Origin of the sequence: Geobacillus jurassicus NBRC 107829 (assembly GCF_001544315.1) — a bacterium.
Taxonomy (GTDB): Bacteria; Bacillota; Bacilli; order Bacillales; family Anoxybacillaceae; genus Geobacillus; species Geobacillus jurassicus.
Window position 1 is genome coordinate 1 of the sequence record NZ_BCQG01000027.1, and the last position, 48,580, is coordinate 48,580.

Below are 48,580 nucleotides of genomic sequence, written 5' to 3' on the forward strand. Positions count from 1 at the left end.
AGCTCAGCTGGGAGAGCACTTGCCTTACAAGCAAGGGGTCGGCGGTTCGATCCCGTCATCCTCCACCATTTTAATGAGTTTATCGCCTCGGGGTGGAGCAACGAGCCTTCGCTTCATCGAAACCGCTTCGAGTTGCCCCGACGCATCTCGCTTCCTCGAATCAGCTAGTAGAGGAAGGGGCAACGAAAAATTCACTCAGAGTATGATCAAAACTGAATCATTTCTTATCGCCGCGGGGTGGAGCAGTCCGGTAGCTCGTCGGGCTCATAACCCGAAGGTCGCAGGTTCAAATCCTGCCCCCGCAACCAAAAATGGTCCCGTAGTGTAGTGGTTAACATGCCTGCCTGTCACGCAGGAGATCGCGGGTTCGAGTCCCGTCGGGACCGCCATTGTTTCAAAATTGCGAAAAGAGAAAATGAATAGCTTGGCAGCAACGAGCATATGCATCTTCGAATGTGTTGCGTGTTGCCTCGACGCATCCAGCTTCTTCGAATGAGCTGGCAGAGGAAGAGGCACAACAGCAACCAATGAGCATGGTGAAAAGAAAATATGGCTCGGTAGCTCAGTCGGTAGAGCAAAGGACTGAAAATCCTTGTGTCGGCGGTTCGATTCCGTCCCGAGCCACCATTTTGATAGTTAAAACCATGCCGGCTTAGCTCAATTGGTAGAGCAACTGACTTGTAATCAGTAGGTTGCGGGTTCAAGTCCTGCAGCCGGCATCTTTATTTTCAAATAAATCGTGAGCCATTAGCTCAGTAACGAGGGTTACATCTTCGAATCGGCTTTGAGTTGTCCCGACGCATCTCACCTCTTCGAATCAGCTAGTAGAGGAAGGGACATCGTTCACTTGGAGTGTTATACCAACCATGAGCCATTAGCTCAGTAGGTAGAGCATCTGACTTTTAATCAGAGGGTCGGAGGTTCGAGTCCTCCATGGCTCATCGTTTTGCGGAAGTAGTTCAGCGGTAGAACACCACCTTGCCAAGGTGGGGGTCGCGGGTTCGAGCCCCGTCTTCCGCTCCACTTCCGCCGGGGTGGCGGAATTGGCAGACGCACAGGACTTAAAATCCTGGGGTAGGTAACTACCGTGCCGGTTCGAGTCCGGCCCTCGGCACTTGTGCGCTCGTAGCTCAATTGGATAGAGCATCTGACTACGGATCAGAAGGTTAGGGGTTCGAATCCTCTCGAGCGCGTTTGGTCGGGAAGTAGCTCAGCTTGGTAGAGCACACGGTTCGGGTCCGTGAGGTCGCAGGTTCAAATCCTGTCTTCCCGATTTGTACATGGGGCCTTAGCTCAGCTGGGAGAGCGCCTGCTTTGCAAGCAGGAGGTCATCGGTTCGATCCCGATAGGCTCCACCTTTCAATCAATTTGATCTAATTTGGCGGTGTAGCTCAGCTGGCTAGAGCGTACGGTTCATACCCGTGAGGTCGGGGGTTCGATCCCCTCCACCGCCACTATTATCGGACCTTTAGCTCAGCTGGTTAGAGCAGACGGCTCATAACCGTCCGGTCGTAGGTTCGAGTCCTACAAGGTCCACCATCATTATTGTTGTTTTTTTGGAGGAGTACCCAAGTGGTTGAAGGGGTCGGTCTTGAAAACCGAGAGGCGCCGCGAGGCGCGCGGGGGTTCGAATCCCTCCTCCTCCGCCATGTTTTGTTCTCGATGAATCGCGTAAATATATTTGAACCATGCCGGCTTAGCTCAATTGGTAGAGCAACTGACTTGTAATCAGTAGGTTGCGGGTTCAAGTCCTGCAGCCGGCACCAGTACATGGCGACTATGGCGAAGTGGTTAACGCACCAGATTGTGGCTCTGGCATGCGTGGGTTCGATTCCCACTAGTCGCCCTTTTCTTCTTTAATATATTTGCGGGTGTAGTTTAGTGGTAAAACCGCAGCCACAAGCCTTCGCATCATCGAATCTGCTGCGAGTTGCCCCGACGCATCTGGCTTCCTTGAACATGCTTGCAGAGGAAGGGGCACAGGGGAAGCGTGGTAGATATCAATCAAAATTATATGCGGGTGTAGTTTAGTGGTAAAACCTCAGCCTTCCAAGCTGATGTCGTGGGTTCGATTCCCATCACCCGCTTTGATGGGCCTATAGCTCAGCTGGTCAGAGCGCACGCCTGATAAGCGTGAGGTCGGTGGTTCAAGTCCACTTAGGCCCACCATTTTCCATTGCATGTTGTTTCACTGTTCGCTATAATAGTGAGCGAACGATGTTTGATCATTCCGCAATAGCTCAGCGGTAGAGCAACCGGCTGTTAACCGGTAGGTCGTAGGTTCGAATCCTACTTGCGGAGCCATGTTACGGAGAAGTACCCAAGTGGCTGAAGGGGACGGTTTGCTAAACCGTTAGGTCGCAGTTTTGCGGCGCGCGGGTTCAAATCCCGCCTTCTCCGCCATAATGGCCCGTTGGTCAAGTGGTTAAGACACCGCCCTTTCACGGCGGTAACACGGGTTCGAATCCCGTACGGGTCACTGGTTGCTGGCACCAGAGATTCTGGTGCCCTTTTATGCAATTGCTTTTGTCGATTTTTGCGTTTTTTCTTGCGCTGTATGTCTGACTTTGTTATAATGATTATCGTTAGTTTGAAATCATATAATCTATGTTGGGGACAACGCAGTGTTTCGTTTCGTCAAAGAACGAGGCATTGCGTTTTTTGTTTATGTTGGGAGAGATCCCCCGCCTCGATCGGCCAAGCGGGGGAGAAGATCAAACGAGCAATTGGGCGTCGGCTTCTCCGCCATGGATTTGCACAAACATCGTTTGGATGGCTTCAAGCTGGCGCCTGGCAGTTTCTTCTGACGTCGACGGGAGAAAGTAAACGATCTGCAAGGCGTTTTTTGTTTCTTTCGTCACAGCGGTGCGCTCTGAATCGACGATCGGACTGCCAAACGGCCCTCGTTCATCTTTGCTGACGAGCTTGTTGGCAAAGTTGACTGTGCGGCCGTTTAACGCGATATATTCGTCTTGCTCCATGCCGACGGTGAGGGTTACTGTTCCGTCAATGCGATCTAGATCATAGATGCCCAGCGGAATTTTATAGTATAGTGAAAAAAAGTTGTTGACGTCCGCCGCTGAATGAATCGATGGGATGAAGTGTTTTTTCTGAATGCGTCGGTATAAGCTCTCGCTTGACGGTCGATAGCGGCTTGGGTCTGTGCCGAGTTGTTTGAAAGCACGACGCCATTCGGCCAGCTCGGGAATGTCGGCGATCGGCTTTTCCTGCAACTCGATGTGAAGAGACTCTTGAAACAGTTCCAATCGACCTCTTAACATTTGCGGTGAGTCGCCGATCTCGATATGATGATAGCGAATGACGCCGAATTTGCCGGAAGGAAGGCGCTGCTTTAGCTGTTCCGATATCACGCATTTCATCTTGATCACCTCGGGTTTCATTTTACCATATATGACGAAAGGAGGGAAAACGATGGATGTTATGGCATTAAAGCAGGAAGTCATTGAGTACAGTCGGTCAATCGGCATTGATAAAATTGGCTTTGCAAGCGCCGATCCGTTTGTCGAATTAAAGGAACGATTGCGCCGCCAGCAGGAGCTCGGCTATCAGTCCGGTTTTGAGGAACCAGATATTGAGAAACGGACGAATCCTTCATTGCTTCTTCCGGAAGCAAAATCGATTATTGCCATTGCCCTTGCCTATCCGTCCAAAATGAAAAATGCGCCGCGGGGGACAAAGACGGAACGGCGCGGCGTTTTTTGCCGCGCTTCATGGGGAAAGGACTACCACGATGTGTTGCGGGAACGTTTGCGGCAGCTCGAGGAGTTTTTGCTGGCCAAGGTGCCCCATGCCCGCGTTCGCTCGATGGTGGATACCGGAGAGCTCGCCGATCGGGCCGTGGCGGAACGAGCGGGGATCGGCTGGAGTGGCAAAAACTGTTCCATTATTACACCGGAGTTTGGTTCATATGTGTACTTGGGGGAGATGATTACGAACATTCCATTTCCACCTGATGAATCGGTTGAAAGTCGATGCGGCACGTGCACGAAATGCATTGACGCTTGCCCGACCGGAGCGCTTGTGCAAGGTGGGCAGCTGAACGCGCAGCGGTGCCTTTCATTTTTGACACAAACGAAAGGGTTTTTGGCCGATGAGTTCCGGGAAAAAATCGGCAACCGGTTGTACGGCTGCGATACGTGCCAGCAAGTCTGTCCAGAAAATAAAGGGAAAGACTTTCACTTGCATCCGGAATTTGAGCCAGACCCAGAAGCTGTGAAACCAAAGCTCATCCCGCTGCTTCAGATGAGCAACCGTGAATTTAAAGAGAAGTTTGGGGCCATGGCGGGCTCATGGCGCGGGAAAAAGCCGATTCAGCGCAACGCCATTTTGGCGCTCGCTCATTACAAAGACCGAACTGCGGTGCCGCATTTATTGCGGTTGTTGAAAGAGGACAGCCGTCCCGTCATCCGCGGAACGGCGGCGTGGGCGTTAGGGAAAATCGGGGATCCAAGCGCCAAACCTTATTTGGAGGCTGCCCGGCAAACGGAGGCGGATGCGGATGTGATCACTGAGATTGAAAAAGGGCTGAAACTATTGGCTGAGGCAAAGGAATAGGGAAAAAATGCGGTTTTCCCACATAAGGTAGTAACAAAAACGAAAGTGGTGGAAATCGGCATGAAAGAAAAGTTGCGCGCGTGGTTGGATGAGCGAGCCCGTTCGTTTGTGTCGGAAAGCAACGTACGGAACGAAGAAGCGGCAAGGAAGCAGCGGCTTTGCCAAAAGCGCGGCGCGGAGATCGTCCGTTGCACGATTCGCGGGCAAATTGTCAGCAAGCAGACCGTCGAGCGGGAGACAAAAGTCATGTATATTGCCCACCATCAATTTTTAATTAAGCAAGGGGATTCACTTTATACAGAAGAACAGGTTGAGGAGCGATGCTCCTGTTTTGTTCGTGGTGAGCTTGTAGCTGATGAACCGATTAACCGGACGGGGGGCTATATGGAGGCGCCGCGCGTCGAACGGGAACAATGGACAGGGGAGCGTCTTTCTTACCAATATGACCGCGCCCGGGCGGTGCGGTATGCGGAAACGTGGTGGAATCGGCACAACCCGGCGTTTCCGTCGTTTCCGGTCGATTGCACGAATTTTGTCTCCCAATGCTTGTATGCGGGTGGGGCGCCGATGACGGGTTATCCGAACCGGACGAGGGGATGGTGGTGTCAAAACGGAAGCTGGAGCTACAGTTGGGCTGTTGCTCATTCGTTGCGCTGGTATTTGAGCGGATCGCGCATCGGTTTGCAGGCAGTGGAAGTGGCAGAACCGGAGCAATTGATGGCAGGTGATGTCATCTGTTATGATTTTCAAGGGGACGGACGCTTCGACCATTCGACGATTGTGGTGGCGAAAGATCAGAACGGGATGCCGCTTGTGAACGCCCATACGACAAACAGCCGAATGCGCTATTGGTCGTATGAGGATTCCAGTGCCTATACGCCGAACATTCGCTATAAGTTTTTTCACATCATCGATCGTAAATAAACGTTGTTGAGGTGAAGGAAATGCCGCTTCATGTCGTACTGTACCAGCCAGAAATCCCAGCCAACACTGGAAACATCGCCCGCACATGCGCGGCGACCGATACGGCGCTCCATTTGATCCGCCCGCTCGGGTTTTCCACAGACGATAAAATGCTGAAGCGGGCAGGACTTGATTATTGGCCGTATGTCAACATTTCGTATTATGACTCGCTTGACGAACTGTTCGCTCGTTTTCCGGAAGGGGAGTTTTATTTCATTACGAAATTCGGGCGCCGGTATTATGATTCGTTTGATTTTAGCGATACGGAAAAGGATATTTTCTTTGTGTTCGGCCGCGAAACGACCGGGCTGCCGAAGGAGCTGCTTGAGGCCAATATGGAACGTTGCCTTCGCATCCCGATGAACGACAAAGTGCGCTCGTTAAACTTATCGAACACGGCGGCCATTTTAGTGTACGAAGCGTTGCGCCAGCAACGGTTTCAGGGGCTGTCGTAAACAAAAAAACGACCTTCGCTTTGGAGGTCGTTTTTTTGGTCTTATTGTCTGACGCCTGGTTTGTCTTCATAGCCAGCGGTGAAAATGGCTGTCAAAAACGCAATGATAACCCCTAGCACAAGCAAAGTGCGCATCGTTTGTTCCTCCTTCAAGGCATTTTCCCTTTTATTATAACGAATATGGTCAAGCATGTGAATGACTGCGGCCGGTTGTTCGGAGACAAAATTTTTTTTGCGGCGAATGATACGGGACATCCTCGCATAAATTGTAATAATCTTGCTGTTAGACATCCAAGGGTGAGGAGGTCCTTTATGGATATTTTGCAAAAAATCGCCCGATATCGGGAAGAAGAAGAAAAACTGAAATGGGAAGGAACGTTTGCCGAGTATTTAAAAATTTTAAAAGAAAAGCCGTGGGTGGCCCAGTCGGCTCATTCGCGCGTTTATAATATGATCAAAGATGCTGGGGTCGAAGAGGTGAACGGACGGAAACGATATAAGTTTTTCAGCCAGCACTTGTTCGGGCTCGAGGAAGCGCTTGAACGGCTCGTTGAGGAATATTTCCACCCGGCGGCGAAGCGGTTGGATGTGCGGAAACGGATTTTGCTGCTGATGGGGCCAGTTGGCGGCGGGAAGTCGACGCTTGTGACTTTGCTAAAGCGCGGGCTTGAAGAGTATTCAAAAACAGAGCGCGGCGCTGTTTATGCCATTAAAGGCTGCCCGATGCATGAAGACCCCCTTCACCTCATTCCTCACCATTTGCGTGACGATTTTTATAAGGAGTATGGCATTCGCATTGAAGGCGAGCTGTCGCCGCTCAATATGATGCGGCTCGAGAAAGAGTACGGCGGACGCATTGAAGACGTGCTGGTGGAGCGCATTTTCTTCTCGGAAAACCGCCGTGTCGGCATCGGGACGTTCAGCCCGTCTGACCCGAAATCGCAAGATATCGCCGATTTAACGGGAAGCATCGATTTCTCGACGATTGCGGAATACGGCTCAGAATCCGACCCTCGCGCGTACCGGTTTGACGGCGAGCTGAACAAAGCCAACCGCGGGATTATGGAATTTCAAGAGATGTTAAAATGCGATGAAAAATTTCTTTGGCATTTGTTGTCGCTGACGCAAGAGGGCAATTTCAAAGCTGGGCGGTTTGCTTTAATCAGCGCCGATGAATTGATCATCGCTCATACGAACGAAACGGAATATCGGTCGTTCATTGCCAACAAAAAGAACGAGGCGCTCCATTCGCGCATCATCGTCATGCCGATTCCATACAACTTGCGCGTCTCGGAAGAAGAGCGCATTTACGAAAAAATGATCCGCGAAAGCGACGTCGCCGACGTGCATATCGCTCCGCACACGTTGCGGATTGCGGCTATGTTTACCATTTTAACGCGGTTGAAAGAATCGAAGCGGCCGGATGTGGATTTATTGAAGAAAATGCGCTTGTATGATGGCGAAATGATCGAAGGATTCAGCGAAGTCGATGTCGAGGAGTTGAAAAAGGAGCATCCGGATGAGGGGATGAGCGGCATCGACCCACGCTATGTCATCAACCGCATTTCGGCATGCATTATTCGCAAAGAAGTGCCGTCGATCAATGCGCTTGACGTGCTTCGTTCGTTGAAAGAAGGGTTGGATCAGCATCCGTCGATCACGAAGGAAGACCGCGAGCGGTACTTGAACTTCATTTCGCTTGTGCGCAAAGAGTATGACGAAATCGCCAAACAAGAAGTGCAAAAGGCGTTCGTCTATTCGTATGAAGAGTCGGCGAAAACGTTGATGGATAACTATTTGGACAACGTCGAGGCGTACTGCAACAAGACGAAGCTGCGCGATCCGCTCACTGGCGAGGAAATGAATCCCGATGAAAAGCTGATGCGTTCAATCGAGGAGCAAATCGGCATTTCTGAAAATGCCAAAAAGGCGTTTCGCGAAGAAATTTTAATCCGCATTTCCGCCTATGCGCGCAAAGGGCAAAAATTTGACTACAATTCGCATGAGCGGCTTCGCGAGGCGATTCAGAAAAAGCTGTTTGCCGATTTAAAGGATATTGTAAAGATTACGACATCAACGAAGACACCGGATGAGCAGCAGTTGAAAAAAATTAACGAAGTCGTCGCCCGCCTTATTGATGAGTACGGGTACAACTCTACGTCAGCCAACGAATTGCTTCGCTACGTCGGCAGCTTGTTGAACCGCTAGGCATGCCTCGAGCGCTGGGGCATGCCTTTTTCTCATCCTTTGGGGGAGAAAACGGTTATGGGGAGGACTTTGCATGAGGGGGAGGGGAAAAACCGACAATCGGGCTTGTCCACTTTTTCGTTTTCCTCATTACATTTGTCAATTATTTTGAGTTTTTGCATACGATAAAATAAACCAACTTGGCACAGTGATGGTCCGTTTTGATGACGCCAACATAAGTATATGCGGGAAAGCGAAAAGTGTGAAAAAGTTTTTTTCAAAGGAGGGGAAAAGATGAAGGGGAATTTTGTTGTATCGAAAGAAGACTGGTCCCTCCACCGCAAAGGTCATGATGATCAAAAGCGCCATCAAGAAAAAGTGAAGGAAGCGATCAAAAACAACTTGCCCGATTTAATTACGGAAGAAAGCATTATCATGTCCAACGGACGCGATGTGATTAAAATTCCGATCCGCTCGCTCGATGAATACAAAATCCGCTACAATTATGAGAAAAACAAACACGTCGGTCAAGGGAACGGAAACAGCCAAGTCGGTGATGTGGTGGCCAGAGAAGGAAGCGGGGAGGGGCAGGGGCCAGGAAAGGGTCAAGGGGCTGGCGACTTGCCGGGCCAAGATTATTACGAAGCTGAAGTGTCGCTGATGGAGATTGAGGAAGCGCTTTTCAGCCAATTGGAGCTGCCCAACTTGCAACGGAAAGAGCTGGATCAAAATGTAACCCAACATATTGAATTTAACGACATCCGCCGCACCGGATTGATGGGGAATATCGATAAAAAGCGGACGATGCTCGCCGCCTTCAAGCGCAATGCCATGAACGGCAAACCAGGATTTTATCCGATTTACCGCGAAGATTTGAAGTTCAAAACATGGAATGAAGTCGTCAAGCCGGAATCGAAAGCGGTTGTCTTAGCCATGATGGATACAAGCGGTTCGATGGGCATGTGGGAAAAATATATGGCACGCAGCTTTTTCTTCTGGATGACCCGCTTTTTGCGCACAAAATATGAAACCGTTGAGATCGCCTTTATTGCTCATCATACGGAAGCGAAAGTCGTCAGTGAGGAGGAGTTTTTCACGAAAGGGGAAAGCGGCGGGACGATTTGCTCGTCTGCATATCGAAAAGCGCTTGAACTGATCGAAACGAAATATTCTCCGTCGCGCTACAACATTTATCCGTTCCATTTCTCGGACGGCGACAACTTGACATCCGACAATGCCCGTTGCGTGAAGCTTGTTCAAGAGCTGATGAACGTATCGAACATGTTTGGGTATGGGGAAGTCAACCAGTACAACCGTACACCCTCTACACTTATGCGTGCATACGGCAGCATGAAACATGAGAAATTCAAATACTATATCTTGAAACAAAAATCCGATGTGTTCGAGGCCCTGAAATATTTCTTCTCCGCAGAAAAAAAGGAGGCCGTTGCCTCTAAATCCTAGGGTAAAGCTGAATCGTAAACTGATCTTTTTTCGTCCACTCCGGTTTTCTCAGGTATGTCGCTTTCTCAAGCACCGACTTGAGAAGGCGATTTTTCTTTTCTACGTCATCTGTGAGGCGGTAGGCGTCCAGCACCTTTTTAACCGTCGGGATGTACTCGTTCATGTTCTTTTCTTTCAGCTTTTCTTTAGCGATTTCCTCACGCAGTTGCTCGATGTCCTCCTGTGTTTTTTTGATCCGACTCACAACCATCTGCTGGCGTTCCAGGAACGTCTCAATCGTATAGATGCCTCGCTCGAGTAGATCATGCAGTGCATCTTTTTGTTTATGGAGCTCCTGGAGCTCTTTTTCTTTTTTTTCGACGGCTTTTTGCTTTAGCGGGATGACCGAACGCTGCTCTTTTCGGGCAAGAGCTTCCTCCTGCACTTCAAACTGATCGACGAACTCGGCGAGAGATTGCAAGATTTTCTCCTCGACGAGTGGCAGAAGCGCACCCTTTTGCACGCCTTTGCATTTCGGGTTTGGACAGCGCACCAGCGGATGAGGACGGTCTTTGCGTGGCTGATACCACATCGTATAGCCGCAGAGTTCGCATTTCAACAACCCGGCCAGCGGGTTAGCCAGCGGTTTGCTTTCTACCGTAGAAGGGCGCCAGCGGCTCCGATACGCTTTGTTGGCGGCTTCCCAGAGTTCCCTGGACACGAGGGGCTCATGGGCATTCTCTTTGACATACCAGCGCTCTCTCGGCATTTTCTTGCGCTTATACCTGCCGTTTTGTTTAATGTATTTCACCTTGCCCCAGATGATGTGGCCGAGATACACCTCGTTTTTGATAATGGCGCTGATCGTCGAAGGAGACCAAAAGGATCGCTTTTCATCGGGCGGTTTCACTCCAAGTCGATCCAGCTCAGCGGCGATCGCCTGGCGTCCGTGTCCGTCGCGCATCATCTCAAAGATTTTTACCACAACCCATGACGTTTCCGGATCCGGGTAGAGCCTTAGTTTTTCATCACGAAGATAGCCGTATGGCGGCTTTTTTGAGATGGAACGTCCTTTAGCGGCCGAGTCGCGCCGGCCACCTTGGAGGCGCTTCGTAATGACTTTGAGCTCTTCGCGCGACACGATGGATTTCACACCGAAAACGAGCTCCCACGTCTCGCTTTCCGGGTCATAAACTTCCGTAGGGGTGATGATTTTCGTTCCCGAATAGCGAAAAGCACGGTCTAAAATGCCTTGGTCAAGCATATCACCACGGCCGAGGCGGTCAATGTCCATGACAAGCACCGCATCAGCCACTCCCGTTTCCAATTCACGCAAAAGCTTCTGGATCTCCGAACGTTCAGCGATGGACTCGCCGGACACAATCTCCTCGAAGATGCCGAGGATATTGTGCCCCTCTTTACGAGCTACGGCCAGCAAGTTATCCCGATGGCGCTGCAATGTATCGTATGACACGCCGGATTCGGCGGCTTTTTTCTCTTCCTCGATATCCTTCCGGCTTTTGCGAAGATAGATGAACACGTCCAAGTTTCTAGGTCTATACATAAAACCACCTCTGACCTGGAATAGAACTCGCTATCACCATGTATGCAAAAAAAAGAGGCAAATATGCGGATTAGCCGTTATGATTTTACGTGATTCATCCATTCTGTGGCGGTATAATTCATGATTTTTAGCTGTTCCTTTGGTCCATCTGCTGTAAATAGCGGATGATTTCTCGTTGTTCCTCGTCCGTTAAGCGGCCGTCAATAAACAATGAGCCCTCATGTGCAACGGCGTACTCATGAAGGAGACTAAGATCGCTTTCCGCATCGCGGCCGGAAGCGGCGACAACCGGCTCAGCCACTTGCATATGACTGAAAAGCGCCTCATAAAACCGGTAGCTTTCCCATTGTTCCTTAAAGCGATCCCAACGCCGTTTAGCGAACAGCGGCTCCACACTAAACGTTTCGCTCAGTACATAGACGATTTCCTTTTCCGTATGCGGAAGCTCGAGTTCAAGCAGCATAAACGTCGGTACGCAAAAGTGCAGAGCAAAATTCGTCGCCTGGGCCTCCTGAAGCTGAACGAGTGAAGCCGGGAGCAACATTTGATTCCCCGCGTGTCACAGCACATGCCCAAGTTCATGTCCAAATTCCTGCCATTGTTGTTGACGACTAAGGCGGCGGTCGATGATAATGCTATACACTCCGTTCCGTTCGATGGCCGTACTTCGGATGTCGGCAAAATGCAGCCAGACGTTCAGCTTTGCGGCAATGTCGATCATGTCCAGCTGATGGGGCGATCTGATTGCTAAATGCTCGTACAATTCACAAATATATTGTTCCAGTGGGGTGAACTGGTATGACGAGAAGTTCATGGGAATCACCTCACTTTTATTATAGGAACATGCGTTCGAGAAGGCAAGGAAAAGAAAGGATCCCTAAAAAGGGATCAACGAAGGATAACTTACGAAACCATATTTTCTAACCGAAAAAAAGGTTTGCTGTTTTCTTGTATTAGGCATATTATAAAAGTAAGGTGGTGATCAAAATGTTCAAAAAAAGAATAATTGATAAAATCTTTAATGAGGCAATCAAAGCATCAAAAACACTTAATGAAGAATATGAAACTATGCGTGTTAGGAACGCCAAACATATCATCGAGACTCATCAAATGATGAATCAAAAAAGAAATGAGTTTCAAAAACATAAGGAGGAAATAGAGACAGCTTTTCGCTTTATTCGTAGTAAATAGCAATTGGCGTAGCAATATAATCCCCTGGTTTAAGTATTTGAAAGCTTCCTAAGATTAGGTCGAACATAAAATTTGCGAGTTGGGTGAAGTCCTGCAATTCTCCTAAAACTCCGCCTAAGTCATCATTGTTGTAGATTATATCGCGCTTACCTATGACCCTAAAAAGAATTTTTGCCCTGCGTGCCGAAGCAGATCGGATTGAAAGGGCTGTTGGAACCTCGCGTAACATTCCTTTATCGATCAACTGAAATGTGTTTGCTGCCTTAATTATTGAGTAGTTACCTAAGAAACTATTAGCGTACGAAGAAAATACTTGTATTTGTTTTAGAATGTTCCTTTGAAGCATTGTAGACTGATGTTGATTAATAATATGTTGGGCTCTGACAAGCTCGGGATTTTTAGGGTATTTTCTAGCTTTTTGCGCAATCGTTTCTGCTTTCCTATATTCATCTGCCGATACATATATCCCTAATGTTTCTAAAACATCGTCAAGGTCAGCAATCCTGCTGATAAACTCAAAATCGTAATATTTCCAATCGGTCTCCCATAGACAAATGTCACCCTCTGTAAGGGAGAAGGAGTTTGTTTTTAATTTCTCGTTCTCTTTTAGTAGTTGTAGCAATATGTTTAAAGCATAGTCATGAAATGCTTTGTTTAATAAATCTCGTTGCCCTTCTAATAAAGCTCTGGAGCTACCATTGGTTTCATTTCCATTTCCAGAAATATTAGCGCCGAAACTTAAGCTCACATTGGATAATAGGCTACCTGTACCCGATTGGACAGTTCCATTGAAGCCAGCTGCTTTTCCTCTTGTTGTTTGTGACATTTCTGTATTGGTTTCCTGTATTGTCTGTTCCAATGAATAATGCGTTGTAACTCCCTTATCGAGTTGGGCGATCAAGGAATTCATGATTTCGGTATTTAGATAGATAATCTCTTTCATGCGTTTCTACCCCTGTTACATTTTTTATTGTTACAATGACATTTGGGATACGAATTAGTGTCGAAAGTATATGATGTCAGGATAAATGTGGTTAATCTATAACTACAGCACTTTAAATCACTACTTCATCCCAAAAATCATTTTCGTGTACGATAACGATTGGCGTGCCTTTTTTCCTTAATTCAATCGCTTTCTCAACTTTCCGTCCATAGCAAGCGAACGCCCAGCAAGGATTGCCGTTGCCCCCCACGATGAGGTAGTTGGTACTCTTAGTGACATTGTTGTTGAATATTCCGCCCATCTCTTGAATGACGCGGGCAATCTCGTTGCGTGTAGCCCTGTGAGAGGCGCCAGTAAAGGAGAACACTTTATTTTCGAATATGATTTCTGGATTAACAGCGCATATGCCACTGATTGAGTATTGGCTTTGCAGGAATTTTACGTCTAATTCATGGATGTTGCGGGATACCTTTGTATCAATAAAAGTGGTAAAAAAGGCTTTTAGCAAGTTTTTCTCGTCTTCGCTGATCATCCCGTCTTGCTTTACACTTACCAGCAGGCTATGGATCTCGTCAAAGGGATATGTCCCTCTTAAAAAGTCATGGTCATCGATCCAAATGGACAGTTGTTCAATTTCCATGTCATTCAAAACGTTGTCTGCCATGATGCCGTGGAGAATCCCGTGTAGCTGCTGTATAGATGATGTGATGACATCATAATAGCTGTTAAAATCGTTCTCATTAATAATGTTGTTGCAAAGCCACAGAATATCCTCAAACTCTTCTTCTTCCAATTTGTTGTCCAGCAAAGCTTGGTCAATTAACGGGATAATTTCGTTAAAAGGCGCTTTTTTTGCAAATCGTCTATGTAGGTTGCACCAATGAATGAGTTCAGCAATCTCCTCTTTGTTAGTGATGTGATCGGAACGGATCCCATGGATAATTCCGATCAGAGAATTGATGGACTTGTGCAACTCGGCTTTTGAGGTGAACTTGCGATAGTCTTCAATTTCTTTGAACTTGCTCATTTTCTCTCCCCCATTTCATACAAGAATAAAAAAGACATCAAGCCACGTGGCGGTGATGTCCTTTCTCGCTGCATATCCGTATAGTTTATAGACTCAAATAATCCTCGATGACTTTTTCAGCTTTACCGACATACTTTCGATAGTCTTCTAATGATTTTAAGGCCTTATCAAAATCTTTAACAATCAGCGAAGACAAGGGCAATAAATCATCAGGAGTTCGAATCAAAATGCGCGTTTGTCCTGATTCATTTTTCGAAGCTGGCTCACAAACAACGCCAGGACACAGCTCGATGATTTCTTGTTCTAATCGTTTGGAGAGCAAGTATTTCTTTTTGCCTGTTAACTTGATTCGGGCAAACGAGTAAAACGCTTGTATATCCAAGTAAGTCGATGTTCGGGAATGACGAACAAGACTAGTGTCGCGGTTATGATCACTTAATATGCGCAGAACAATGTCATAAGCTCTTTTTTCATCATCGGAAAGACGAAATTTTTCCTCTCTCCGTTTTTGGCATGTTCGATAAACAGCGGCACAAGTCAAACAATCATCCAACGCGTGATGGGAACTCACCTCTAATTGTAACCACTGTTTCAGTGTTTCCAGCTGATGATTGGGCGTCTCCGGTATGTATTTTCTAGCCAGTGTTAGCGTGTCAATGACGAGATTGTTTGGCTTTTCTATTCCTAGCCGTTGAGCGTTGCTTAATAAAAACTTCATGTCAAAAGGAGCATTGTGAGCGATCAGTACATCATCCTTTAGGAATTGGATGAAATCCAGGAAGATCTCTTCAATTGTAGGAGCATCTTTCACATCTCCATCTGTGATCCCCGTAATGTCCGTTATTTTAGATGGGATCGGTCTCTTAGGGTTAACGAACGAAACAAATTGTTCGATTGGCTCATGATTTCGAAAACGTATCGCCGCGATTTGGATAATAGCGTCTTTCTCCGGGTTTAATCCCGTTGTTTCAAAGTCTAAGACTACATAGTCGTCAGGGGTGAATGTCGCTTTTTGATAAGTATAATGATTATCTGAAGGCGTCTCCATTTTCTTGTTTGTATGAGATGAAGAAAAGCCATATTCGACAGTTACAGTTATCGGTGTAGACTGTATTTCTACGCCTCCACGATTGTCAGAAGAAGGTGTTGTGTTGCTCGTATTTACGAGATCTTCGTTAATTGAGGCATCAATGTCTTTATCCTTTTTCATTATTTTCCCGAGAAAGCGTTGCAAAATCCCCATTGTTTCCTCTCCCCTAAAAGTAACAAGCTCATTTATCTTTTGTCTTCCGATCCCCCTCGCTCTTGAGGATCTCCCATATCTTCAGTAATTGCTCCCGCCGTTCCTCCGGCGCCTCAGCCAGTTCTTTAAAGAACAGCCCCAGTTCCGGATCCTTGAGCTCCTCTGGAATATCATCCTGCTCCGGCGGGTTCGGATGGTCAGTTCGGCCGAGGAGGTAGTCAGTGGTGACGTTGAAAAAGTCGGCGAGCTGTCTAACGAATTCAAAAGAGGGCTCTCTTTCATCCCTTTCATACATTCCAATTGTGCTCTCGCCGAGACTGAACTTATCAGCCAAGTCCTTCTGAGTCATATTCATTTTTTTCCGCAAGAAGCGGAGTCTTTTACCAAAAGTCATAATAATCACCTATCACAAATATAACCCCAAAAACGTCACCTGCCATTTGGTTTCCGATCCCCTTCGCTCTTCAGGATCTCCCATATCTTCAGTAATTGCTCCCGCCGTTCCTCCGGCGCCTCAGCCAATTCCTTGAAGAACAACCCCAGCTCGGGATCCTTGAGCTCCTCTGGCATGTCATCCTGCTCCGGTGGGTTCGGATGGTCAGTCCGGCCGAGGAGGTAGTCGGTGGTGACGTTGAAAAACTCGGCCAGTTTATTAATTGTATCGATGTCCGGTTGACTTTGGCCGTTTTCGTATTTTGAGTAACCTTGTCTAGTGATGCCCAATAAATCGGCCATATCTTGGTGGGTTAATTTTCTTTGCAATCTCAATGCTTTGAGTCTCTTGGGGAACATCGAAAATCCCTCTTTTCGCTCATCTATAAACAATTATAATGCAACATATTGTTGCCACAAATAAAAATAGTGGGAAGGAAACTAAAAATTTCTTTTTGGTATTGACAGCAACTTTTTGTTGCGTATAATTTAAATTAGATGAGCAACTTTTGGTTGCTGTGAGGTGGTGATAGATAGTGACCAAAGAACAACTTAGGGATATGTTAATTAAGGCCAGAGAAGCCAAACAATTAACTCAAGAACAGGTTGTGTCCCTGTCTGGAGCAAACATCACAAGGCAGTACTATAGTATGATTGAAAATGGAGATAGGAGACCATCTGTTGACGTGGCAAAAAAAATCGCGCCTGTCCTTGGGATAAGTTGGACAATTTTTTTTGAAACAGAAGGTAACCAAAAGTTGCGTAAAACAGGATCATCATAAGAAGTTTTCAAAAACATATCCCCTTGCCCGCAAAGGAGGTGAGACGGATGACGGATCAAGAGCAAACGTTCATTGAGTTGCTCAGGAAAAACATTCAGTTAGGCAAGTTTTTACCGACCCCTGAAGAGATCGAAAAGATGGATGAACACGAATTCACCAGCTGGATCGAAAGAGCAGCGATCGAAATCCCTAAAAGAAAAGTGGCGAGAAATCCACTCTTTCACTTGAAAGAGCAGATTTCTCAAATCCTTGCTGACGAAAACAAATCAGAGATCGAAAAAGAAGAAGCGATTTACGATCGCATCAGATGGTACTGGAAACTTATTCTTCGGCAATCCGAATAAGAGAAACTAATTTAAGTTTTTCGTTCCCTAAGTAAATAAAGGGTAAACTTCCGTCACCGTTAAGTGATCGGGCATTAAACAAACAAGGCGAAAGCGGGCTGTCTTCATCGGCAATATCAGCTTTAGCTAAGATGTTGACCAAAGTTTCAAAAAGCAAAGGCAAATCACGGAGACGCTCAAAGGGATTACTCCCAAAAGGATGACGACGAAATGGTTCGATTGCAGCCAAATAAGACTGCCAAATCTTTTTCACCATATTAGGTGCATTAGGGCTGTCAATGTAAAATGTATGTTTCTCAATAGCACCTATGCCGTCAATGAAGTGCTGATAAAGGGCATTTCCGTCCAATCGAACAAAATCGCCGTACCAGTATTGGCCATTAAGTTCAATAACCAATTTGAAGTGATCTCCGACAACCTTTTTTAGTAAGCAATCCAAAGCTTGCAATTGCTGAACAGAGTACATGTTATCACCCCCTTCCCGTTGCCATCATTCGACAGGAGGGAAGGAAAATCCTTCAAGGCAGGTGACAGCATGAACACCATTCAGGATCAATGGGCTATGGCCGAGCTGAAGCATCGGCTGCTGGTGATCATCATGCAACTGAAGGATGACCCGGCATTTACGAAAGACGACGCGGCGCTGGGGATCGCCAAGGTGCTCGATTGGTTGAATGAAACAGCGCCGGTCGTCGATTATCAGACAATGGTTAGATACTATGATGCGAGGTGAACCGAATGTCATCAAATGCCCCTCATGCTCCGCATAAACATGAACAAAGGGGGAATGCGGGCATGAAGGAATTCAAATACGGCAACACGACGGTGATCGTTCACTCCCCATTGGTACTCATGAGCCCAGAGGAGCGAAAGCAATGGTTTGAGCAAGAATGGCAAAAAGGTAATCCGATCCTGCGGCAAATCGCCGAGGCGGTGCTGGATTGCTACCGTTCTATCGATAATGTAACAGAAAAATTAAAGGTGGATGGTAGAAAGGGGAGCCCGGAGGATGAAACGCGGTAGAGCGGCCGATGCGGTGAAAACGGCGCGGCAGAAAACAGGGATGACGCAGCAACAACTATCGTTTGAAATCTATGAATCTCGCGAATCGGTATCGCACCAGGAAAATGGGCGATATCGGGTGCAGCCGAACATATCGAAATATTTCGCTGAAAAGCATAACAATCCGTGGGTGGCGCTCGAGGCAGCGGCAGAGTATACCGGCTGGGGGCCAGTGAGGCTCGATGGGGATGCAGTTGACCTTCACCGGGCGAGTGTGGCGATGAAAACACGCGAGGAGCTCACAGAAGCTCTCGAGGCGATCGAAAGTGTCTGTGTGGCGAATCATCCCAGGTCGATTCGAGAGTTTGACAAACAGCGATTGGAAGAGGCGATGATGCAGGCGATCGACGCGATTGTCGCTCTCACGCAATACGTTGCGGTCATTTGCATGGATTACGGCTTTTCCTGGTGGGAAATGTGGCAAAAGCATCGTGCGAAACTGCAAGCGAAAGGATTCATTCGACAATGACAAAGGAGGAAAAAACAGTGTTTAAACTGCCGAATTTAGCAGAAATGACGGATGTTGAGGCTATCCATTGGTATACAAGTGAAGTTGTGCGGCTTTCAAAAGAGCGAAAACTCAATAGCGAATATGGGAAAGCACTGCTCGGGTGGAAAAAGAAAATGAACGAACGATTGGAACAATCACGGAAGGAGTGGTGGTAATGTACGTGGTATGGGTAGCCAGTTCATTAATGACAGCCCGAGAAGTTCGGGAGGTATGCGCCGAGTTGCGCAATCATCCGGAGTTGATCGAAGCCATTGAGCAAGAAGCCAAAGCAAAGCTTGTCAGCATGAAAGAAGCAGCAAGCCAAACGCTCACTGCTTCCTAAAAAACCAGCCCTATCCCAAACATATCATGTTGCCAACCAAAAGGCAAGCTCATGCTTGCCGACTGGAGTACAGGCGGCGGGTGTGCCCCCAGCCCGCAAGCGCTTGTGCTTCAGTCGGTGCGCATGAGCGCCGGCCAGGCCGAGCGAGAGCGGGCGACGATCCGAAAGGGGAGCCGCGCCACAATACATGTATGGTCATTGCGACAACGCCTGGAGGAAATCATAACGAAGGAGGAATGGCGGTGATCCATATGATCGTTTATCAAGAGGCGGATTTGCGGCAAAAGGCATTACGGTGCATCGAGTACATACAGGAGGCGCTGCAAAACCGCGATTATGAAACGATGGTTATTGAGATGTCTGAGTTGCAGTATTTAGTCAGACAGTTGCAAGAACTCGAACGAAAAGAAGCCCGGCGTCAGCAGTTGTTGAGCATTATACGAGATATGCAACGACGCGGCATTCAAATTGATTTTGTGAAGCTGGGAGAGGAGCGGAATGCGTGAATAAGCTTGATAAACATGAAAAAAGGCACATCCGGCTGCAAATCTGCGAATTGCTCGATTCACATTGCCGCACGTGCCCCGAGCGGATCAAATATCGAAGCACTGTATGTTTGCAAGTTTGCCCGGTCAGTCAAGAGATGCGGCAACTGGCAGCTCTTCTTGAAGGTGATTCTCCGGCCGATCCCCAACCTAGAGAGCCGGTTGTGGAACAGGCGCAGAACACACCAAAGCGAAAGGGACGGTGGTCGGCAGAGGAAGTGTTCTACCTTTGGCATCATCGCAAGGTATTGACGATTGATGAGCTCGCAAATCGGCTCAATCGAGAACCAAAAGCCGTCTATGAGAAGTTGAAACAACTGTTGCAAAAAGGCGGCATTTCTGATGCTGGTTGAGAAAGGAGGGCCGGAAGCTCCCATTCTACGATATGCTTCCAGGGCGAAGAATATGCTATTTGAAGTGGAATTTGTCGTGAAGGAAAACGGCCATTTCGAGACGATCCAAACAGCACTCGTCTACGCGCTCACTGTAACCGAGTGCCGGCGGATCGCTAATGAAATGGCCTCCGAGCTTGAAATTGGCGGGATTCAGTTTTTTATTTCAGAACTCTAGTTTTTATCATGCCATAGCAAAACAGCTTTTTCAAGGGGAGGGGATGACATGGCAACCTTGCTTTTAGATGATCAGCCGTTGGTTATTTTGCCACAACTCGCCGTGGCGATCGGACTGAACGAAAGCATCGTCGTTCAGCAGCTGCATTATTGGCTCGAGAAAAGCGAAAACGTCCATGACGGCTATAAGTGGGTCTATAACACTTACGAGGACTGGCGGGAGCAATTCCCGTTTTGGTCAGAAAGCACGATTCGCCGGATCATCACCAAACTGGAGAAGATCGGGATCATCGTCTCGGCGAATTTCAATCGCTCGAAGATCGACAAAACGAAATGGTATCGGATCGACTATGACAAACTAGCTCAATTCACACAACCGTCTAACCAAGATGAACAGACGACGGTTCAAGATGACACTTCGACTGCTCAAAATGAGCAGACGACTGACGAAATCGTCGCTCCATCCGTTCAAGATGAACAGTCCAACTGCTCAAATTGGCCAGTCGAGGCGTTCAACTTGACCAGACCAATACCAGATATTACAGCAGAGAATACCACAGAGATTAAAACAGAAGATGATGAAGAAGACGCGCGCGTGCATTCCTTCCGAGAGATTATTCAATTCGTTGAACAAAACGGCTTTGGCACCGTTGGCAGCTACATAGGAGAAAAGATCGTCTCCTGGGTGGACGATACGTCCGAGGAGTTGGTCTTAGAGGCGTTGAAAATCGCGGTGGAGAACGGGGCCAAGACGTGGAAATACGTTGAAACCATTTTGCGTGACTGGTTCGAAAAAGGCTATCGTACCGTTGACCAGGTGAGAGCGGCACAATTGGCATTTCGGGAGCAACAACTGAAAAAACGTAAAGCCTCAACTGTTTCCGACGTCGGCCGAAAGATGCGGACTCCAGTGCGCACCGAGATCGTACCGGACTGGCTGAAGATGGACTATAGCCAACCGGAGGATGACGACTTTGACGTCGAACAGGCGCGCCGAGAGCTTGAGGAACGTCTGAAAAAATACAGAGATGGGTGATCGTCGTGGGATACCCGATATGGATCCGATTGGAGTATCGGAATGAGGTTGGATCGGTGATCGGTTTGACGGCCAGCGTATGCTCGGAGGCGGATTTTCTCAATATCCTTGAGCACTGTGGCATCACAAGAACCAATTTGCTGACGGTGAAAATCAATAACAAAGACTACACTGTGTCACGCCTGGATGCGCTATTTACAAAGCTCCAAACGAGTGGGAGGTGATCGGTTTGATGTTGCTGAAATACGCACTCATTCAGCACTTGCGCCGGAAAGGCATCTTTTCTGCTAGCGATGGCCGGGCGCTCTCAAAACTGACCACAGAAGAGATTCAACGTGAATACGAACGGGTGAGAGGTGATCAATCACATGGATTGGTCCAAGGCGACCGTACAGCAACTGGTGACCATCATTCGCTTTGAAGAGTGCCCGGAAATATATAAGCATCGGGCGTGGCAAGAAATGAAACAACGATTAGGGGGAAGAGACCATGAAAAAACAACGTCAATCACTGCATGGACCAGTGAAAATCAGCTATCTCACGCCGGAAGAACTGGAAGCATACCGAAATCGTCCGCGTAAATACTACGATGACGACAACCGCCGAATCATTGACTGGCGCTGGCCGAGATCAAGGGGGACACGGCGATGAAACTGAAAAGACTATTCAAGCTGCAGAGGGAGTTAGACGAACGCATTGTGAAAGAGAAAGGACTTAGCGGGCAGGAGTTATTTGGATTAGGGAAACAGCTAGGTTTCACATTTGATCAAATTGAGGCTGAATATCTCCGAAAAAATGCGCTCAACCATCACCGCCAGGAATGCGGATATTGAGAGGTGGCGACTACAATGGATGCTCAGCATTGGCTGGATGAACTTAACAAAAATCAAATCCTCCGCAACGTGCAAAAGTTGCTTGAGACACAGACTGAAAAAGGAATTCAGAAATACGGAACGACTGTGACTCCAGCGCATTATACGTTCACCGAGTGGCTGGAGCATTTACAGCAAGAAATGATCGATGCCGTCGTGTATTGCGAGGTGTTGAAGTTTAAATATGCGCACTTAATAACGCTTGAAAAGCTAAATTCGGATGTGAATATTGAATGAAGCGTCGTAAGCGGAAGGCCAAATGGTATTTGTTATATCGCAGAGAAAACCATGATGCAGTTTATGTATATGAGCCGTTGCGAAAATGTGAGCTGCGAAGCAAGATTCGGCGAGGGTGGAAAGTGATCGAATGAAACAAAAAAGCCGGGATCCCTCCCGACAGTCCACCTCAATTATACCACATGGAGGGATCCAAGTGAGAAGAGCACAAGAATTGCAGATTGATATAGATAACATGACGGTTTCGCATCCCGTTGTGCCTGGCAAGGTGCTTGTAATTGTCATCGATGGTGTGCAAGGGAAAGCAAAGGTAGCAGAGGCAGTAGAACATGGCTATACGATCATTGAGACGGCAAAAGGCAAGACAGCGCGGATTAAGTATGAGGAAAGCGAGTTGTTTTAATGCGGAAGCGGGAGGAAAAACTGGATCGAGAATTGATTGGTAAGTTGGCTTATAAAAAACGCGGGTTTTTTAGTGGATTGATCGGCATAGTTCAAGAAAATAATAACGGGGTCACACCATATAAGCTCGTTTTTCAATTCGGAGCGGCAGTAGGGATTCAGGGGAAGGATGACATCGTCATTGTCGGTGAAGAGGATAGAAAAAATATCACGGAAAAGTAAATTCTGCTTCATTTTTGAGAGATAGTGGTGTAGTTTATGGGAGGGATTTTGGATGAATCAATTGCAAAAAGTGTTTATTTACAGCGGCAGTCAAGTACGAACGATTATAAAGAATGATGAAGTTTGGTTTGTAGCAAAAGATGTTTGTGATATACTGAACCATTCTAATCATAAAATGGCGGTATCTAGGCTTGATGAAGATGAGGTAAATAAAGTTTACCTCATCGATTCATTAGGGCGCCAACAGCAGACAACCGTTGTAAACGAAGCAGGACTATATTCTTTGATACTTACAAGTAACAAGCCAGAAGCGCGTCAATTTAAACGTTGGATTACGCACGAGGTTATTCCGACCATACGAAAAACTGGCGGCTATGTAGCGAATGACGATTTGTTCGTCGAAACCTATCTAAAACATGCTGACGAGCAGACAAAGCTTTTATTCCGCGCTACATTAGAAACGGTCCGGAAACAAAATGAACAGATCGCGGCGATGCAACCGAAAGCCGACTACTTTGACGCACTCGTTGATCGGCGGTTGTTGACAAACTTTAGGGATACGGCCAAGGAACTGAAAATCAAACCAAAGGCATTTATCGATTGGCTGCTGCAGAAAAAGTATATATATCGAGACCAAAAAGGAAAGTTGAAGCCGTATGCTCAATACGTACCGTCCTTATTTGAGTTGAAGGAGTGGGAACGAAATGGACGAGCTGATGTGCAGACGCTCGTGACGCCGAAGGGACGAGAAACGTTCCGAATCTTGTTACAAAAGGCAGCCATTTTGATATAATGGGAGTAAATCCAAATATGTCCAAGACCGAGAGCGTGAGGACACTGATGATGCAGGGAGATCCCTGTATGATTGGTGTCCTCTTTTCTTTTGCGATGAAAGGGGAGGGAAAACGGATGCGCACCATGCAGGATCAAATGCAAAAATGGATCAAGGCCAATAACATGGCCTATCGGCCGGAGTGGAACCGAAAAGAACGGAAGCAAAAACGTGACAAGGAACGGCTAACGGAGCGGGAGATTAAGGAGCTGATGGGCGTCTGCCGTCCGGTGTATCGGCGCGGCAAAGGCGGCGCATTCCGCCAGCGATAGGAGGGAGAACGTTGAGAGAGTTCATGTTGCCAGAGATTGATCGCGCGGCTACTAAAAGGGCGGTGGAGGCGGCGCTGGAGAAATACCGGGTCTACCTGCTGACGCTTCGGCTCGACCAAATGCCAAGAGTCACACAATGTTATTCACTTGTTCCTGCGCCGTCCAATCAGCTTCGCTCCTCGACAGAGAACATCGCAATCCGTAACGTCGATTATGAGCGTGAGCGAGACGAGTACATCCGGCGGATTACAAGTGCGGTGAATCGTCTAAGCAAATGGGAGCGTGCCATTATTGTCCGACGATATATGTCATGGGAGGATGTCTACGACTATGAAGTGTATCCTGAGCTTGGCATGAGTGAACGGAAGTATTACCGGCTGAAATCGAGAGCATTTTACAAGCTCGCCTTTGCTTTAAAAATCGAAGTGTATCGCGAGGAAAAAAGCGAGGTGACTCTATCGTGAACTTTGTTCAGCCGATTCGCGATCCGGAGAAGATTGCAGCCATGAAGAAATATTTGCTGCAGCGAAACAAACGCAACTACATCCTATTTGTCCTCGGCATCAACACAGGACTGAGAATATCAGACCTATTGCAATTGAAGAAGGAAGATTTGCTGCAGACGCATTTGAAACTGCGGGAAAAGAAGACGAGAAAGGAGAAGCGGATCCGGATCCCGCCGTCCATTCGAAAGGAGCTGATTGAATACGCCAAAACGCTCAAGGATGGTGAATATGCCTTTCGAAGTCGGCAAGGTGGGAACCGTCCTATTGATCGCTCGACAGCGTATCGCATCCTTCGAGATGCGGCTGAATACGTGTCACTAGATGAGGTGGGCACGCATACGCTGAGGAAGACGTTCGGTTATCATTTTTACCAGCAGACTAAAGACGTTGCAATGCTTCAAGAGCTGTTCAATCACTCAAGCCCACATATCACCTTAAAGTATATCGGCGTAAATCAAGATGCAATGGATAAGGCGATGATGAAATACAAGATATGATTTTTCTTTTTTGCTATTAGTACAACATAAAAAATCATGGTGTGCACTCATTTTGTAAAATAGCTTGAAGCTAGAAATATCAAGGGGTTCATGAACAGGGCGAGTGCATCAGTCTGTAAATTGAAGTGAAGTCATTGGAGGGAAAGCAAGTGTTAGTCGAGGAAGCGAAAAAGCGCATCGAATACTTGCAAGAATACATTCAGAAGATCGAAAGTTACACGCCGGTCACGATGGAAGACGAAGCCGTCTATTTATACGTCCAGCTGGAAAGTGTCACAAAGGTGGTGCAAGAGCTAAACAAAAAGGGGTACCGGATCGGGAAGCGGAAACTGACGACGGTGGATGTATCCAACATCATCCGCAGCAAGCCGAAAGACGAAATGCACGAGATGGCCAGGCGGTTGTTTAAGAAAAACAGGAAGCGGGGGAGTCGGCATTGGTGAGGTAAAGTTAACATAAGAGTGGCAGAAAAAAGGCAGATTTTTGGCGGATTGTTTGGCCGTTGAGGTGATATGATGGTAGCATAGGGCGGGTTGAACCAAAGCCTGAGATTCTCCTTCACCTGACGTCACCCGGTCGGGTGGCGTTTTTCATTTGAGGTGATACCATGTACAAATTGCATGATGAGAATAAACCAAAGCACAAGAAAAAAGAACGCCTGACTAATCGGGTGCTTTTTTATTTGTTCATTTTTGCCCTTGTAGTGTAATGGATAGCACATCAGGTTTCTACCCTGAGAGTCCGGGTTCAAGTCCTGGCAAGGGCGCTGAAAAGCCAAAATAGCTGTGGATAACTCACGGGTCCTTCTGGCTCCCGGTCGGGGTGCGGGTCGTGCGAGCCCCGAAAAACGGCCAGCGACAGGGTGGCGGAGTCCATTTCCGTTTCCGGTCCGCCGTGTTCGACCGGATTGTCGTGAAAGGTGGTGAAACTCTTGTCAGAACAGGGGTTGAAAGGAAAAACAATTGAAGTATCGACCTCTGAGCTTGCGGAAATCTTCGGCTTGAGCGACCGGCGTATTCGTCAGCTGGAAAAAGAAGAGGCATTGGTGAAAATCAGCCGAGGAAAATATGACCTAAAAGCATCCGTCCAGCGGTACATCGCTTTTATCAAAGAACAGGCCGAAAAAACTGAGGAAGAGCTCGACCTCACGAAAGAAAAAACCCTTCTCACAAGAGCAAACCGCCAAAAGGTTGAGTTGGAACTGCAAATTATGCGCGGGGAGTTGCATCGATCCGAAGATGTCCGACGCGTGATGAATAATATGCTGTCGGCGTTTCGGGCGCGCGTACTGGCGATACCGAGCAAAACGGCCCCTCGCCTGTTAGCCCAAACAGACTTAGCTGTTGTGCAGGACATCATCAAAAAAGAGGTATATGAGGCCTTGCAAGAGCTATCCGAGTATGACCCGCACGTCTTTTATGCGCAGAGCAAGGACAAGTTAGCGATAGGCATGGATGAAACGGAGGAAGGCAGCGAGGAGGTTGGCGGGGACATAACAGAAAAGGAGAAGCGGCGCGATGGCCGTAAAAAGAAGGAAAAATGACACCGAGGGGCTATTTAGAGAAATTGCCCAAGTGGTCGCGCCTCCTCCGGAATTGACCGTCTCCGAATGGGCAGATTTATACCGCCGTTTGTCGTCGGAGTCATCAGCTGAGCCTGGACAGTGGAGAACGGATCGAGCTCCATACCAGCGTGAGATCATGGATGCCATCAACGATCCGGCCGTGGAAACGGTGGTGGTCATGACAAGTGCGCAGGTCGGGAAAACGGAGATTCTCCTCAACATCATCGGGTATCATATTGACTACGACCCGGCCCCGATCATGGTCATGCAACCGACGTTGCAGATGGCCCAGGCGTTCTCGAAAGACCGTCTTGCTCCGATGTTGCGCGATACACCAGCGCTTCGAGGGAAAGTGGCAGACGCCCGAAGCCGAGACAGCGGGAATACCGTTCTGCACAAGACGTTTCCCGGCGGACACATCACGATGGTCGGGGCGAACTCGCCGTCGGGATTGGCCAGCCGACCAATCCGGATCCTGTTGGCCGACGAGGTAGACCGTTTTCCAGCGAGCGCCGGCGCTGAAGGGGACCCGTTGACACTCGCGGAAAAACGAACGACCACCTTTTTCAATCGCAAAAAGGTCTATGTCAGCACGCCGACCATCAAGGGAGTAAGCCGCATCGAAGCGGCTTTTTTAGGTAGCAGCCAGGAAGAGTGGTGCTTGCCTTGCCCAACCTGCGGGAAGTATCAGCCGTTGACGTGGGCGCAGATCCGGTTTGACGACGTGACGATGGAGTGCATTCACTGCGGCGCGCGTCACGATGAGTTTGCTTGGAAGGCTGGCCAAGGCAAATGGGTCGCTAAGGCAAAAAACATTAAAGTCCGAGGATTTCATTTAAATGAGTTAGCTAGCCCATGGAAACGATGGTCGACGATCGTCCAGGAATTCAAAGAAGCGAAGGCCGGAGGGCCCGAACGGCTGAAAGCATGGGTAAATACGACTCTCGGCGAGGCATGGGAAGAACAAGGCGATGGCGTTGAATCCAATGACCTTGTTAATCGACGCGAGCGGTATAATTGTGAAGTCCCTGACGGCGTGTTGCTTCTGACAGCCGGCGTGGACGTACAGGATGACCGTCTTGAAATAGAAGTGGTTGGATGGGGTGTTGGAAAAGAGTCATGGGGTATTGAATATCGGGCAATCTACGGTGACCCGGGACAACCGGCTGTATGGCAGCAGCTTGACGAGTATCTCAGCCGGACATGGAAATATGCTGACGGCGTTGCGATTGGCATCGCTTGTACTTGCATCGACTCGGGAGGTCACTACACCACCGAGGTATATGACTTCGTGAAGCCTCGTGAGCACAGAAGAATATTCGCTATTAAGGGTCAAGGCGGCGAGGGCATTCCGATCGTGAGCCGCGCCAGCCGAACGAACCGGCGACGGGTTCCGTTATTCACAATCGGCGTTGACGCAGGAAAAGAATTGATTTTGTCACGCCTAAAAGTGCAGTTTCCGGGCGAGGCCGGCTATTGCCATTTTCCGATTGAACCGGAAAAGGGGTATGACCAACGGTATTTTGATGGTCTTACCTCAGAAAAAAGGGTCATTCGGTATCACAAGGGGCGACCGAAGCTAGAGTGGATCAAGCGCCCTGGCACAAGAAACGAGCCTCTTGACTGCCGGAACTATGCGACAGCTGCACTCGAAATCTTAAATCCGAATCTAGAAATGATCGCGCAATCTCAAAAAAAGGGAGACTATTTCAAGCAAAATAGCCCGATGACGAGCGGGATGAAGTCGCGACGCCGTCGACTCATCAGCAAGGGGATCAGTCTGTAAGGAAAGGGGGCATGGACGATGGGAGCATGGACCTTGCAAGAGGCACGACAGCATCTACAAGCATGGATGGACGCGGAGCTGGCCGTTTCAACAGGCCAGAGATACAGGATTGGTACGAGAGAACTGACTAGAGCCGATTTAGGTGAAATCGCAAAGCGCATACAGTTCTGGAGCAATGAAGTCACTCGGCTTGAGAAAGGGAGGGGGAGCGGTGCGCGTGTGCTGAGAGTCGTACCGCGTGACCTATGATCCAAAAGATGATTGATAAGGTCGTCGAAGTTGTCTCTCCAGAACGTGCACTTCGGCGCGAAGCAGCGAGGCGGACATTGAGGGTATTGAACTCGGGGTACGGCAATCACGGAGCCAGCCGGACGAAAAAGTCTCTGATCGGCTGGAACCATAAAGGTGGCAGCCCGGATGATGACATCACAGACAACCTAGAGGTGTTGCGCCAGCGCTCTCGCGACCTATATATGGGCGGTCCGTTGGCCACAGGGGCGCTAAAAACGTTGCGGACCAACGTAGTCGGGTACGGATTGCGTGTAAAACCACAGATTGACGCCGATTTTTTAGGAATGAGTGACGAAGAGGCGGATGAGTGGGAGCGGCACGTTGAGAGAGAGTTTCAGCTTTGGGCCGAGGACTGCGATGCCGGACGAATGCTCGATTTTTATGAGATGCAGGCGCTCGTTTTTCTGTCCATGCTGATGTCTGGTGATGTTTTCTGTACGATGCCGATGATCGAGAGGCCGGGGAACCCGTACGCACTAAAAATCGCTGTAATCGAAGCGGATCGGGTGTGTAATCCGCCGGGAGTGACCAGTCCGAATATTCGCGGCGGCATCGAGGTGGATCAGTTCGGAGCGCCGATTGCCTACTATATTGCGCAAAAGCACCCATTGGACAGCAAAAGTATGCAAAACAAGTGGGCGCGGGTGCCGGTGTTTGGTGAAAGAACCGGTCGGAGAAACGTGCTGCATCTCATGGAGTTTGAACGGCCAGGACAGCGGAGGGGTGTTCCAATTCTCGCTCCGGTCATTGAATCGCTGAAACAGCTGACTCGGTACAGTGAAGCCGAGCTGATGGCGGCAGTTGTGAGTGGGATGTTCACTGTATTCATCACCTCAAAAACGCCAGAGACGCCACTTGGCGAGGCAGTGCCGTTGGAGCAACAGGTTGATGTGACGGATGAAAATAGTTACGAGCTCGGCAACGGCGCGATCATAGCGCTAGGGGAAGGCGAAGATGTAAAAGAAGTGAATCCGGCGCGGCCGAACACGGCGTTTGATAGCTTTGTCATGTCGATGACCCGTCAAATCGGCGCGGCGCTTGAAATTCCTTATGAAGTGTTGGTTAAACACTTTACGGCCTCATATTCAGCCAGCCGAGCAGCGTTGTTGGAGGCATGGAAGATGTTCCGGATGCGTCGGTCGTGGTTGATTTCAAAGTTTTGCAAGCCGATATACAATGAGTTTTTATACGAGGCAGTGGCCAGAGGGCGCATTAACGCTCCTGGCTTTTTTGATGATCCGATTATCCGAGCGGCGTATTCAAACGCTGAGTGGTACGGACCATCGCAAGGTCAGATCGATCCTCTCAAAGAAGTGAACGCAGCAAAAATTCGCGTCCAGGAAGGTTTCTCCACGAGAGCGAGAGAGGCCACAGAATTGACGGGTTCAGACTTTGAGATGATTGTCCGCCAAAGAACGAAAGAAGAAAAGATGATGCGAGAAGGAGGTTTATTAACGAATGCCTCAGAAAACCAAGAAGTTTTGGGAGTTCCGGGCGTCGAAAACGAAGAATAGTGCCGAACTACTGTTATACGGTCGGATCGGCGATAGTAGTTGGTCGAGCGACGAGATCACTCCTAAGCAGTTTGCTGATGAGCTTAAAAGTCTCGGGGACATCTCAGAGCTGAGAGTCCGAATCAACAGCGACGGCGGAAATGTGTTCGCAGGTCAGGCCATTCACAGCTTGCTACGTAGCCATCAGGCGAAAGTGACCGTCTATATCGACGGGTTGGCGGCCAGCATCGCGTCTGTCATCGCCATGGCTGGCGATACAGTTGTGATGCCACGCAACGCCATGATGATGATTCATAATCCGTGGACGTTTGGATGGGGAAACGCGAACGATTTCCGTCGAATCGCCGATGATCTGGACAAAATCCGAGAATCGATTATCGCAGCATATCAAGAGAAATCAGGGATCGATCGCGACAAACTCATTGAATTGCTCAATGCAGAAACGTGGCTAACAGCGGAAGAGGCGCTGGAGCATGGTTTGATCGATGAGATTGACGAGAGAAAAACAGTCGCGGCATCTATGAAAGGAGGGATGCTGGTGATGAACGGATTGTCGTTCGATATAACAGGATTTAGAAACCCACCTAAGATTGACGCGACAGCTACAAGCAACACAGGAAAGGAGGTGAATCAACAAATGGAACTGACTGTAGAAATTTTAGCGAAACAGTATCCGGACATTTACAATGCTGTGAAGCAGGAAGGTTATAACGATGGCGTAAAAGCAGAACGGGAGCGTTTTAAGGCTCTGCAGGAGCTGGAAGCGCCGGGTTGTGAAGAGATTTTGAATCAAGCACGATACGAAACGGGCGAAACAGCGGAGCAGGTGGCCATCAAAATTGTCAACGTATTGAAGTCGTCAGGAGTCAATCGTTTGGCAGCGGCCATTCAAGATGCGGCTCCGGTCAACCAACTCGATTATCAGTCTGCGGCGCAAGTTAAGGATGATGAGAAAGACAGGGTCATCAGCACAATGGTACGAGTAGCAAATCAGAAAAGAGGTGTTAAGTAATGAGCGAAGTTTACATCCCGGACAACCTGTTTGCCGGCCACGTCATGCCGAAGGTGGATGATACTGTGACGGTAGCGGCAGGTCAAGGAGTATTAGCGCGCGGCACGTTGCTGGGAGTAGTGACGGCGACCGGCTTGGCAAAAGTCGTGTCGAAGGCGGCGACGGACGGCAGCGAGAAGGTATACGCAGTCCTAGCCGAAAATGCGGATACGACAAATGGAAATGTGCAAGCTACAGTTTACTTGACCGGCGAATTCAACGAAAACGCATTGACAGTCGCTGCCGGCGATACGGTTGCGGATCACAAAGCATCTGCGCGTGCCGTCGGCATTTTTATCAAGTCGGTTGTACGATAAGGAGGTAGCGAAGAATGGCGATTGATTTATACAGCACTCGTACGATGCTCGAAGCCGTGCGTCAGATGAAGCCGCCAAAAACATTCCTTAAAGATACGTTTTTCAACAATCAGCGTACATTTGATACCGAATATGTAGACGTTGACATTGTAAAGGGCCGGCGTCGCATGGCTCCGTTCGTCCATCCGCGTCGATCCGGGAAAGTCGTAGAGCGTGAAGGGTATCGGACCAATACGTATAAAGCGCCGTTGGTCAATCCGAAGATGCCGACGACGGCTGAGCATTTGCAAAAGCGCCTGGCAGGCGAGGCGTTATACTCTGGGGTTTCTCCGGACGAACGCGCAGCTGAACAATTAGGGCGGGATTTAGCTGAATTAGACGATATGATCACTCGTCGCGAGGAATGGATGTGCGCCCAAGCGTTGTTTACGGGTCAGATTCACATCAAAGGTGACGGCGTCGACGAAATCATTGACTTCGGCTTAACTAACCGTGAGGCTCTTGCGTCGGGAGCGAGGTGGAACGAGTCGACGGCCGACCCACTCGCCGACCTGAAACGCTGGCGATTGCAAGTCATTAAGGCGTCAGGGATTACTCCGGACATCGCGATCTTCTCGAGTGAGGTCGTGGATGAGTTTCTCAGAAACCAGCAAGTGCAAAAAATGCTCGATCTGCGTTTGGTAGAAACTGGGCAGATCGACCCGCAAGCACTGCCTAACGGAGCGACATACATTGGCCGCATCGCCGAGCTCGGACTCAATATCTACTCATACGACGAGTGGTATATCGATGACGATGGTGCAGAAAAGCCGATGGTGCCCGAGAAGACAGTGGCTATCGCCAGCAGCCGAGCGCGGTTCGATATGCTCTACGGAGCGTATATCGATATGGAGATGGGCACGTTGGATTTGCCACGTATTCCTCGTTCGTGGGTAGAAAAAGACCCGTCAACGCGCTGGGTACAGTTGATTTCGCGGCCATTGCCTGTTCCGCAACACATTGACAGCATCTATGTCGCAACGGTGCTGTAAGGAGGCGCATCGCATGTATCGGGCGATTTGGCGAGTGAAACATAACCATACGATTTATGAGCCTGGTGAGACGATCACCGGGCTTTCTGCTGATGCAGCAAAGGAATTGCTGCAATTAAAAGCGATAGAGATTATTCCTACGGCGCCGGGCGTGGAGTCAAAGGAGCAAGAGGCCGACGGGATGGCGGCGTTCAAGGCCACGCTGCACGCCATGAAGCGCACTGAATTATTTTCATACGCAAAAAAAGTCGGTGTTGATGTGGATCAAAAGATGAAAAACGCGGAAATCTGTGACATCCTCTTTGATGATGCGCAGAAAAACGGTGTGGATATCGAGGCGTTTGATGACCATTCGCTGGTGTTTTTCGCTGAAAAACTTGGTTATCATTTCGAGGAGCTGCCGGAGCGCCAGCAAGTCATTGAGATGATCGATGCGAGGTTAGGACATGAGTAATTTCAAAACATACGCCGAGCGAGAGGTATCGACATTCTTCAACGTCGACGAATTCGCTGAATATCACGACATTGACGGCCGGCAAGTGCTGGCGATCGTTGACCAAGACCAATTCGGCGAACGCCCGCGCGATCCAGTCGACTTATATCGCATCACAGACGGGATATATCAGGCGACCATAGTCGTGTATGTAAAGGCGAGTGACTATGAGAAGCCAGTGATCGGACAACAGATTTATATCGATGGTGATGATTATTACGTGACGGCGGTCGCTGAGGATGCTGGCGTATTGAAAATCACAGCAACAGCGAATGAAGGGTGATCTGTATGATTGAATTGAAAGTCGAACATATGGAACGGTTGGAAGCGGCGCTGTCGGAAACGCCTGAAAAAATCCCCAGAGCGGCCTCGCGAGCAATCAACCGGGCGGCTTATACTGCGCGAACAGAAGCGGCGAGAAAAGTTAGAGAAGAATACATCATCAAACACGGTGATGTCATCAACACCATTAAAATCTATCCGGCGAGCGAGTCTGATTTATCGGCGAGTGTAGTTTCAAGAGGGTCCGTTATCCCGCTCATTAAATTTCGGGTATCGCCCAAAAAACCGCAACCACGACGTAGGAAGCCGTTAACAGCTACGGTGAAAAGGGGAGAAGGCGGCCCGATTGCGCGTGCGTTTACAGCCCAGATGAGATCGTCGGGTTATATCGGCGTTTTTCAACGCGTCGGTAATCCTAGATTGCCTATTCGGCAGTTGTACGGCCCTTCTGTTCCTCAGATGATTGGCAGTCGGAATGTTTCTCAATGGGTGGAAGAAAGGGCGCAAGAAAAACTGGAAGAACGTTTAGATCACGAAATCAGCCGGGTTCTGGAGGAAGTTTAAATGTCTCATCTCATGACGAGCGTAGGATTGGTGGATGCGCTGACGGAGAGGATCGAGCAGTGGGTGTCGCAGTATAATCTACAGACCACGCATCAGGGGGTTCGCAAGGCGCCAGAGGTGCGACAACAATACTTGCCTCCAAAACGGCGTAAGGAAGATCAAGATGTGCCCGATTTCCCTCACGTCATCGTGCGATATGTGGGCGAGCGGGTGAAAGATGGGATTAACCGGGCACAAATCCATATCATTGCTGGAACGGTGTGTGATGACCCGCAAGTAGGCTTTAGGGATGTGCTGAATGTGCTGACACGCATCCGGAACGAGATGCTAAGACAGCCGGTGTTTGGGGCATATCAACTCAACGTCGAAGGATTGTCGATTGACATCCCCGAAGAGCAGTATGCTCCGGAGTGGGTCGGGTACATCACCGCAGAGTATATGATGCCGACTGTACAGAGCGAGGGAGGGATAATGTATGTCTAAGAAAAAAGAAGCGGAAAAAGAGGCGGTGGCGACGGCAGATAACATGGAAGATATGCAACCGTTGGTTTACATCGGACCATCGCTGCCAGGAGGATTATTGACGAGATACACGATTTTTTCGAACGGCATCCCGACGCATCTGCAAGGGTATTGTGAAAAGTGCCCGTCGTTGAAACAACTATTTGTCCCGCCGGAACGATTGGCGCTGGCTGAAAACAACTTAAAAGATCCGGCGTCTGCAGAATCGGTCTTTTACCGAGAGACGGTTGATTTTTTTAGAAAGGGGTAATTTAGATGGCGTATAAACACGGTATTAGCATCTCGGAGAATTCGACGAGCGTAAAATCTCCGGTGCAGGCATTGTCTGCGTTGACGGTAGCGATCGGAACAGCGCCAGTCAATTTAACGGAAGAGATGCCTGTAAACAGACCTGTTTTAGCATTCACGTTTAGCGAAGCGGCGCAAAAGCTAGGGTATAGTGATAGTTTTTCGAGTTTCACCCTCTGTGAAGTGATGGACACCCATTTTCGGTTGTATAACGTATCTCCGGTCGTTTTCATCAATGTTCTTGACCCGGCGAAGCACAAGACGGATGTATCGGACCAATCGGTGAATGTACAAAACAAACAAGCGGTCATCGATCGAGAAGGTGTGCTGTTATCCACGCTTGTAGTGAAAACAACAGCCGGAACTACGTTGACAAAAGGGAGGGACTACACGGCTTCGTTCGATAACCAGGGCCGAGTAGTCATCGCGGCTGTGGAAGGCGGACAGATTACATCGTCGGTCACATCTCTCCAAGTCTCATACTCATATCTGGACCCAACAAAAGTGACCGACGGTGATATTATCGGCGGGTATGATGCGACGACAGGAAAAACGACTGGTTTGGAGTTGTTGAACTCTGTATTCCCGACTCTCCAGCTCACCCCGTGTATCTTAGTTGTGCCTAAGTACAGCAAGAAGACATCGATCGCTGCTGTAATGCGCGCGAAAGTCAAAAGCATCAATGGTGTGTTTAAAGCTCGGGCGTATGTTGATTTAGATACGACGGCGGCCAACACGTATACTAAAGCGGTTGAATACAAGAACGCAAACTCGCTGATCGACGAGTATATGGATGTGTTTTGGGGAGACGTGAAGCTCGGCGATAAAGTGTATAACATGTCATCTCACGCAGCAGCGGTGGCTGCACAAGTGGATGAAGCGAACGGAGGCATCCCGTTTGTCTCGCCGTCGAACAAATCACTCGTCATGGATACCCTCGTGGCAAACGGGCAAGAGGTCTCGCTTGGCCAAGACCAGGCGGCATACCTGAACGCGAATGGCATCGTGACGGCGTTGAATTTTATTGGCGGATGGAAGCTCTGGGGCAACCGGACGAGCGTATACCCGTCCAATACCGACGTGAAAGATTCATTTATCCCTGTCCGTCGGATGTTCAATTGGATCGAAAACACTTTAATCCTGTCCTTCTGGGGCAATGTGGATGACCCGACAAACCCGCGGTTAATCGACCAGTTCGTCGACAGTGTAAATGTGTGGCTAAACGGATTGACAGCTATCGGCGCCCTGCTCGGCGGTCGCGTAGAGTTTCGCCAAGAAGAGAATCCGACAACCGATCTCTTGGCCGGGAAGGTGAAATTTCACTTATTCGTCACGCCGCCGACGCCGGCTGAAGAAATTGAGTTCATCGTTGAGTACGATGTGTCGTACTTAGACACGCTATTCGCATAATAAGGGGGTATATAGATGGCCAATCTCGTTCCTGAAAGACTCAATGACTTTCGCGTGTATAAGGATGGTGGGCACTTAGTCGGAGTGGCAGATCTCCAGCTCCCGTCGTTCGAGGCGATGACCGAAACTGTGCGAGGTGCAGGCATCGCCGGAGAGTATGAGTCGCCGAACATCGGTCATTTCCAATCGATGAAACTGACATTGAACTGGCGGATTCTGAATGAGAATTTTGCTTCCGTCATGGCGCCGGAGGTCATGTCTTTTGATTGCCGTGGCGCCAACCAAGTGTTGGACGCAGCGTCAGGCGTATACTCTCAAGTGCCGTGCCGGGTTTTTGTACGTGGGGTCCCAACGAAAAACGATCCAGGAAAAATGGAAAAAGGATCGCCGTATGACGGCAGTACAGAATTCGAGGTCTCATACATCAAGATCGACATCAATGGAAAAACGTTGGTGGAACTCGATAAATTGAACTATAAATACGTTGTGAACGGCACGGACTATCTCGCTGGCGTTCGCAAGGCACTAGGCATGTAAGGAGGGAAGACAAGTGCCGGAGGTAAAGCTAGCTAGGCCGATTGAAGTCAACGGCGAAAAGATTGATACGATTAAGTTGGATTTAGAGAAATTGACGGGTGCGGACATCTTAGCGATCGAGAAAGAATTGAGATTAAAACAAGTGTCTTTTAACATCCTTAGCCAAGAAACACAATTGGCAATCGCAGCTCGGGCAGCCGGGATGATTGCTGACGATCTGCAGAAGCTGCATTGGTCTGACTTCCTTGAAGTGACAGCCCAAGTGCAGCTTTTTTTAATCGATACGGAATCAGAGGGACAAAAGACATCCGAAAAATGACGTTGAGGCTCGCTATGGCTACGACAACATCAGTGGAATACTATCTCGGACAAACATTCAGTGAGATAGACGAATGGATTGATGTTGTCCACGAAATCCAAAAAGAAGAGGCAGAGAGGTGATGGCGTTGGCTAGAAAAGTGTTAGAAATGAGCTTTCATATCGCCGGTAGGCTGGGCAATAGTTTCACCAACGCTTTCGCCTCGGCCTCGGCTAAAGCAGAGAAACTGAAGCAGGAAGCAAAGGAACTCAAATCCAGCTTGCGAGCACTGGATAAGGAATATAAAAGCGGCAAGCTCTCGGCAGAGCAATACGCCGCAGCGCATCAAAAATTAGTTTCCCAGCTCGAAAAAGTGGCGCAGAAGCAACAAAAAGTAAAGGAACAGCTGCAAAAGCAGAAGCAGTTGATGCAGCAGTTTCAAGATACTCGAGGCAGGGTATCTAGCGCAGTTGCGGCGGCTCTCCCTATGGCGGCGGCATCAGCAGCCACGACAGCGGCGGCGTACTCCTCTATCCAAAAGGCTATGGACTTCGAGGCGCAGCTCTCATCGATCAAGGCTGTCACAGGACTCACGAGCCAAGAGATGGAGAAGATGCGTCAGCTGGCGCTTGAGACAGGCGCGAGCACGAAATACAGCGCGCTAGAGGCAGCGCAGGGGATTGAAGAATTATTAAAAGCAGGAATTTCTCCTGCGATCGTGCAAGCTGGCGGACTTAAAGCGGCACTGAGTTTAGCTACAGCCGGCGGGCTTGAGTTGTCGGAAGCGGCCGAGATCATGTCTGACTCATTACACGGTTTCAAGAAAGATGCGCTGACAGCGGCTCAGGTAGCAGATATCCTCGCAGGGGCGGCAAATGCGTCATCGTCCGATGTACACGAGTTGAAATATGCGCTGAGCGCGGTCGGTCCCGTAGCCGATGGTATCGGCGTCAGTTTTAAAGAAGTGAACGCGACGCTGGCAGCGTTCTCCAACAACATGCTAAAGGGAAGCGACGCCGGAACATCGCTAAAAACGTTCTTGGCTAACGTCCAACCAAAATCGGAGAAAGCAGCTGAACTATTTAGGAAATACGGACTGATCCTCAAGGATGGGACAAATATCCTGTTCGATGCAAATGGCCAGCTAAAAGACATGGCCGAGGTCGCGGAGATCTTGCATCAGAAATTCGGCAAGTTAACAGACCAAGAGCGCACCGATGCGTTTTTTGAGATGTTTGGCTCCGACTCCATCCGAGCAGCGACAATCCTGGCGAAAGAAGGCGCAGCCGGCATTAAGAAAATGTATGATGAGATGTCGAAAGTAACAGCGCTTGATGTCGCGAAAGAAAAGATGGATAACGCGGCGGGAGCGGTGGAACAACTCCGTGGCGCGTTTGAAACGTTGCAAATTATTGCGGCAGAGGGTACGCTCCCGGTAATTAAAAAAGTGGCACACGCAACAGCGGATATTTTCGAGAATAACACCGACCGCGCCGAAAAATTCGGGAAGCGGATAGGAAAGGCGCTTGACGACATCTTATCGCCGTTCACCGTGACCAAGCCAACATTTGACCCGCTGCGAGCAAAAATGGACCCGGACTATCTTGATGAATACCGATCGCAGTGGGAGAAATGGAACAAGTTCAAGGACATGGATTTAAGCGATAAAGTCATCTATGCCTTGGACGAAACAGCAACAAAAATCGAAGACTGGGTGAACGGCCCAGGTGGCAAGAAGTTTGAAGCGATTTTTGCAAAGCTGGCTGAAATCTCTGTGAATGCTTATGTCGGCGCATTGAAGGGGCTTTTAACTAGCGCGCTGAATCAACTCGGACAAGGGAACTTTGCTAGTGCAGCAGGGCTTGGGCTATTAGCAAACATTTTAACCGGTGGACTTTTAGCCAAAGGGGCGATATCTGCTGGTAAGTATGTATGGGACAAGCGTGGCGCGGCCGTCGAGGCAGCAAAGAAAATTAGGGGGAAAACGCCGCCGGATACCACTCCAACTCCGCCGCCCGCCCCGAAACAAGCGAACGCTCAAGCCCAAACGCAGACGCAACCGAAAAGCGCCGCGGCAAAAGTTGTACATCTTGGTGATTATACTAAATCAACCGGTGCGGCCGGCAAAGCGGCAGAACAAGCTGCGAAGTCGTCGGGCAAATTAGCTCGTGCTGGCGAGGCGCTCTCGAAGGCCGGGAAAGTGGCTGGGAAGCTGGCGCTGCCGATCAGTCTTGCCACGGAGGCGTACAGCATATATAAAGCGGAGGATAAGACAAAAGCGGCTGTGCAAGCGGCGGGCGGTCTAGCCGGGGGGTGGGCTGGTGCCAAAATCGGAGCGGCGCTCGGAACTGCTATCGCTCCGGGGATCGGCACGGCAATTGGTGGCGTGATCGGCAGTATCAGTGGGTATTTGCTGGGGAAATTTGCGGCTGGCCAGGCGACTGACGCGGCTAGGGCAGCGGCTCAATCGCCCGGGCCGGCATCAACCACGTCGTCTCAATCGACTGCTGACGCAAGCGGCATCAATCAACAGGCCGCATCCCTAATAGCGGCGATGGCGCAAGCGGAACAGAATTTTCGTTTGTTAACGATGTACGTCGGGCAAGCGACCGGCCGGATTGTCGGCGCAATTTTTCCGTTAGCACAGAACGCCCAGCTCGCCTCGACCAACATGTCGCTTTTGACGATGTATACAGGGCAGTCGATTTCCAGAATCGTTGGCGCTATCTTTCCATTAGCCCAAAATGCCCAGTTGGCATCGCATAACATGACGTTGTTGACGATGTACACCGGCCAGGCATCAGGGAAGATTGTCGGCGGCATTTTCCCTATCGCCACGCACGGGGCACAAGCCTCGAATAACATTTCACTATTGGCGATGTACGCAGGAAGAGCGAGCGGCTGGATAGCCTCCCTTTTTGGAGTGCAGTCCAGTGCTAACTTGGTCAAAACCAACCTGTCCTTGCTAGCCATGTACATTGGTAAGGCAAGCGGGTGGGTCGCTTCGATTTACGGTATCCAAACCAGCGCAGGAATGGCCAAAGGGAACATGTCGCTTTTGGCGTCCTATATAGGCAAAGCGAGCGGCTGGGTGGCATCGATTTACGGAATTCAGTCAGCTGCCGATGTGGTGAAGTCTGCACTGAATCGCTTGGCTGCCCGTATTGATTCCGTGCCGGCTCCAAGGTTTTCAGGCGGCGGAAGTGGAAGAGTAGAAAAACATGCGCGAGGCGGCATTTTCCGCAAAGCTCATGTAGGCATGGTCGCAGAGGCAGGAAAACCAGAGGCGATTATCCCGATTCGTCCCGGCGATCCTCGTTCGTTATCGTTATACGAGCAAACGGGGCGTATGTTAGGGCTTGGCCAAAAATCAAAAGAGCTTACAACAGCGTCTGTGCAGCAGATTCATATCACTTTTGCCCCTGTCATTCACGGTGCGGAAGCAAGGGAAATCGAGCCTGTTTTGAAGCGCGAGCGAATTAATTTTGAGTCGCAGATGAATTCGTTCTTTCGCAAAAAAGCGAGGGTGTCGTACACATGAAAACGTACACGACAAAAAAGGGAGATACTTGGAGTAAAATCGCATATGAACAATACGGCAGCGAGTATCTCATGACAGTATTGCTGGACTATAATCAGCGATATCGAGATATCGCTGTCTTTTCGCATGGGGTCACATTGCAAATCCCTGATATTGAGGGATTGGTGGATGAAACACCGTTCTGGATGAAAGAGGTTCCGGAAGAGGTTGAAGACACAGAAGCGGCCGTTGACGATCATGTAGAAGGTATGGAAGATGTGATGGAGGGCGGGGCATATGGCTAATGCTCGTCGGGCCTATCTAAGCTTGAAGTACAATAATCAGAAATTAGATGCCTATATACATCCGTTTTTAAAGGAATGGGTGATCACGGACAATTTGTCTGGAGCTGCTGATGATTTGGAAATTTTATTGGAAGATACACAAAGACTCTGGCGTGGTTCATGGATGCCGCCTCAAGGGGCGCTCCTCACCGCGTCTATTGTGCACCAGAACTGGTACGGTGACGGGAAAACACATACGAAAGTCATGGGGCTGTTCGAAATAGATGAAATCGGTCTAAAGCATAGGGAAGGGGTTCGCATCGCCGCCATCAGCATTCCTGAGTCCGGTAGTCTTCGCGGTCAGCAAAAAAGCCGATCCTGGGAAAAAACCAAGCTCAAAACGGTGTTTTCGGATATTGCCAAAGCAAATGGCATGAAATTGCAGTACAATTCCGATGAAAATCCAGACGTTGACCGGGTTGAGCAAGCGAGCGAACAAGACATCAAGTTTCTGATGCGGCTCTGCCAAGAAAACGGGCTGTCTCTAAAAATCTCAAATAAAACTATTGTGGTGATGGACGAGGCGAAATATGAGAAGGCAGCTGCCCAAGCGACCGTGCAGATGAGTGACCCGTATCTACTTGACTATGAGTTCATAAAAAGTTTGAATGGGCGATATCGAGCAGCAAAGGTGGAATATCGCGACCCATCGAAAAAGAAGACGATCCGATATACCTTTACGCCATCGAAAGCCCCAAAAGTCGGGCGGATTTTAGTGATCAACGAACAGGTGAAGAGTACGGCCGAGGCGATGAAGCTCGCAAAAAAGAGGTTGAGGGAAGCGAACAAGGACGCGGACACTGCGTCTTTTCTTTTTTCGGAAATCAAAAATTTTTTCTCCGGCATGACGATCAATGTAAAGGGGTTCGGCGGGTTTGACGGCAAGTACATCATCACTCAAACCCGTTTTGCAGGCGGGGAAAACGGGACTGTAACAGCAATCAATGCCAGGAAGTGCCTGGAGGGATACTGATGGATATTGTTAGAGTCGGGATTGTGTCCTCGGTGAATGCGGAGAAGTGCAGAGTCAGGGTGACCTTTGACGACCGGGATAATCTAGTGACGGCAGAGCTCCCCATCGTAGTCAGAGGGGCGATGAAAAATAAGGAGTACTGGATGCCGGATGTCGGAGAGCAGGTGCTCGTGTTGTTCTTGCCGAACTCCAATCACGAGGGTTTTGTATTAGGCGCACTATACAACGACGAAGACGTTCCGCCGGAAAAGGAAAAATATATGCGCACGATGCGATTTGAGGATGGAACTACGATCCGGTACAACACGAAAGCACGCACCCTTTCTGTCGAATGTAAGGGGCCGATCACTGTCAGGACAGACGGAAATGTGACAGTCATTGGCGATGTGATCGCGGACGGCGTGAGTCTCAAGAATCATACACATATTGGGGTAAACGGCGAAACATCTCCGCCAGTTAGGGGTGAGGCTGTTGGCGAAAATCGGTAGTTTTGCGGGCATCACATTTGAAGTGTCATCACAAAAAATACTGACGATGAATGAGATGGAGCGGCAAGGTGAGTCGAGGTGGCAGGAGCATGAAGTTATCAACAGAAAACCGGTCCCTGAATTCTTAGGGTCGGGCCTTGAACGAATCAAGATGACGGTGAAAGTCTCGTCCTTCCTTGGAGTCAATCCAGCCGACATCATCAAGAAGTTGCGGGCTGCTCGCGATGCTGGGACCTATTCTAAATTCATCATCGGAAACTCGCCAATCAGCACGTCGTACTGGGTCATATCAGAAATGAGGGAGATATATAGCGTCCGGGCGGCGAACGGCACACTGCTGTCAGCAGATCTCGAGCTCATACTCACTGAGTACCCAGAGCCGTATAAACCGGTCGTGAGCAAACCGAAGCCCCCTCCGCCTAAAGGTGGGGGATCATCAAAAAAGGGGCCGATTGGCAAAATCGTTGTACGGGTAGGGATGCTGAACCTTCGTTCGGGGCCAAGCCTCAAAGCTCGCATCGTTCGCGTATTGCGTAAGGGGCAATCGTATAAGGTGTACGGCACTGTAAAAACAGACATCACTTGGTACAGCCTGGGCGGAGGGACGTATGTTTCTGCCAATCCTAAATACGTCCGGTTCAAAAAGGTGTGATGGACATGGAGAGAATCAACTACGGAGCGACGGGAAGTGAGGAGATTATTCAAAACGTGCGATTTATTCTCTCGACGATCGTAGGGACGTGTGTGTTGGATATTCCTATGGGGATTAGTTTTGGTGTGGTGGATGCTCCTATCCAATTCGCGCAGGCTGCGATTACGGCTGAGGTAATTGAGAAAATCGAAAGATACGAACCTCGTGTATCGGTGGAGAGTGTGGAGTTTTCTGCTGATCCACTCGACGGGCGACTAATCCCGCGCGTAAAGGTGGTGATAAAGGAAAATGGCGAGATTTGGACTGCCTGACATCGATTTTGTGAACCGAGACCCTAGCGAAATCGAAGCGGAAATGGTCGCGAAATTCGAAGAAAAAACCGGGATCGTATTGGCGGAGGCGGACCCGCGTCGGAAGTTTCTACAAGCCATCGCTTACGCTTTCTCTTTAGGTTATAACCGAATTGATTACACAGCAAAGCAGAACTCCCTCGCTTATGCGGAGGATGACTACTTAGACCACATCGGCAGCCGAAAAGGGGTTCCGCGGCTTGGACCGAAGGCGGCAGAGTGTATCATGCGATATGAATTGAACCCTATTCGGAACATGGTCATTCCGAAGGGGCATCGGGTAGCGTACGGCAACGAGGTGTTTTTTGCGACCGTTGAAGAAACGGTCGTTCCCGAAGGCACACAATACGTGGATGTGAAAGTGCAGTGCACGGAAGCAGGGCCGGTCGGGAATGGGTTTTTGATTGGACAAATTACCAACATTGTTGACCCCATCCCGTTTGTGTCGAAAGTATACAACATTACGGAGACGAGCGGGGGTACGGACTGGGAAGATGATGACTCGTACGCCGAGCGTATCCAACAATCACCAGAAAGGTACAGCACGGCAGGGCCAGAGGGGGCATATATCTTTTACGCGCAGACGGCCGACCAACGGATTGTGGACGTGTCTGTCGATTCACCGTCCGACGGCGTAGTTGAGATCGTTGTTTTACTTCAAAACGGCGAGCTGCCGGATCAAACAGTTCTGGACCGCGTGCTAGAAATCTGCAACGATAAAACAATCCGACCGCTGACGGATCGAGTAATCGTGCGTGCGCCGGAGGTTGTGTCGTATGACATCTCTATGACGTACTACGTACCACGCAGCAAGGCGAGCGTTTTAGCCGATATTCAAAAGCAAGTGCAAAAGGCGGCGGATGAATATATTGTGTGGCAAAAAAGCAAATTGGGTAGATGGGTAGACCCAAGCGAATTGATCGCCCGGGTAAAAGCGGCTGGAGCATCAAGGTGTTTTGTGCAATCACCGGCAAGCTTTATTGAAGTATCTAAGGCGCAAGTGGCGAAGGAAAGCAATGTGTCTCTGACGTTTGGAGGGCTAGTTGATGATTAAACTGGATGAGTTGCGTCTGGCCGATATCTTGCCCGATAGCTTGAAAAAGGACGAAGTGACTGTCGCCCTTGCAGAAGCGATTGAACATGAATTTCAGCTTTTTTTGCAACAGATCGACATCCTCAATCCGGCGGCAGCGCCGCCGTCATTCGCGCTGGATATGGTTGCGTACGAAGAACACGTCGATTTTTATGATCCAGCTTTGCCTGAGCAACAAAAACGGGCGTTGATTGCAAATGCAGAGTTGGTGCATAGACGGAAGGGGACGGCCTGGGCGGTTGAGGAAGTCGCGTCGATCTTCTTCAAAAACGCACGGCTGCGGGAGTGGTTCGAATATGACGGACAGCCCTACCACTTCAAGATTGAAACGGACGAGGATTTTAAAAACGAGAGTGACATCCCAGTTTTACTGCGGCTCCTATACGCCAATAAGCGAAAAAGCACAAGATTGGATGCCATCTGGTTCCGCAGGAGCGAGGGTACGTACTTTAAGATCGTTCATACGGATCGTATACGTATTAAGCCAGTCATGTCTTTTCGGACAGGGATAGCAATGCCAGGCGGATCATCGCAGACGCGGGCAAGGGTTTTGCCGGCATCGGCGGATGGAGTAGCCACTCCTTATTTTACTGGTGAGATTTATCCTGGACGGCTAAACAACGACACGAAAACGGGCGCTAGAACAGCGTCTTTTTTAATGCTGTCGCAACAATATGCCAATGGATATAGCACGTACCATTATTCGCCGATGCCTCTTGGCAATGCGACGGCAGAAAAAAACACAGGTGCATCTATCGTCTTGCCACGGACCAAAAACGGGGCGTCCACTGTCGCGTTTTGTGGCAAAACCTACGCAGGGAAAAGGTGGTGATGGTGATGTTGACGACACAGGCATTGCAAAAAATTGCGAGTGTGATCGACCAAAATTGCGTCTCGGCTGACTATACCGTAGACGGGAGAGTATATCAGGGGAAAATTCGCAGGTCGATCATTTCTGGTACAAGCGTCATCAAGCATGTCTATTTAACGACCAAGGATCCAGTTGGGAGAGTGACGAAGGTGCGACTCCTTGATGCGAGCGGGAATGTTTTTGCGGAACTGACGACCGATAAAATACACGAGAAAAACAAGGGGCGTTTATTCGAATTTAAATTTACAGTGCAGGAGGGATGATAAATGGCTGACATCCATCGCAGTCGGACATACGAGGCGACCGTCTGGGAAGACCGTGTGCTTGATGAAGCGACTGGGCAGGTCATCGTCGAAGGCACGCCGGTCGACGAGGAGAACATGAACAACATCGAGGCTGGCATCTTGCTGGCGCACTATGACATTGGCGTTTTAGCAGAGTTTCTAGCGCAGCAGGCTCGATTAAACAATCTTGAAATTCAGAAGTATAAAAGTCAACGTTTGCTGCAAGGGCAGGCAACGATCACCGGGACGTCCTCTAACGGCTATTTCCGAGATTCCGATCCTTTTGTCCAGGTAAGTCTGACGGGATTTGCGCAAATTAACGCGCCGAACTACGACGTGATCGTGACGCCGATCAGCGGCGATGCGGGCCTTGCCGGAAGATTGGAGGTATACGACAAGACTCAAAATGGATTCAAGGTGAGAATGACCGGTAGCGCGCAATCGGTCACTTTTTTATGGACTTTAATCAATCCTGCAGTCTAAGGAGGAGATAAAATGATTATCACTGAAATCAATCAAGGACCAAAAGCGGAATATTCGCTACAGGGAAAAGTGTTGACGATTGGAGGACAGGTATCTATCGATTTGCAGGAAAGACAGTCTGATGTACAAAAGGTTATCGATATTTGCCTAGACAATCAGCTGCAAACCATGCGTGAAGGCATCGGCGCTTGGTATGTAGCTACAATCATTATCCCTCCGAAACAACGCGAGCTGGTTCCTAGCGGCGAAGTTGACGAAGAAGGAAACGACATCTATATCGAGCGCGATCGTGAGCTTGACATTAATAAAGTTGAACTCCGATTGTGGGCTCTGCCTGCCGGTTATGGCCAAAACGAATCTACAGAACAAGGAGTGACTGAATAATGCCATTTGTACTTTCGATCAAGGATACTTATCGACAAGCCGTGGAATCCGCAACTGGCGGCAAAAACACTGTTATGTATGATGACAAAGGTAATCCGTCTATCATGGTTTGCATTCCTAAATTCAACTTATCAGATGTCATCAACGGGGCGCCTAACGTTCCGCATCCGGCGTTTGTCGTTAATGGTGTTGTAAAAAGCGAAATTTGGATTTCAAAATATCAAAATATCGTGCATGACGGACGCGCATACTCTATTCCTTTCCAAGATCCGAAGACATATGTCACATATGACCAAGCAAAGAGCTACTGTTCGGCAAAAGGTCCAGGGTGGCATCTTATGACGAATGCCGAGTGGGCCGCGATTGCTTTGTGGTGCAAAAAGAACGGGTTTATGCCTCGAGGCAATAACAACTTTGGAAAAGACCATTCAGCAACGCATGAGCGCGGAAAAGTAACTTACACGTATAACGATAACGGAACAACGAGAGAAGGGCGCGTTGCTACTGGATCAGGTCCTGCCAGCTGGTCGCACGATGGAACGAATGAAGGTATTTTCGACCTCAACGGGAACGTATGGGAATGGGTCGATGGTTTGAAACTGATTGACGGAAAGATCTATGTCCATCAGGACAATAACTACAACACACCGGAAGGACCAAGAAAAGTTGACGGCTGGGTCGACACGGGTGTGTATTTCGACAACACGACGCCCGGAGATGCAAACGAAACAAATCATGATGTCGGCGGCGATCCTGTGCTTGGAGCTGAAAGAACAAATCCGATGTTTACAACTAACCCAAGTTCAGACGCTTACTATGGAACCAGCAGCGTAGCTTTTGAAGCATTGACTGCTAAATCAGGTTTTACGGTTCCGGATTTATTAAAACACTTAGCAATTGCGCCGATTGATGCAAATCATGGAGGCGATGCTTTATACGTACGTAACTACGGTGAGCGTGTTGCGCTTCGCGGCGGCCGCTGGGACCATGGCGCGGGTGCTGGCGTCTTCGCGTTGCTCCTGAGCCGCGCTCGTTCGGACTCGTCTCCTGACTTCGGCTTTCGCTCCGCGTACATCGCGCCGTAATCTGGAATCTGAAATCTGATAATCTGTAAGGACCAGCGGTAGCTGGTCCTCGCATTTTGAAAGGTGATTTCAATGGCAAATAAAGAAGATTTAAAAGTGCTTCAAAAATGCTACGACATGATCATGTATGGATATATTGCTCTTCGGCAGTATCCGAAATCAGAAAAGCATACGCTTGCAGCTGAAACCAAACGATCAATGTATGAATTGCTGAGACTTATTATTCGAGCGAACAAACGATACTACAAAAAGACCACACTTCAAGATATTGATATCGAGCTAGATAACTTGAGATATCTGGTTCGGCTAGGCAACGGGCTTGGATTTTTGCCTTTCAAAAAATATGAAAATTGGTCACGGCTGCTCGATGAATTAGGAAGAATGATCGGCGGCTGGATGAAATCGACCAAACAATAGTACATATTGGGGAACGGGCCATATTTGTGAGCGTATTGCGCTTCGCGGCGGCAACTGGGACAATGGCGCGAGTGCTGGCGTCTTCGCGTTGAACCTGAACAACGCTCGTTCGAACTCGTCTCCTGACATCGGCTTTCGCTCCGCGGTTCTCCTCGCCCGAAACTTCAAGCGCATTGCGCTTGTTGGCAGCGCGAAGGAAAACGGGTCCGTTTCCCTGCCCTCTTCAAATGGCTATTATGGGCAAAAAAATGAATTGCTGGCGAATCAGTTAGTAGGTTTCTGCTCCGAAGGGTGATACAGTCAGCTAGTAAAACATATTTTGGAGAGGATTACGATACGATGAAACGGTTAGGAAATTTATACGCGCAAATCATCGACTACGAAAACCTGTGGAATGCTTACCTGAACGCCAGGAAGAACAAGAGATTTCGTGGTGATGTGCTGGAGTTTACACACAATGTAGAGGAGAATCTCATTCAGATACAAAACGAACTAATCCATAAAACATACAAAGTCGGCAAGTACCGCGAATTCTACGTATATGATCCTAAGAAACGGTTGATTATGGCTCTGCCTTTTAAAGACAGAGTTGTTCAATGGGCCATTTATCGTATCATAGAACCTATTCTCGATAAACAGTTTATTTACGATTCCG

General features: G+C 48.9%; 65 protein-coding genes, 21 tRNA genes and 2 pseudogenes. 78 read left to right on the forward strand and 10 right to left on the reverse strand.

Annotated features, from left to right (window positions below; translation table 11 throughout):
* The first annotated feature begins 231 nt into the window (after nt 1-231).
* From GJ1_RS09205 to GJ1_RS09300, 20 genes are all read left to right on the forward strand, one after another.
* Nucleotides 232-308: transfer RNA gene (locus tag GJ1_RS09205), tRNA-Met, on the forward strand.
* A gap of 5 nt (nt 309-313) precedes the next feature.
* A tRNA-Asp gene (locus tag GJ1_RS09210) sits at nt 314-389 on the forward strand.
* Nucleotides 390-551: 162 nt separating this feature from the next.
* Nucleotides 552-627: transfer RNA gene (locus GJ1_RS09215), tRNA-Phe, on the forward strand.
* A gap of 19 nt (nt 628-646) precedes the next feature.
* Nucleotides 647-719 (forward strand) — tRNA-Thr (locus GJ1_RS09220).
* Between the two features lie 149 nt (nt 720-868).
* Nucleotides 869-941: transfer RNA gene (locus GJ1_RS09225), tRNA-Lys, on the forward strand.
* A 7-nt stretch (nt 942-948) separates the two neighbouring features.
* Nucleotides 949-1,023, forward strand: a tRNA-Gly gene (locus GJ1_RS09230).
* Nucleotides 1,024-1,028: 5 nt separating this feature from the next.
* Nucleotides 1,029-1,114 (forward strand) — tRNA-Leu (locus GJ1_RS09235).
* Nucleotides 1,115-1,119: 5 nt separating this feature from the next.
* Nucleotides 1,120-1,193: transfer RNA gene (locus GJ1_RS09240), tRNA-Arg, on the forward strand.
* Between the two features lie 6 nt (nt 1,194-1,199).
* Nucleotides 1,200-1,273: transfer RNA gene (locus tag GJ1_RS09245), tRNA-Pro, on the forward strand.
* A gap of 9 nt (nt 1,274-1,282) precedes the next feature.
* Nucleotides 1,283-1,355: transfer RNA gene (locus GJ1_RS09250), tRNA-Ala, on the forward strand.
* 25 nt (nt 1,356-1,380) lie between these two features.
* Nucleotides 1,381-1,454, forward strand: a tRNA-Met gene (locus GJ1_RS09255).
* 8 nt (nt 1,455-1,462) lie between these two features.
* Nucleotides 1,463-1,539: transfer RNA gene (locus GJ1_RS09260), tRNA-Ile, on the forward strand.
* A gap of 19 nt (nt 1,540-1,558) precedes the next feature.
* Nucleotides 1,559-1,649, forward strand: a tRNA-Ser gene (locus tag GJ1_RS09265).
* A 41-nt stretch (nt 1,650-1,690) separates the two neighbouring features.
* A tRNA-Thr gene (locus tag GJ1_RS09270) sits at nt 1,691-1,766 on the forward strand.
* Nucleotides 1,767-1,773: 7 nt separating this feature from the next.
* Nucleotides 1,774-1,846: transfer RNA gene (locus GJ1_RS09275), tRNA-His, on the forward strand.
* A 170-nt stretch (nt 1,847-2,016) separates the two neighbouring features.
* Nucleotides 2,017-2,087, forward strand: a tRNA-Gly gene (locus GJ1_RS09280).
* Between the two features lie 5 nt (nt 2,088-2,092).
* Nucleotides 2,093-2,169: transfer RNA gene (locus GJ1_RS09285), tRNA-Ile, on the forward strand.
* A gap of 60 nt (nt 2,170-2,229) precedes the next feature.
* A tRNA-Asn gene (locus tag GJ1_RS09290) sits at nt 2,230-2,304 on the forward strand.
* A 6-nt stretch (nt 2,305-2,310) separates the two neighbouring features.
* Nucleotides 2,311-2,403: transfer RNA gene (locus GJ1_RS09295), tRNA-Ser, on the forward strand.
* A 4-nt stretch (nt 2,404-2,407) separates the two neighbouring features.
* Nucleotides 2,408-2,479: transfer RNA gene (locus GJ1_RS09300), tRNA-Glu, on the forward strand.
* 235 nt (nt 2,480-2,714) lie between these two features.
* Here GJ1_RS09300 and GJ1_RS09305 read toward each other — a convergent pair.
* Nucleotides 2,715-3,380 carry a B3/B4 domain-containing protein gene (locus tag GJ1_RS09305; RefSeq protein WP_066231451.1) on the reverse strand — a complete coding sequence of 222 codons (666 nt, stop codon included), beginning with the start codon at nt 3,378-3,380 and terminating at the stop codon, nt 2,715-2,717.
* 52 nt (nt 3,381-3,432) lie between these two features.
* Between GJ1_RS09305 and queG the strand changes: the two genes are divergently transcribed.
* From queG to yhbH, 5 genes are all read left to right on the forward strand, one after another.
* Nucleotides 3,433-4,575: a tRNA epoxyqueuosine(34) reductase QueG gene (gene queG / locus GJ1_RS09310; RefSeq protein WP_066231454.1), complete on the forward strand. Its 1,143-nt coding sequence runs from the start codon at nt 3,433-3,435 to the stop codon at nt 4,573-4,575.
* Nucleotides 4,576-4,635: 60 nt separating this feature from the next.
* Nucleotides 4,636-5,499 (forward strand): amidase domain-containing protein, encoded by an 864-nt coding sequence (locus GJ1_RS09315; protein ID WP_066231579.1) that lies wholly within the window; start codon nt 4,636-4,638, stop codon nt 5,497-5,499.
* 20 nt (nt 5,500-5,519) lie between these two features.
* Nucleotides 5,520-5,993: a tRNA (uridine(34)/cytosine(34)/5-carboxymethylaminomethyluridine(34)-2'-O)-methyltransferase TrmL gene (gene trmL, locus GJ1_RS09320; RefSeq protein WP_066231457.1), complete on the forward strand. Its 474-nt coding sequence runs from the start codon at nt 5,520-5,522 to the stop codon at nt 5,991-5,993.
* A 311-nt stretch (nt 5,994-6,304) separates the two neighbouring features.
* A complete protein-coding gene (locus GJ1_RS09330; RefSeq protein ID WP_066231458.1) occupies nt 6,305-8,200 on the forward strand; it encodes a PrkA family serine protein kinase in 1,896 nt (631 codons plus the stop codon).
* A 273-nt stretch (nt 8,201-8,473) separates the two neighbouring features.
* Nucleotides 8,474-9,643 (forward strand): sporulation protein YhbH, encoded by a 1,170-nt coding sequence (yhbH, locus tag GJ1_RS09335; RefSeq protein WP_066231461.1) that lies wholly within the window; start codon nt 8,474-8,476, stop codon nt 9,641-9,643.
* Here the strand turns inward: yhbH and GJ1_RS09340 are convergent.
* The 3 genes from GJ1_RS09340 to GJ1_RS18335 all read right to left on the reverse strand — a co-directional run bounded on the left by GJ1_RS09340 (nt 9,633) and on the right by GJ1_RS18335 (nt 12,000).
* On the reverse strand, nt 9,633-11,186 hold the full coding sequence (locus GJ1_RS09340; RefSeq protein WP_066231464.1) for a recombinase family protein: 1,554 nt from the start codon (nt 11,184-11,186) through the stop codon (nt 9,633-9,635). The two genes, yhbH and GJ1_RS09340, sit on opposite strands and share 11 nt — an antisense overlap.
* Nucleotides 11,187-11,313: 127 nt before the next feature.
* A complete protein-coding gene (locus GJ1_RS18330) occupies nt 11,314-11,727 on the reverse strand; it encodes a hypothetical protein (protein ID WP_157068367.1) in 414 nt (137 codons plus the stop codon).
* Between the two features lie 18 nt (nt 11,728-11,745).
* The gene (locus GJ1_RS18335) at nt 11,746-12,000 is read right to left on the reverse strand and encodes an ImmA/IrrE family metallo-endopeptidase (RefSeq protein WP_157068368.1); all 255 of its coding nucleotides are present in this window, start codon (nt 11,998-12,000) and stop codon (nt 11,746-11,748) included.
* A gap of 173 nt (nt 12,001-12,173) precedes the next feature.
* Between GJ1_RS18335 and GJ1_RS09350 the strand changes: the two genes are divergently transcribed.
* A complete protein-coding gene (locus GJ1_RS09350) occupies nt 12,174-12,377 on the forward strand; it encodes a hypothetical protein (RefSeq protein WP_066231466.1) in 204 nt (67 codons plus the stop codon).
* Here GJ1_RS09350 and GJ1_RS09355 read toward each other — a convergent pair.
* From GJ1_RS09355 to GJ1_RS09375, 5 genes are all read right to left on the reverse strand, one after another.
* A complete protein-coding gene (locus GJ1_RS09355) occupies nt 12,361-13,320 on the reverse strand; it encodes a DUF6414 family protein (protein ID WP_044741424.1) in 960 nt (319 codons plus the stop codon). The two genes, GJ1_RS09350 and GJ1_RS09355, sit on opposite strands and share 17 nt — an antisense overlap.
* Before the next feature lie 112 nt (nt 13,321-13,432).
* Nucleotides 13,433-14,347, reverse strand: coding sequence for a BRCT domain-containing protein (locus GJ1_RS09360; protein ID WP_066231467.1), 915 nt, complete (start codon nt 14,345-14,347; stop codon nt 13,433-13,435).
* Nucleotides 14,348-14,432: 85 nt separating this feature from the next.
* Entirely contained in the window at nt 14,433-15,395 is a 963-nt protein-coding gene (locus tag GJ1_RS09365) for a 3'-5' exonuclease (RefSeq protein WP_167346105.1), read from the reverse strand.
* Between the two features lie 223 nt (nt 15,396-15,618).
* Nucleotides 15,619-15,984, reverse strand: coding sequence for a helix-turn-helix domain-containing protein (locus GJ1_RS09370; protein ID WP_066231473.1), 366 nt, complete (start codon nt 15,982-15,984; stop codon nt 15,619-15,621).
* A 35-nt stretch (nt 15,985-16,019) separates the two neighbouring features.
* On the reverse strand, nt 16,020-16,382 hold the full coding sequence (locus tag GJ1_RS09375) for a helix-turn-helix domain-containing protein (protein WP_066231476.1): 363 nt from the start codon (nt 16,380-16,382) through the stop codon (nt 16,020-16,022).
* Nucleotides 16,383-16,558: 176 nt separating this feature from the next.
* Between GJ1_RS09375 and GJ1_RS09380 the strand changes: the two genes are divergently transcribed.
* Both GJ1_RS09380 and GJ1_RS09385 read left to right on the forward strand, forming a co-directional pair.
* A complete protein-coding gene (locus tag GJ1_RS09380; protein WP_174520111.1) occupies nt 16,559-16,804 on the forward strand; it encodes a helix-turn-helix transcriptional regulator in 246 nt (81 codons plus the stop codon).
* A 47-nt stretch (nt 16,805-16,851) separates the two neighbouring features.
* Nucleotides 16,852-17,148: a hypothetical protein gene (locus GJ1_RS09385; RefSeq protein ID WP_047752237.1), complete on the forward strand. Its 297-nt coding sequence runs from the start codon at nt 16,852-16,854 to the stop codon at nt 17,146-17,148.
* Here the strand turns inward: GJ1_RS09385 and GJ1_RS09390 are convergent.
* Nucleotides 17,126-17,614, reverse strand: coding sequence for a hypothetical protein (locus GJ1_RS09390; protein ID WP_055357813.1), 489 nt, complete (start codon nt 17,612-17,614; stop codon nt 17,126-17,128). The two genes, GJ1_RS09385 and GJ1_RS09390, sit on opposite strands and share 23 nt — an antisense overlap.
* A 69-nt stretch (nt 17,615-17,683) precedes the next feature.
* On the opposite strand from GJ1_RS09390, the gene GJ1_RS09395 reads away from it, so the two are divergent.
* From GJ1_RS09395 to GJ1_RS09635, 50 genes and pseudogenes are all read left to right on the forward strand, one after another.
* On the forward strand, nt 17,684-17,881 hold the full coding sequence (locus GJ1_RS09395; protein WP_066231478.1) for a hypothetical protein: 198 nt from the start codon (nt 17,684-17,686) through the stop codon (nt 17,879-17,881).
* Between the two features lie 62 nt (nt 17,882-17,943).
* Nucleotides 17,944-18,171 (forward strand): hypothetical protein, encoded by a 228-nt coding sequence (locus GJ1_RS09400; protein WP_044736635.1) that lies wholly within the window; start codon nt 17,944-17,946, stop codon nt 18,169-18,171.
* Nucleotides 18,158-18,679 (forward strand): helix-turn-helix domain-containing protein, encoded by a 522-nt coding sequence (locus GJ1_RS09405; RefSeq protein WP_066231480.1) that lies wholly within the window; start codon nt 18,158-18,160, stop codon nt 18,677-18,679. Before GJ1_RS09400 ends, GJ1_RS09405 begins: the two co-directional genes overlap by 14 nt.
* A 17-nt stretch (nt 18,680-18,696) precedes the next feature.
* Nucleotides 18,697-18,876 carry a hypothetical protein gene (locus tag GJ1_RS09410; protein ID WP_157068369.1) on the forward strand — a complete coding sequence of 60 codons (180 nt, stop codon included), beginning with the start codon at nt 18,697-18,699 and terminating at the stop codon, nt 18,874-18,876.
* Complete coding sequence (locus GJ1_RS18655) at nt 18,876-19,043, forward strand: hypothetical protein (RefSeq protein WP_167346103.1); 168 nt, start codon at nt 18,876-18,878, stop codon at nt 19,041-19,043. Before GJ1_RS09410 ends, GJ1_RS18655 begins: the two co-directional genes overlap by 1 nt.
* 251 nt (nt 19,044-19,294) lie before the next feature.
* Nucleotides 19,295-19,549 carry a hypothetical protein gene (locus tag GJ1_RS09415; RefSeq protein ID WP_245629370.1) on the forward strand — a complete coding sequence of 85 codons (255 nt, stop codon included), beginning with the start codon at nt 19,295-19,297 and terminating at the stop codon, nt 19,547-19,549.
* Entirely contained in the window at nt 19,546-19,941 is a 396-nt protein-coding gene (locus GJ1_RS09420) for a hypothetical protein (protein WP_066231485.1), read from the forward strand. Before GJ1_RS09415 ends, GJ1_RS09420 begins: the two co-directional genes overlap by 4 nt.
* On the forward strand, nt 19,931-20,158 hold the full coding sequence (locus tag GJ1_RS09425) for a hypothetical protein (RefSeq protein ID WP_066231486.1): 228 nt from the start codon (nt 19,931-19,933) through the stop codon (nt 20,156-20,158). Before GJ1_RS09420 ends, GJ1_RS09425 begins: the two co-directional genes overlap by 11 nt.
* A 48-nt stretch (nt 20,159-20,206) precedes the next feature.
* Nucleotides 20,207-21,193, forward strand: a complete 987-nt coding sequence (locus tag GJ1_RS09430; RefSeq protein ID WP_066231488.1) for a DnaD domain-containing protein — start codon at nt 20,207-20,209, stop codon at nt 21,191-21,193.
* Nucleotides 21,194-21,425: 232 nt separating this feature from the next.
* Nucleotides 21,426-21,614 carry a Fur-regulated basic protein FbpA gene (locus GJ1_RS17835; RefSeq protein ID WP_074044209.1) on the forward strand — a complete coding sequence of 63 codons (189 nt, stop codon included), beginning with the start codon at nt 21,426-21,428 and terminating at the stop codon, nt 21,612-21,614.
* Between the two features lie 68 nt (nt 21,615-21,682).
* The gene (locus GJ1_RS18660; RefSeq protein ID WP_167346104.1) at nt 21,683-21,844 is read left to right on the forward strand and encodes a hypothetical protein; all 162 of its coding nucleotides are present in this window, start codon (nt 21,683-21,685) and stop codon (nt 21,842-21,844) included.
* Nucleotides 21,845-21,927: 83 nt separating this feature from the next.
* Nucleotides 21,928-22,026: pseudogene (locus GJ1_RS19040) on the forward strand (dUTP diphosphatase); the annotation flags it as partial.
* A gap of 15 nt (nt 22,027-22,041) precedes the next feature.
* Nucleotides 22,042-22,302, forward strand: a complete 261-nt coding sequence (locus GJ1_RS09450) for a hypothetical protein (RefSeq protein WP_066231495.1) — start codon at nt 22,042-22,044, stop codon at nt 22,300-22,302.
* 196 nt (nt 22,303-22,498) lie between these two features.
* Nucleotides 22,499-22,705, forward strand: a complete 207-nt coding sequence (locus tag GJ1_RS09455; RefSeq protein ID WP_259463499.1) for an XtrA/YqaO family protein — start codon at nt 22,499-22,501, stop codon at nt 22,703-22,705.
* Nucleotides 22,705-22,926, forward strand: a complete 222-nt coding sequence (locus GJ1_RS09460; RefSeq protein ID WP_066231498.1) for a hypothetical protein — start codon at nt 22,705-22,707, stop codon at nt 22,924-22,926. The genes GJ1_RS09455 and GJ1_RS09460 overlap by 1 nt, the downstream gene beginning before the upstream one ends.
* A 52-nt stretch (nt 22,927-22,978) precedes the next feature.
* Nucleotides 22,979-23,719 (forward strand): phage antirepressor KilAC domain-containing protein, encoded by a 741-nt coding sequence (locus GJ1_RS09465; RefSeq protein WP_066231500.1) that lies wholly within the window; start codon nt 22,979-22,981, stop codon nt 23,717-23,719.
* 116 nt (nt 23,720-23,835) lie between these two features.
* Nucleotides 23,836-24,030: a hypothetical protein gene (locus GJ1_RS09470; RefSeq protein WP_066231583.1), complete on the forward strand. Its 195-nt coding sequence runs from the start codon at nt 23,836-23,838 to the stop codon at nt 24,028-24,030.
* A gap of 23 nt (nt 24,031-24,053) precedes the next feature.
* Nucleotides 24,054-24,494, forward strand: a complete 441-nt coding sequence (locus GJ1_RS09475; RefSeq protein WP_066231585.1) for an ArpU family phage packaging/lysis transcriptional regulator — start codon at nt 24,054-24,056, stop codon at nt 24,492-24,494.
* Nucleotides 24,491-25,033 carry a site-specific integrase gene (locus GJ1_RS09480; protein WP_066231503.1) on the forward strand — a complete coding sequence of 181 codons (543 nt, stop codon included), beginning with the start codon at nt 24,491-24,493 and terminating at the stop codon, nt 25,031-25,033. Before GJ1_RS09475 ends, GJ1_RS09480 begins: the two co-directional genes overlap by 4 nt.
* Before the next feature lie 149 nt (nt 25,034-25,182).
* On the forward strand, nt 25,183-25,476 hold the full coding sequence (locus tag GJ1_RS09485) for a hypothetical protein (protein ID WP_066231505.1): 294 nt from the start codon (nt 25,183-25,185) through the stop codon (nt 25,474-25,476).
* Nucleotides 25,477-25,727: 251 nt separating this feature from the next.
* Nucleotides 25,728-25,799, forward strand: a tRNA-Arg gene (locus tag GJ1_RS09490).
* Nucleotides 25,800-25,979: 180 nt separating this feature from the next.
* Nucleotides 25,980-26,576: a hypothetical protein gene (locus GJ1_RS09495; protein ID WP_066231590.1), complete on the forward strand. Its 597-nt coding sequence runs from the start codon at nt 25,980-25,982 to the stop codon at nt 26,574-26,576.
* The gene (locus tag GJ1_RS09500; RefSeq protein ID WP_066231506.1) at nt 26,551-28,383 is read left to right on the forward strand and encodes a phage terminase large subunit family protein; all 1,833 of its coding nucleotides are present in this window, start codon (nt 26,551-26,553) and stop codon (nt 28,381-28,383) included. The genes GJ1_RS09495 and GJ1_RS09500 overlap by 26 nt, the downstream gene beginning before the upstream one ends.
* Before the next feature lie 66 nt (nt 28,384-28,449).
* Nucleotides 28,450-28,632: a DUF6148 family protein gene (locus tag GJ1_RS19045; protein WP_242662782.1), complete on the forward strand. Its 183-nt coding sequence runs from the start codon at nt 28,450-28,452 to the stop codon at nt 28,630-28,632.
* Nucleotides 28,629-30,188 (forward strand): phage portal protein, encoded by a 1,560-nt coding sequence (locus tag GJ1_RS09510; RefSeq protein ID WP_245629369.1) that lies wholly within the window; start codon nt 28,629-28,631, stop codon nt 30,186-30,188. Before GJ1_RS19045 ends, GJ1_RS09510 begins: the two co-directional genes overlap by 4 nt.
* Nucleotides 30,133-31,200: a head maturation protease, ClpP-related gene (locus GJ1_RS09515; RefSeq protein ID WP_066231510.1), complete on the forward strand. Its 1,068-nt coding sequence runs from the start codon at nt 30,133-30,135 to the stop codon at nt 31,198-31,200. Before GJ1_RS09510 ends, GJ1_RS09515 begins: the two co-directional genes overlap by 56 nt.
* Nucleotides 31,200-31,556, forward strand: coding sequence for a head decoration protein (locus GJ1_RS09520; RefSeq protein WP_066231514.1), 357 nt, complete (start codon nt 31,200-31,202; stop codon nt 31,554-31,556). Before GJ1_RS09515 ends, GJ1_RS09520 begins: the two co-directional genes overlap by 1 nt.
* Before the next feature lie 14 nt (nt 31,557-31,570).
* The gene (locus GJ1_RS09525; protein WP_066231516.1) at nt 31,571-32,587 is read left to right on the forward strand and encodes a major capsid protein; all 1,017 of its coding nucleotides are present in this window, start codon (nt 31,571-31,573) and stop codon (nt 32,585-32,587) included.
* 13 nt (nt 32,588-32,600) lie between these two features.
* Nucleotides 32,601-33,041: a hypothetical protein gene (locus tag GJ1_RS09530; RefSeq protein ID WP_066231518.1), complete on the forward strand. Its 441-nt coding sequence runs from the start codon at nt 32,601-32,603 to the stop codon at nt 33,039-33,041.
* Nucleotides 33,034-33,363: a hypothetical protein gene (locus tag GJ1_RS09535; protein WP_066231520.1), complete on the forward strand. Its 330-nt coding sequence runs from the start codon at nt 33,034-33,036 to the stop codon at nt 33,361-33,363. Before GJ1_RS09530 ends, GJ1_RS09535 begins: the two co-directional genes overlap by 8 nt.
* Nucleotides 33,364-33,368: 5 nt before the next feature.
* A complete protein-coding gene (locus tag GJ1_RS09540; RefSeq protein ID WP_066231524.1) occupies nt 33,369-33,926 on the forward strand; it encodes a phage tail protein in 558 nt (185 codons plus the stop codon).
* Nucleotides 33,927-34,409, forward strand: coding sequence for a hypothetical protein (locus GJ1_RS09545; RefSeq protein ID WP_066231526.1), 483 nt, complete (start codon nt 33,927-33,929; stop codon nt 34,407-34,409). It begins immediately after the preceding gene.
* Nucleotides 34,402-34,698, forward strand: coding sequence for a hypothetical protein (locus GJ1_RS09550; protein WP_066231529.1), 297 nt, complete (start codon nt 34,402-34,404; stop codon nt 34,696-34,698). Before GJ1_RS09545 ends, GJ1_RS09550 begins: the two co-directional genes overlap by 8 nt.
* Before the next feature lie 5 nt (nt 34,699-34,703).
* Nucleotides 34,704-36,146: a phage tail sheath family protein gene (locus GJ1_RS09555; protein WP_066231532.1), complete on the forward strand. Its 1,443-nt coding sequence runs from the start codon at nt 34,704-34,706 to the stop codon at nt 36,144-36,146.
* A gap of 15 nt (nt 36,147-36,161) precedes the next feature.
* A complete protein-coding gene (locus GJ1_RS09560; protein WP_066231536.1) occupies nt 36,162-36,683 on the forward strand; it encodes a phage major tail tube protein in 522 nt (173 codons plus the stop codon).
* Nucleotides 36,684-36,696: 13 nt separating this feature from the next.
* The gene (locus tag GJ1_RS09565; protein WP_066231539.1) at nt 36,697-37,002 is read left to right on the forward strand and encodes a phage tail assembly protein; all 306 of its coding nucleotides are present in this window, start codon (nt 36,697-36,699) and stop codon (nt 37,000-37,002) included.
* Nucleotides 37,003-37,123: 121 nt separating this feature from the next.
* Complete coding sequence (locus GJ1_RS09570; RefSeq protein WP_066231542.1) at nt 37,124-40,522, forward strand: phage tail tape measure protein; 3,399 nt, start codon at nt 37,124-37,126, stop codon at nt 40,520-40,522.
* Nucleotides 40,519-40,806, forward strand: coding sequence for a tail protein X (locus GJ1_RS09575; protein ID WP_066231544.1), 288 nt, complete (start codon nt 40,519-40,521; stop codon nt 40,804-40,806). Before GJ1_RS09570 ends, GJ1_RS09575 begins: the two co-directional genes overlap by 4 nt.
* On the forward strand, nt 40,799-41,818 hold the full coding sequence (locus tag GJ1_RS09580) for a phage late control D family protein (protein ID WP_066231546.1): 1,020 nt from the start codon (nt 40,799-40,801) through the stop codon (nt 41,816-41,818). Before GJ1_RS09575 ends, GJ1_RS09580 begins: the two co-directional genes overlap by 8 nt.
* Nucleotides 41,818-42,306 (forward strand): phage baseplate assembly protein V, encoded by a 489-nt coding sequence (locus tag GJ1_RS09585; RefSeq protein ID WP_066231549.1) that lies wholly within the window; start codon nt 41,818-41,820, stop codon nt 42,304-42,306. Before GJ1_RS09580 ends, GJ1_RS09585 begins: the two co-directional genes overlap by 1 nt.
* Nucleotides 42,290-42,958, forward strand: a complete 669-nt coding sequence (locus tag GJ1_RS09590; RefSeq protein WP_066231553.1) for a phage tail protein — start codon at nt 42,290-42,292, stop codon at nt 42,956-42,958. Before GJ1_RS09585 ends, GJ1_RS09590 begins: the two co-directional genes overlap by 17 nt.
* A 5-nt stretch (nt 42,959-42,963) precedes the next feature.
* The gene (locus GJ1_RS09595; RefSeq protein WP_066231556.1) at nt 42,964-43,269 is read left to right on the forward strand and encodes a GPW/gp25 family protein; all 306 of its coding nucleotides are present in this window, start codon (nt 42,964-42,966) and stop codon (nt 43,267-43,269) included.
* A complete protein-coding gene (locus GJ1_RS09600; protein WP_066231559.1) occupies nt 43,247-44,362 on the forward strand; it encodes a baseplate assembly protein in 1,116 nt (371 codons plus the stop codon). The genes GJ1_RS09595 and GJ1_RS09600 overlap by 23 nt, the downstream gene beginning before the upstream one ends.
* The gene (locus GJ1_RS09605) at nt 44,355-45,233 is read left to right on the forward strand and encodes a phage tail protein I (RefSeq protein ID WP_066231562.1); all 879 of its coding nucleotides are present in this window, start codon (nt 44,355-44,357) and stop codon (nt 45,231-45,233) included. Before GJ1_RS09600 ends, GJ1_RS09605 begins: the two co-directional genes overlap by 8 nt.
* Nucleotides 45,234-45,238: 5 nt before the next feature.
* A complete protein-coding gene (locus tag GJ1_RS09610; RefSeq protein WP_066231565.1) occupies nt 45,239-45,535 on the forward strand; it encodes a hemolysin in 297 nt (98 codons plus the stop codon).
* Between the two features lie 3 nt (nt 45,536-45,538).
* The gene (locus tag GJ1_RS09615; protein WP_066231567.1) at nt 45,539-46,039 is read left to right on the forward strand and encodes a signal transduction protein; all 501 of its coding nucleotides are present in this window, start codon (nt 45,539-45,541) and stop codon (nt 46,037-46,039) included.
* A gap of 12 nt (nt 46,040-46,051) precedes the next feature.
* Entirely contained in the window at nt 46,052-46,423 is a 372-nt protein-coding gene (locus tag GJ1_RS09620; protein WP_066231570.1) for an AAA family ATPase, read from the forward strand.
* A complete protein-coding gene (locus GJ1_RS09625) occupies nt 46,423-47,508 on the forward strand; it encodes an SUMF1/EgtB/PvdO family nonheme iron enzyme (protein ID WP_066231574.1) in 1,086 nt (361 codons plus the stop codon). Before GJ1_RS09620 ends, GJ1_RS09625 begins: the two co-directional genes overlap by 1 nt.
* A gap of 72 nt (nt 47,509-47,580) precedes the next feature.
* Nucleotides 47,581-47,925: a diversity-generating retroelement protein Avd gene (gene avd, locus GJ1_RS09630; protein ID WP_066231577.1), complete on the forward strand. Its 345-nt coding sequence runs from the start codon at nt 47,581-47,583 to the stop codon at nt 47,923-47,925.
* A 339-nt stretch (nt 47,926-48,264) separates the two neighbouring features.
* Nucleotides 48,265-48,580 (forward strand): annotated as a pseudogene (locus GJ1_RS09635) (RNA-dependent DNA polymerase); the annotation flags it as partial.

What these genes read in the sequence shown, in the direction of transcription:
- GJ1_RS09360 (WP_066231467.1), bottom strand. Translation starts at nt 14,347, where the DNA reads ATGAGCAAGTTCAAAGAAATTGAAGACTATCGCAAGTTCACCTCAAAA.
- GJ1_RS09430 (WP_066231488.1), top strand. Translation starts at nt 20,207, where the DNA reads ATGGCAACCTTGCTTTTAGATGATCAGCCGTTGGTTATTTTGCCACAA.
- GJ1_RS09570 (WP_066231542.1), top strand. Translation starts at nt 37,124, where the DNA reads ATGGCGTTGGCTAGAAAAGTGTTAGAAATGAGCTTTCATATCGCCGGT.
- GJ1_RS09425 (WP_066231486.1), top strand. Translation starts at nt 19,931, where the DNA reads ATGCTGGTTGAGAAAGGAGGGCCGGAAGCTCCCATTCTACGATATGCT.
- GJ1_RS09355 (WP_044741424.1), bottom strand. Translation starts at nt 13,320, where the DNA reads ATGAAAGAGATTATCTATCTAAATACCGAAATCATGAATTCCTTGATC.
- GJ1_RS09330 (WP_066231458.1), top strand. Translation starts at nt 6,305, where the DNA reads ATGGATATTTTGCAAAAAATCGCCCGATATCGGGAAGAAGAAGAAAAA.
- avd (WP_066231577.1), top strand. Translation starts at nt 47,581, where the DNA reads ATGGCAAATAAAGAAGATTTAAAAGTGCTTCAAAAATGCTACGACATG.
- GJ1_RS09500 (WP_066231506.1), top strand. Translation starts at nt 26,551, where the DNA reads ATGGCCGTAAAAAGAAGGAAAAATGACACCGAGGGGCTATTTAGAGAA.
- GJ1_RS09560 (WP_066231536.1), top strand. Translation starts at nt 36,162, where the DNA reads ATGGCCAATCTCGTTCCTGAAAGACTCAATGACTTTCGCGTGTATAAG.
- GJ1_RS09595 (WP_066231556.1), top strand. Translation starts at nt 42,964, where the DNA reads ATGGAGAGAATCAACTACGGAGCGACGGGAAGTGAGGAGATTATTCAA.
- GJ1_RS09585 (WP_066231549.1), top strand. Translation starts at nt 41,818, where the DNA reads ATGGATATTGTTAGAGTCGGGATTGTGTCCTCGGTGAATGCGGAGAAG.
- GJ1_RS09375 (WP_066231476.1), bottom strand. Translation starts at nt 16,382, where the DNA reads ATGTTCCCCAAGAGACTCAAAGCATTGAGATTGCAAAGAAAATTAACC.
- GJ1_RS09540 (WP_066231524.1), top strand. Translation starts at nt 33,369, where the DNA reads ATGATTGAATTGAAAGTCGAACATATGGAACGGTTGGAAGCGGCGCTG.
- trmL (WP_066231457.1), top strand. Translation starts at nt 5,520, where the DNA reads ATGCCGCTTCATGTCGTACTGTACCAGCCAGAAATCCCAGCCAACACT.
- GJ1_RS09555 (WP_066231532.1), top strand. Translation starts at nt 34,704, where the DNA reads ATGGCGTATAAACACGGTATTAGCATCTCGGAGAATTCGACGAGCGTA.
- GJ1_RS09340 (WP_066231464.1), bottom strand. Translation starts at nt 11,186, where the DNA reads ATGTATAGACCTAGAAACTTGGACGTGTTCATCTATCTTCGCAAAAGC.
- GJ1_RS09535 (WP_066231520.1), top strand. Translation starts at nt 33,034, where the DNA reads ATGAGTAATTTCAAAACATACGCCGAGCGAGAGGTATCGACATTCTTC.
- GJ1_RS09350 (WP_066231466.1), top strand. Translation starts at nt 12,174, where the DNA reads ATGTTCAAAAAAAGAATAATTGATAAAATCTTTAATGAGGCAATCAAA.
- queG (WP_066231454.1), top strand. Translation starts at nt 3,433, where the DNA reads ATGGATGTTATGGCATTAAAGCAGGAAGTCATTGAGTACAGTCGGTCA.
- GJ1_RS09470 (WP_066231583.1), top strand. Translation starts at nt 23,836, where the DNA reads ATGCGCACCATGCAGGATCAAATGCAAAAATGGATCAAGGCCAATAAC.
- GJ1_RS17835 (WP_074044209.1), top strand. Translation starts at nt 21,426, where the DNA reads ATGTTGCTGAAATACGCACTCATTCAGCACTTGCGCCGGAAAGGCATC.
- GJ1_RS09465 (WP_066231500.1), top strand. Translation starts at nt 22,979, where the DNA reads ATGAATCAATTGCAAAAAGTGTTTATTTACAGCGGCAGTCAAGTACGA.
- GJ1_RS09550 (WP_066231529.1), top strand. Translation starts at nt 34,402, where the DNA reads ATGTCTAAGAAAAAAGAAGCGGAAAAAGAGGCGGTGGCGACGGCAGAT.
- GJ1_RS09620 (WP_066231570.1), top strand. Translation starts at nt 46,052, where the DNA reads ATGATTATCACTGAAATCAATCAAGGACCAAAAGCGGAATATTCGCTA.
- GJ1_RS09405 (WP_066231480.1), top strand. Translation starts at nt 18,158, where the DNA reads ATGAAACGCGGTAGAGCGGCCGATGCGGTGAAAACGGCGCGGCAGAAA.
- GJ1_RS09605 (WP_066231562.1), top strand. Translation starts at nt 44,355, where the DNA reads ATGATTAAACTGGATGAGTTGCGTCTGGCCGATATCTTGCCCGATAGC.
- GJ1_RS09365 (WP_167346105.1), bottom strand. Translation starts at nt 15,395, where the DNA reads ATGGAGACGCCTTCAGATAATCATTATACTTATCAAAAAGCGACATTC.
- GJ1_RS18335 (WP_157068368.1), bottom strand. Translation starts at nt 12,000, where the DNA reads ATGAACTTCTCGTCATACCAGTTCACCCCACTGGAACAATATATTTGT.
- GJ1_RS09315 (WP_066231579.1), top strand. Translation starts at nt 4,636, where the DNA reads ATGAAAGAAAAGTTGCGCGCGTGGTTGGATGAGCGAGCCCGTTCGTTT.
- GJ1_RS09600 (WP_066231559.1), top strand. Translation starts at nt 43,247, where the DNA reads ATGGCGAGATTTGGACTGCCTGACATCGATTTTGTGAACCGAGACCCT.
- GJ1_RS09460 (WP_066231498.1), top strand. Translation starts at nt 22,705, where the DNA reads ATGCGGAAGCGGGAGGAAAAACTGGATCGAGAATTGATTGGTAAGTTG.
- GJ1_RS09305 (WP_066231451.1), bottom strand. Translation starts at nt 3,380, where the DNA reads ATGAAATGCGTGATATCGGAACAGCTAAAGCAGCGCCTTCCTTCCGGC.
- GJ1_RS09450 (WP_066231495.1), top strand. Translation starts at nt 22,042, where the DNA reads ATGGATGCTCAGCATTGGCTGGATGAACTTAACAAAAATCAAATCCTC.
- GJ1_RS09370 (WP_066231473.1), bottom strand. Translation starts at nt 15,984, where the DNA reads ATGACTTTTGGTAAAAGACTCCGCTTCTTGCGGAAAAAAATGAATATG.
- GJ1_RS09415 (WP_245629370.1), top strand. Translation starts at nt 19,295, where the DNA reads ATGATCGTTTATCAAGAGGCGGATTTGCGGCAAAAGGCATTACGGTGC.
- GJ1_RS18655 (WP_167346103.1), top strand. Translation starts at nt 18,876, where the DNA reads ATGTACGTGGTATGGGTAGCCAGTTCATTAATGACAGCCCGAGAAGTT.
- GJ1_RS09580 (WP_066231546.1), top strand. Translation starts at nt 40,799, where the DNA reads ATGGCTAATGCTCGTCGGGCCTATCTAAGCTTGAAGTACAATAATCAG.
- GJ1_RS09475 (WP_066231585.1), top strand. Translation starts at nt 24,054, where the DNA reads ATGTTGCCAGAGATTGATCGCGCGGCTACTAAAAGGGCGGTGGAGGCG.
- yhbH (WP_066231461.1), top strand. Translation starts at nt 8,474, where the DNA reads ATGAAGGGGAATTTTGTTGTATCGAAAGAAGACTGGTCCCTCCACCGC.
- GJ1_RS18660 (WP_167346104.1), top strand. Translation starts at nt 21,683, where the DNA reads ATGAAAAAACAACGTCAATCACTGCATGGACCAGTGAAAATCAGCTAT.
- GJ1_RS09625 (WP_066231574.1), top strand. Translation starts at nt 46,423, where the DNA reads ATGCCATTTGTACTTTCGATCAAGGATACTTATCGACAAGCCGTGGAA.
- GJ1_RS19045 (WP_242662782.1), top strand. Translation starts at nt 28,450, where the DNA reads ATGGACGCGGAGCTGGCCGTTTCAACAGGCCAGAGATACAGGATTGGT.
- GJ1_RS09395 (WP_066231478.1), top strand. Translation starts at nt 17,684, where the DNA reads ATGAACACCATTCAGGATCAATGGGCTATGGCCGAGCTGAAGCATCGG.
- GJ1_RS09390 (WP_055357813.1), bottom strand. Translation starts at nt 17,614, where the DNA reads ATGTACTCTGTTCAGCAATTGCAAGCTTTGGATTGCTTACTAAAAAAG.
- GJ1_RS09615 (WP_066231567.1), top strand. Translation starts at nt 45,539, where the DNA reads ATGGCTGACATCCATCGCAGTCGGACATACGAGGCGACCGTCTGGGAA.
- GJ1_RS09520 (WP_066231514.1), top strand. Translation starts at nt 31,200, where the DNA reads ATGAGCGAAGTTTACATCCCGGACAACCTGTTTGCCGGCCACGTCATG.
- GJ1_RS09545 (WP_066231526.1), top strand. Translation starts at nt 33,927, where the DNA reads ATGTCTCATCTCATGACGAGCGTAGGATTGGTGGATGCGCTGACGGAG.
- GJ1_RS09610 (WP_066231565.1), top strand. Translation starts at nt 45,239, where the DNA reads ATGTTGACGACACAGGCATTGCAAAAAATTGCGAGTGTGATCGACCAA.
- GJ1_RS09510 (WP_245629369.1), top strand. Translation starts at nt 28,629, where the DNA reads ATGATCCAAAAGATGATTGATAAGGTCGTCGAAGTTGTCTCTCCAGAA.
- GJ1_RS09400 (WP_044736635.1), top strand. Translation starts at nt 17,944, where the DNA reads ATGAAGGAATTCAAATACGGCAACACGACGGTGATCGTTCACTCCCCA.
- GJ1_RS09575 (WP_066231544.1), top strand. Translation starts at nt 40,519, where the DNA reads ATGAAAACGTACACGACAAAAAAGGGAGATACTTGGAGTAAAATCGCA.
- GJ1_RS09530 (WP_066231518.1), top strand. Translation starts at nt 32,601, where the DNA reads ATGTATCGGGCGATTTGGCGAGTGAAACATAACCATACGATTTATGAG.
- GJ1_RS09515 (WP_066231510.1), top strand. Translation starts at nt 30,133, where the DNA reads ATGCCTCAGAAAACCAAGAAGTTTTGGGAGTTCCGGGCGTCGAAAACG.
- GJ1_RS09525 (WP_066231516.1), top strand. Translation starts at nt 31,571, where the DNA reads ATGGCGATTGATTTATACAGCACTCGTACGATGCTCGAAGCCGTGCGT.
- GJ1_RS09385 (WP_047752237.1), top strand. Translation starts at nt 16,852, where the DNA reads ATGACGGATCAAGAGCAAACGTTCATTGAGTTGCTCAGGAAAAACATT.